Consider the following 54,284-nt stretch of genomic DNA (forward strand, 5'->3'; position numbering starts at 1 on the left):
AAATTACTTGACCATTACTTCCTTCTAAACAGAAAATATTATTACTCCAAGAAGATGCCAAAGCATCATCAATTCCGTTGCCATTAACATCGGGAATTGGTCTGACACAATAGACGTCGCCACCAGTATTAAAAGACCAAAAGATAGTTGGATTATTTCCTCGGCTATTACCACTGATACAATAAATTCTTCTATCTCTTCCATTTCCCCAGGCACCAGCCAAGACATCATCATAACCATCATTATTTACATCCCTAATTGAATGGACTGAGCCAATTGCATCTTCTGCCCGAAATCGCCAGATAATATTACCGGTTCTTCCGGAAAAACAGAATACTGTTTGGCAATCGGTTCCAGTACCAGCAATTACTTCCCAAATACTATCGCCATCAATATCTCTTAATGGATTTACCGAATAGACCCAGCCTGAACCATAAGGGTCATTATAGGTATTATAAGACCAAATTGTGCTGCCATCGCGCCCGCTAATCGCAAAAATTGTCCTACCACCCCAAGCAGTTCCTAAAAGGGCATCGCCATAACCATCGTTATTTAAATCAAGGATATAAGAGATACATTGGTCGCCCCAACCACCACTATTACTCAATCCACCTTGCGGCCAGACTGCCCAAATTGTCTCACCACTATTTCCTGAAAGACAAAAGAAATGGGCATTACCAGTTGCGCCCGCATCATAAGATTCTGCCAAAACATCAGGATAGCCATCATTATTCACATCAAAGAATTCCGAAACACATTCCATATCGTCAATCCCTTGAAAAGTCCAAAGAAGATGTTGGAGATAGATTTTATAACTACTTTCAATACGCATCTCCTCTAAAACTTTTACATTATTATCAGGGATTTGAAAGATTAAAATAAAGGTTAATAAAAAATTCATCTTTGCCTCCTTTTAAATAATATTAAACAATTTTTTAACTAATAAATCAATTTCCTTTTCTAATTTTTCTATTTCCTTATCCTTTCCTTCTTCTTTCAATCTATGACATTCTTTTGAAAGATAAGAAAGTTGTTTATGGATTTCATTATTTGGGTCAAATTTGGGAATGCCAATATGTTTCATTGTCGAAAGTGTGTTAAAATTTCTGCTAATCAAAGAGTTTGTATTTAAATTTAAAGATTTTTTTATTGGCTCAAGAATTCTCTCAAAACCAATTCTTAAATCTTCCTCAGTCCTTGCCTGCTTTAAAAGTTCCTTTGTTTCTTTTACTAATTTGTCTGCCACCGAAAATAAATTGTCTTTCATAAAACTTATTAAATATACAAATTTTTATAGAAATGTCAATAGGATATTTCTGATTATATTATCAAAATTTTATATTGACAACAATAAAATTTAACTTTTATCAAATTACCCAAATTTATAAGTTCTTGATTTTCAATAACTTATCTTAATTTTTCAGTTTTCTGTATGGAAACTTTTTATTTTGAGGAAAAATTTTATAAGTATTTGAAATTTAATAACTTAACTACTATCACCCTTTTGGATAGGGGGCTATCTACTATACCAACTTGGATACTGCCTTGGAGGTATTTTTATAAATATTTTCCAATAGTTATTTATGATGATTCTGCTTTTTATTTTGTTTAGGAATTTCTTTTAGATTAATCTTTGATATTTTTAAAAAAATATTTTTGACTTTTTATTTATTTATTTTATAATTTATTTAGTTTAAATAAATAGGAGGTTAAGATGATTAATAAAGTAGGTGTTTTAGGTGCGGGAACAATGGGTAATGGTATTTGTCAAGTTTTTGCCCAAACTGGTTATCCAGTGATAATGGTTGATTTGACTAATGAGATTTTAGAAAAAGGGCTGGCAACCATTAAAAAGAGTTTAGAGAAATTTGTCGAAAAAGGCAAAATTACCCAAGAGGATAAAGAGAAAACTTTAGAAAGGATAAAAACTTCTACTAATAAAGATGACCTTCAAGATTGTGATATAATCATTGAAGCAATTATTGAGAATAAGGAAGAGAAAAAGAAGGCGTTTAGTTATTTAGATAAAATCTGTAAGAAAGAAGCAATTTTTGCCTCTAATACTTCAACAATTTCTATTACCGAATTAGCAAGTGCCACAAACCGACCAGAAAAATTTATTGGAATGCATTTTATGAATCCGGTTCCACTAATGACATTAGTAGAGGTAATAAGGGGTTTAAGAACTGATGAGAAAGTTGTTGAAATTGTTGTTGATTTGGCAAAGAAACTTGGTAAAGTGCCGGTAGTTGTTAATGATTCTCCAGGTTTTGTTTCTAATCGGGTTTTGATGCCAATGATTAATGAGGCGATTTATTGTCTTTATGAAGGGATTGCTGATAAAGAAGCGATTGATAACATTATGAAATTGGGGATGAACCATCCGATTGGTCCTTTGGCACTGGCTGATTTGATTGGTTTAGATGTTGTTTTGGCTATTTTAGAAGTTTTAGAGAAGGATTTAGGAGACCCGAAATATCGTCCTTGTCCTTTGTTAAAAAAGATGGTGAATGCTGGATTTTTGGGAAGAAAGACAAAAAGGGGATTTTATGAGTACCAATAAGAAAAAATGGGAATATAAAATAAAAGTATTAGAAGTTCATAGTCATCCAATCTTGGCTTTGGGAAGGTGGCAGATTGAAGGTGATGATAAAAAGATAATTAAAGAGTTCCCTAATGTGGAAAAATATATTAATCAACTGGGCGAAGAAGGCTGGGAACTGGTGGGAACTGCTCCCGGTTCAGATAGCCAAGGAACAATCACCAAGGTGCTTTTGATTTTTAAGCGGGAAAAAGAATAGTTTGTCTTTAAATCCTATTGATTGGCTTTCTATCGGAATTATTACAGTTTTTGGTGCGATTCAATTTTTAAGAAGTTTAGATAATTTAAGTCTTATTTTTTATGAAACCGGCGGGATTATTTTGGCCTGTTATTTTAGTAATATTATTTTTAAAAAGTTTTCTTATAACCCCTATTCTTATCTCTTTTCCTTTATTCTTTTTTTAATTCTTTCTTTTTTTCTTTCTCGGATTATAAATAATTTCTTTTCTTTCTCATTGGGAATTTTTACCTATCTTTTTGGTCTTTTTTTAGGAATTGTTTTTTCTTGGGCGTTATGCCATGCGGTATTAAAAACAATATTAATTTTTTATAAAAACAATCCTGATCTAATTTATCTTTATAAGAAATCCATCTTTGTTTCGCAAATCCTTTTCTTTGGTTTCTTTCGGGAACTTTTGGCATTTTTAACAAGTGTGAGACATAATATTTTCCGCTTTGACTAATGAAAAATATTTTGGCGATTGATTTCGGTTTGAAAAGGGTAGGGCTTGCCTTAGGTGATGAAGAAAAAAGATATGTTTATGGTTATAAAACAATAGAAATTAATAATCTTAATGATTTGCTTAAAAAGATTTTAGAGATTGTGAAAGAAAAAGAGGTTTTTAAAATTATTATTGGCTACCCAAAAGGTTTAAAAGGTGAAGAGACGGAAAGAGGAAGATTAGTAAAAAAATTTAAAGAGAGATTAGAAAAAACGATTGATAAAGAGATAATTTTATTTGATGAGCGCTACACCACCGATTTGGCAAAAAGGATTATTTTCCCCAAAGATTTTAAAAAATCTGGCTTAAAAAAGAAAGAGAGTATGAAAAGAGAGATAAATCTTTTATCAGCAATTTTACTTTTAGAAAGTTATCTAAAAGGTGAAGAAAAAGAGCGAGAAGATTGAAAAGATTTCTTTAATTTTTCTTACTTTTCTTTTTATTTTTTTTCACCAATTTTTTATTAAAGAGAAAGTAAGCGAAAAGATAAATATTTTTATCCCTAAAAATTTATCTTTAAAAGAAATTGGTGATTTATTAAAAGAGAAAGGTATAATAAAAAGAAGATGGTTATTTTCTCTTTATACGAAGATTTTTTTTAAAGAAAAATCATTAAAATATGGTTATTATCAACTTCCGAAAAATTTTTCTGAGTTTAAAATTTTATTACTATTATTAAAAAAATATTCAATGCCAGTTTTTGTGACCATACCAGAGGGTTTAACTATTAAAGAGATTGCAGAAATTTTAGAAAAAAAAGGTGTATGTCCTAAAGAAGAATTTCTTCAATATACTACTTCTCCGGATGTTTTGAAGAAATATAATATCTTCTTTCCTACTGCCGAAGGTTTTTTGTTTCCTGATTCTTATGAATTTTTTACCAATTCTTCACCAGAGGTTATTTTTGATAGAATGTGCCGTCGGTTTTGGCAAATCTATTTGGATTTAAAGAGAAGATATAAAACTAATTTGTCTGATTCAACAATTATTATTTTGGCATCCATTGTTGAGAGGGAAGCGAAGGTTGATTATGAAAGACCAATAATCGCTTCGGTATTTTTAAATCGTTTGAAAAAAGGAATGCGTTTAGAGTCCTGTGCGACAATTGAATACCTTTTAAAGGAAAGAAAGAAAATATTAAGTAGGGAAGATTTAAAAATTAATTCTCCTTATAATACCTATCGCTATAAAGGACTGCCACCAACGCCAATTTGTAATCCTTCCAAGAAATCTTTAGAGGCGGTTTTAAATCCTAAAAAGACCGATTATTATTATTTCTTTACCAAGAACGGAATTACCCATATCTTTTCTAAAACCTATTCGGAACATTTAAATAAAATAAAACATTGACAAATATTGATTTTTTAAAGAAATTTATTATAATAAAATTCTATGATAAAAAATAACAATTATTCAGATTACGATGCCTCAAAAATTCATGTGCTTAAAGGTTTAGAAGCTGTCCGTCGAAGGCCAGCAATGTATATTGGTGATGTGGGGGTCCGTGGTCTCCATCATCTTATTTACGAAGTGGTTGATAATTCAGTAGACGAAGCTTTGGCTGGTTTTTGCGATCATTTGATTGTTACGTTACATAAAAATAATTCTTGCTCAGTAGAAGATAATGGCCGAGGAATTCCTGTAGATATTCATCCAACAGAAAAAAAACCTGCTTTAGAAGTGGTTATGACTATGCTTCATACTGGGGCAAAATTTGAAAACAAAGTTTATCGGATCTCCGGTGGTTTACACGGAGTGGGTGTTTCGGTTGTGAATGCTTTGTCGGAATGGTTGGAGGCCTATGTTTATCGGGATGGAAACATTTATTATCAAAAATACGAAAGGGGTGTAACAAAAACTCCATTACAGATTATTGGAAAAACAAAAAAAACCGGAACAAAAATAACTTTCAAACCGGATAAACAAATTTTCAAAAAGATTGAATTTGACTACGAATTGGTTGCTAATCGGTTAAGGGAACTTGCTTATTTAGTTCCTAATTTAAAGATTGAACTTTATGACGAAAGAAAAGATAAACACGAAGTTTTTCATTATCCTGGTGGAATTATTGATTTCTTAAAATATTTAGATGCTGGGCGCACGCGGCTTCATAAGCCCATTTATTTTAAAGTAGAAAAAGATAAATTAGAAATAGAAATCGCTTTTCAATATAATGATAGTTATTTAGAAAACATTTTTTCCTATGTTAATACTATTAACACTCACGAAGGAGGAACTCATGTTTCAGGTTTTAAATCAGCCTTAACAAGGACTTTAAACGAATATGCTAAAAGAAATAATCTTTTGAAAGAAGATATTGAAATTATTGGTGAAGACACAAGGGAGGGGTTAACAGCAATTATCTCTCTTAAAATTCCTGACCCTCAATTTGAAGGACAGACAAAAACGAAATTAGGAAATAGCGAAGTAAAAGGTATCGTTGAAGCAATTGTTAATGAAAAATTAGAAGCCTTTTTAGAAGAAAATCCTCGGGTTGCTAATATAATTATTAATAAAATTATCAGCGCCGCAAAAAGTCGTTTGGCAGCAAAAAAGGCTCGAGAGTTAGCAAGAAGAAAATCACTTTTAGAAACTGATGTTTTACCAGGTAAATTAGCTGATTGTCAAGAAGAGGATCCAAGAAATGCGGAGATATATATCGTAGAGGGTGAATCGGCTGGTGGCTCGGCTAAACAAGGAAGGGATAGAAGATTTCAGGCAGTTTTACCTTTAAGGGGAAAAATTTTAAATGTAGAAAAATCGAGTTTAAACAAAGTTTTAGGTAATGAAGTAATAAAAACAATTGTTACTGCCCTGGGTGGTGGTTTTGGTGAAGATGAATTTGATCCAGAAAAATTGCGATATCATAAAATAATTATAATGACGGATGCCGATGTGGATGGTTCCCATATTAGAACGTTGCTTTTGACTTTTTTTTACCGTTTTATGCGTCCGTTAATTGAGCAAGGTTATGTGTATATCGCTTTTCCACCTTTATATCGGGTAAAAGTAGATAAACAGGAATTTTATCTTTATTCGGAAGAAGAATTAGAAAAGTTTTTAAAAAGACATAAAAATGAAAAATGTGAAATTCAACGATATAAGGGATTAGGTGAAATGAATCCTCAACAACTTTGGGAAACCACAATGAATCCCGAAAAAAGAAAATTGAAGAGAGTTACTTTAGAAGATGCTGCTGAGGCAGATCGGTTATTTTCTATTTTGATGGGTGAGGAGGTAGAACCAAGAAGAAAATTTATTGAAGAAAATGCTAAATATGTAGAAAATTTAGATATATGATAAAGAGAGAAGAACTTTTTAAAAGTTTAACTGAAGCATTTGGTCCTTCCGGATTTGAAAAAGAAGTAAGCGAAATTTTAAAAACCTATTTTTCCTACGTAGGGGAAATTGTTTATGACCGATTGGGAAGTATTATCTGTAAGCGAGAGAAAAAGGGATTAAAAATAATGTTTGCTGCCCACATGGATGAAGTTGGTTTTTTAGTTTCTAAAATTACAAAAGAAGGATATGTTCAGTTTTTGCCGATCGGTGGCTGGTATTCACAGGTTTTATTAGGTTCGCCAGTAAAAATAAGAACCTATAAAGGAGATTTTTTAGGAGTGATCGGTGCGAAGCCGCCTCATGAATTACCAGAAGAAGAAAGAAACAAAGTAATTCCTATTGAGAAAATGTATATTGATTTTGGAACTTTTGATGGTTTTGATATAAGTAAAGAATTTGGTATAAGAATTGGTGACCCAATTATTCCCTTTTTTAACTATCAAAAACTGCCTAATAATCTTCATTTAGGTAAAGCCTGGGATGATCGGTTTGGTTGCGCAATTCTTTGTGAACTCGGTTATGCTTTAAAAGAAATTGATCATCCTAATTCAATATACTTAGTAGGTACCTGCCAAGAAGAAGTTGGTTTACGAGGAGCACGCACAGCTGCCGAATTCATTAAACCTGATATTGCTTTTGCCATTGATGTTTCTATTGCTCGGGATTATCCTGGTTATAGTCTCAAAGAAACTCCAGAAAGATTAAAAAATGGTTGTGCTATAATCACTTACGATGTAACAATGATTCCTAATATAAAATTAAGAGATTTTGTTATTGAGATTGCCGAAAAATATAGTATAAAATATCATTTAACTACTATTCGCGGTGGCTATGATACAGGTGCTATCCATTTAAAGGGAATTGGAGTGCCTTCTTTAGCAATTGGTATTCCTACTAGATATATTCATTCTCATTGTGGAATTATTGCTGAAGAAGATTATATAGCCTGTCTAAATCTATTGATTAAGATTTGTGAGAATTTAGAAGATTTTTCCTTTTGATTTATCTCATTCCTTGTTGACCAAAAGAGGTGAGAATACTCATATAAGGCATAATCACTGCAATAATAATAAATACAACTCCAATTCCCATTACTAAAATAAGCACCGGTTCAATCAAACCAGTTAAATTTTTTGCTATTCTTTCTACTTCATTATCATAATAATCAGCAACTTGTCTGAGCATCTCATCTAAAGCACCTGATTCTTCACCGGTGGCTACCATTTGGACAACCATTGGCGGAAAAACTCCGCTTTCTCTCATAGGTGGTGCAATTCCTCTTCCTCGACGAACACTTTCGGCAATCGCGTCGATGTGTTGAGAAATATAAGCATTACCTACCGTTTTTGAAACCAATGCCAAACTTCTCAAAATTGGTAAACCAGTTCTATCCAAAGTTTCAAACATACGAGCAAAGCGGGCGAGAATCATTTGGTATATTAGCGGTCCGGCAATTGGAATTTTTAATTTTACCCTATCCCACCATAATCTACCAGCTTTTGTTCGGATGAAAGTATAAAATAAAATTCCCAAAATTGCTAAGAAGAAAATACCAATTGCCCAATAGTTTTTCATAAAGTTAACAAAACCGATAAGAATTTTTGTGGGTGTTGGTATGTTGCTTCCTAAACCCGTCAAAAGCATAATAAACTTTGGTAATACAAAAGTAGAAAGAACGATAACTGCCACAATCATACCCACCATTAAGATTATTGGGTATCTTAAAGCAGACATCACTTCACTTCTTAGTTTTCTTTCGTGTTCTAACAAATCCGCTAAACGGGTCAAAATTTCATCCAATACACCACCCGTTTCACCGGCCCAAACCGAATTAACATATAATTCATTGAAAATCCTGGGGTATTTTGCCATTGCTTGAGAAAGAGAGGCACCACCCATTAAGTCTTTTCTAATACCATCAAGAGCTTTGGCTAAAGCTGCTGAACGGGTTTGAGCCTGAAGAGCACTTATTGCGGAAAGCATTGGTAAGCCCGCTTTATGAAGGGTAACAAATTGACGAGTAAAATTTATTAAATCAATTGCTTTTACTCGGCCAGCAAAAAGATTTTCAAAAGAAAAACCACCGCCGCTTGGTTGCTTTATTTCTTTAACTTGAAGAGGAATGTAACCAAGAGCGTCAAGTTTTTCAATTACACTATTTACATCGCTTCCTTCTACTGTACCAGTTAGTACTCTTCCTTCTCGATCTCTTACTTTATAAGAAAATAAAGGCATAAATGCCTCCTCTTATTTATTAAATTACAATCTTTTCTGCTTCTCTCATAACTTCTTCAACAGTAGTGATGCCCATAAGAACCTTTTTAATACCATCTTCCCAAAGAGTATCCATACCGCTCTCTTTCGCTAACATTCTAATGGCACTAGTGGGCGGACGGGTGACAATTAATTCTCTCATTTTTTCGTCGACTTTCATAACCTCAAATATACCGATTCTTCCATAATACCCAGTATAACGACAATGTTCGCAACCTCGACCTCGATATAAAATGGTATCAGGAGGTAATTCTAATTCTTCTAAAATTTTAGGAGAAGGTTTATATTCTTCTTTACATTTTGGGCAAATTCTTCTTACTAATCTTTGAGCTAAAACTCCTTCCATTGCTGAAGCCACTAAGAAGGGTTCGATTCCCATATCAATTAATCGGGTAATTGTTCCAGGAGCATCGTTAGTATGGATTGTGGAAAAAACTAATTGACCGGTTAAAGCCGCACGAATTGCGACGGTTGCTGTATCTTTGTCCCGAATCTCACCAATAAAAATTACATCCGGGTCTTGACGCAAAATATGTCTTAGACCAACAAGATAAGTATAACCAGCTCTTTCGTTTACCTGAGATTGGCAAAGACCATCAATATCGTACTCTACTGGGTCTTCAATCGTAATAATATTTTTTTCGGTGCCCCTGATTTCTTGTAAAATTGCGTAAAGGGTTGTAGTCTTTCCAGAGCCAGTTGGACCCGTTACCAAAATAACACCGTGAGGTTTTCTTATCATCTCCCGAAGAACCGCCAATCTTTCCGGTAAAAGTCCTAATTCATCTAAAGATAAAAGTCTTACTCGGTCCAAAATACGCATTACCACTTTTTCACCATAAGTGGTAGGAAAAGTAGAAACCCGGAAATCAATTTCTCGACCATCAATAATTGCTGAATAACGACCATCCTGAGGTAATCTTTTTTCCGCAATGTTCATTCGCGACATAATTTTGATACGGGATACCACCGCTAATTGTAAAGCCTTCTTAGGAGCAACTACAGGATGCAATACACCATCAATTCTAAATCTTACTTGTAAACCTTCTCTTGTTGGTTCAATATGAATATCTGACGCACGCTCTCTTACAGCTCTTATAATTAGTTGGTTTACCCATCTTACTACCGGTGCTTCGGAAGCTAACTCTTCAAGTTTCTTAGGAGTTAAATCAAGTTCCGCCGCCACTTCCCCTTCACCCAAAGGTTCAATAGTTTCTACTTCTGGTTCATCCGGAATATCAGGAGGTTGGGTTTGGGCATAATATTCATTTAATACTTGATAGAGATCTAATTCCTTACACACCATTACTTGGACTTCCATTCCAGAAAATCTACGGATTTCATCTATAGAATAAATATTAGAAGGATCCACCATCGCAACAACTAAAGTATTTCCTGATTTAAAAAGTGGCAGAAATTTATGAGCCCTCAAAAATTCTTCCGGAAACATTCTCATTACTTCAGTATCAATTTTAAAGGTAGTTAAATCTACAAAAGGCACTCCATATTTTTGTTCTAATTCAAATCCAATATTATCTTCTTGCGCCATAATTGCACCTCCCTACCACATTTTAAATATTATAAAGCAAAAAAATAAAAAAGTCAATAATTATTTAAGTTTTAAGACCTCTCGATAACCGGCTAAATCTAAAAACCCATGTCCAGAAATGTTTATTACAATGACTTTTTTTACCCCCTCTTCTTTTGCTTTTAAAGCTTCATCGATAGCAAAGGCAATCGCGTAGGAAGATTCGGGAGCCGGTAAAAAACCTTCGCATTCAATAAACATTTTTGCCCTTTCGAAAACATATCTTTCATCTGAGGGGTAAGTGACGGTTTCGATTAAATTATGGTGTCTTAAAAGGCTGATAATTGGTGCTGCTGCGTGATATCTTAATCCATCAGCCTTAATTGGCTTCATTTTTATTTTGTGACCTAAAGTATACATTTTTAATAAAGGAGTAAATTCACCATAATCGGCAAAATCGTATTCGTATTTTCCTTTAGATAAATTAGGTGCGACTTCACTTTGACAGGCAACAAATCTGATTTTCTTTTTATATTTTAAAACTTCGCCAATAAAAGGTAAAGTAAAACCACCAAAATTAGAACCACCGCCTAAACAAGCAGCCATGATATCAGGTTCGACACCAATTTTTTCTAATTGTCTTTTTGTTTCTAAACCAATAATTGTTTGGTGTAAAAGTACATGATTTAATACCGAACCAAGACAATAAATAGTATCTTCGTTTTTTAAAGCATCTTCAATTCCTTCGGAAATAGCAATTGCTAAGGACCCTGGATGGTTAGGGTTCTTTTTATATAATTTTTTTCCAACATCTGTTTTTGGGCTGGGGGAAGCATAAACTTCCGCTCCAAGAAGTTGCATTAAACTTCTTCTTTCTTTTTTCCATTTATAAACTGCTCTAACCCAATAAATGGTACATTTTAAACCAAGCAAAGCAGCCCCATAAGCTAAAGCAGTTCCCCACTGGCCGGCTCCCGTTTCAGTGGTTACCCTTTTGTAACCTTCCTTTTTAGCATAATAACATTGAGCCAATGCTGTATTTACTTTATGACTTCCTGTTGGACTAAAAAATTCCGCTTTATAATAGATCTGAGCAGGTGTTTCTAATCTTTTCTCTAAGTTTATTGCTCGAAACAAAGGGCGAGGTCTGCCAGCTTGCAAATATAACTCTCTTAATTCTTCAGGGATAGGTATCCATTCCTCTTGGGACATTTCTTGTTTTAAACATTCATTAATTAAAATTTTTGATAAATTTTTTAACCTTGACTCTCCCTTTTCTGGATCTTTAGGAGGAGGCAAAGGTTCGGGTAAAACAGGCAAAATATTATACCATTTGTCCGGTAATTCTTCTGGTAAAAGATTTACTTGCCTTATTTCTTTCATTACTACCCCCTATTAAATTTTAATTTTAATTTTAATAAAATATTATTTTAAAGTCAAATATTATTGACAAATAAAAATTTTTCGTTATAATTTAATATAAGCAAGCAGGAGGTGGAAATGCGAGGTTTAATTGAAAAGGCTTTATTTCTAAAACCTTCAGAAACAAAAAAATTCTTTACGAGAATAAATGACGATAAAGATTTCCTTTTCTATCTTTTTCTTTCTCCTAAAGGAGTGTGGGAATTATTATGTTATAAAACTACCGGTGAGCGAATTTGGCGAGCAGCAAATTTAAAAAAGGAGGATATATTAGAACTTATTGGTGAAATTTTTTAAAACTTATTAAATTTAAACCAATATCGGGAAAGAATTCTCTTTTGATCTTTTTTTCTATTAAGATTAGAAAAATTTCTAAAGTAGCCGTTATTCTTCCTGAAAATAAATGGCCACCAAAAATTTGAAAGTTTCGGTCAGCCAGAATGATATGGGCATGAATAAAAATTTCTTTTTTTAAATAAGAAATATTACCAAGAAGAGAGAGGATCTCGCATTCCTTTTTAATCACTTTTTTTAAATATTTCTTTTTGGTTAAATCATAATATCCTAGTGTGAAATCTTTGCCGGCTCCGATACCATAAAAAAAACCACCTTTTATATGGTTTTTTTTGGAAAAATTTTTTAAAGAATCAATAATTTCTTCGTCTTTTTCTAAGCGCAAGAAATAAATAAAATTGTTAATTTTTTTTGCTTCCATATAATTTTAAAAAATAAATAAAATAATCTAAAAAAGATAAGATAATAAAAATCCAGGTTAAATAAGTAATAATTAAAAGCTCCTTTTGCCGATTGAGAAGCGTAGTCAAAATAAGAAGGGCAAAGAGAAAACCGGTTATTTTCCCCAAGATCGAAGATTTAGAAATGATATTTTTTTTCTTCATCAAAAAGATAAAACCCGCAGTAATAAGTAAATCACGAATTATTATTGCCAGCACAATTTTAAAATCAAGGTTTTTAATTATTACTAAAGTTACTAAAATTGTTCCCACCCAAATTTTATCAACCAAATGATCAAGGATTTTACCCAGGTCTGAAACTTGATTTAACTTTCGAGCTAAATAGCCATCAAAGGCATCGGTTAACCACGATAAAGAAATAAAAAGTAGACTTAAAGAGTGAAGATTTTTAGATAAAAAGAATAAAATTAGTGGTAAAAAAATTAATCGGGAAATGCTTAAAATATTGGGAATGGTTAAAATCCCCATTTCAGTTTTTTCTTCAGAATATCAAAATAGGTTTTTTCTTTTTTATTAACTAAAAGAAAGTAATTTTTTGCTTTTTCTAATATTACTTCTTCATCAGCATTTAAAGAAAAAACTCTTTGGCCATCCAGAACTAAATGGGCCGGAGCATTCTTTCTTCCCAAGAGAAGTTTTAATTGGAAGTTGCCCGGTAAGATTAAAGGTCGGCTTGATAATAAATGGGGAGCAATAGGAGTAATAATAAAGACCTCCGAAAGCGGATGAACAATTGGTCCACCCGCTGCCAAAGAATAAGCAGTAGAACCAGTAGGGGTAGCCACAATTACACCGTCACCATTAAACTTATTAATCAACTCGTCCTCTACATAAAGATTTACCTCAATCATCCTTAAAGAGTTCCCCATATTAATCGCCACATCATTCAATACAAAAATCTCTTCATTTTTAAAATTTACTTTAATAAGCATTCTCTTTTCAATTATTAATTCTTTTTTTAAAAAATCTTCAATTGCTTTTATTTTTTCTTCTTTGGAAAAGGTGGTTAAAAATCCTAAACTTCCTAAGTTAATACCAATTGTCGGTATTGCCAACCCTTTTAAAATTTTAGAAGTCCTTAAAATTGTACCATCACCTCCTAAGGCAATAATGAAATCTATTTCTTCTAAATTCTCTTCTAAATTTCCGTAATTATTATAACCCAAATATTCTCTTTCTTCTTTTATAAAAAAAGGTTCAATATTGTTTTTGATAAGATAATCAACAATTTCTTTGGTAATTTTTTTAATTTCTTCTTTTTTTAAATTTACCACCAAACCGGCTTTCATTTTAAGAAATTATGGCGAATCTAATTTTTTTAGTCAAAGAGTTAATAAAGATAAAAGAAGAGTATAATTCTTTAGCATATTGGTAAATTTTTATTGGATGGTTACTATCAATTTCTAAAAAAATTTTTCCGTTTTTTTTAAGAAAAACTTTGCCTTCTTTTAAGATTCTTTTTATCACCAAAAGACCATCTTCACCACCATATAAAGATTTTTTATCTTCATAGTCTTTAACTGCTTTGGGAAGTCTTTCATAATCCCTTTTATTAATATAAGGGGGATTAGAAACAATTAAGTCAAATTGGTTAAAATATTTCTGATAGTTGGGAAAATAAAATAAATCGGCATAATATAGTTTAATACGATTTGTGAGCGAATATTTCTCAATATTTTTTCTTGCTACTCTTAATGCTCTTTTTGATATGTCCGTACCGATAATTAAGGCATTGGGAAATATCCGAGCAAGAGCAATTGTTAAATTTCCGGTTCCGACACCAATATCAATAATGTAGTGCACATTCTTTTTATTCTGATTTTCCTTTTCTATCAAAGAAATAAGCAACTCAGTTTCGGCTCTGGGAATAAAAACCCCTTTTTCAATAAATAATTCTAAATCTAAAAAATAGGCTTTTTTTAAAAGATAGGGAAGGGGTATTTCGTCTTTCTTTTTTTTACAAAGGTTAATAATTTTTTTAATTTTGTTTTTGGGTAGTTTCTCACTTAAATAGATTTGATAAAGTTTTTTGTCAAATACGGCTGAGAGAATAAAATGGAACTCTTCGTCATTGAGATTGTATCTTTTTTTAATTGTTAATAATTCCTTATTCATTTAAAATTTTTTCGATCTCTTTTTCTTGTAGTTGTGAGATAATGGGATCTAAATTTCCCTCCATAATTTTATCGAGTTCATAGAGAGTGAGGTCGATTCGGTGATCGGTAACTCGATTTTGAGGGAAATTATAGGTTCTTATTTTTTCCGCGCGTTCGCCACTACCAATTTGTTTTCTTCTTTCTTTATCAACTTCTTCTTTCTGTTTTTTTCTTTCGTATTCTAATAGACGGGCCTTTAAAATCTTTAGTGCTTTTTGTCGGTTTTGATACTGGGAGCGTTCATCCTGGCAACTAACCACTATTCCGGTAGGTAGGTGGGTAATTCGAACTGCTGAATCAGTAACATTTACATGTTGGCCACCTTTGGAACTGGCACGAAAAACTTCAATTTTTAAGTCTTCTTCTTTAATATTAATCTCTACTTCTTTCGGTTCCATTAATACTGCTACTGTTACCGTAGAAGTGTGAATTCGACCGGAAGCTTCAGTGATAGGTACTCTTTGAACACGATGAACACCTTGTTCAAATCTTAAATAGTTGTAAGCCCCTTCGCCACTAACCAAGAAAATTATTTCTTTCGCGCCACCCAAGTCAGAAGGGCGAAAAGAAAGGATTTCGTATTTAAATCCCTTTTTATCCAAATATTTTTGATACATTTTGAATAAATCCATAGCAAATAGGCAGCTTTCTTCACCACCGGCTGCTGGTCGAATCTCAACTATACAATTTCTCTTTAAGTCTTCTCCTTGGGGAAGAAAATAATAAAAAAGCTCTTTTTCTAATTCTTTTTTTTCTTTCTCTAATTTCTCTTCTTCTTCTAAGAGATACTGATAAGTTTCTTTATCACAACTTTCTTTCATTTTAATAATTTCTTCTAATTCCTTTTCTTTCTTTTTTAGACTTTCGTATTTTTCGACAATATTTTTTAATTCTTTATATTCTCTTCCCAGTTCTTCTAGCAACTTAGGATTGCTGATAATTTCTCTGTCACTAAATTTTTTGTCAATTTCTTTTAATTTTTCTTTTATTACCTCGATTTTTCTTTCCCACTGAATTTTCATAATCAAAAAGTGATCATTTTGCCATCTTTAATAAATCCCCAAGCCATTTCTTTTGTGGTATACCCATGGCCAACATTACCTTGGGCATCAACGCCGATCACACCGCAAAGGCAATTTCTTTTTTTAAGTTCTTCCATCACAATATTAATAGCCGTCTGAATATCGTAATTTTTTACTAATTCACAAATTTCTTTGGCAACAAAATTTTTGGTAATACTTTCTCCGTGGCCAGTGGCAGAAACACCGGCTAATGGATTAGCATAAGTTCCAGCACCAATAATTGCACTATCGCCAATTCTGCCTGGTAGTTTTCCTCTTATTCCACCAGTAGAAGTGGCTACTGCGATAACTCCATAACGATCCAAAGCACAGGCACCAACCGTGCCGAACTTTTCTTCTTTTTTCAGATTTTTATAAAGAGCAATAAGTTTTTTAAAATTGGGAAAATAAAAATTTTCTCCTTTTTCAATAAGTTTTTTTAACCTTTCTACTTCCTTTTCTGTTTTAGGATTATATTCGGAAAAACCCATTAATTGGGCAAACAATTTGGCTCCCTCTCCTACTAATAATAGATGATCGGTTTCTTCCATAATTTTTTTTGCCACCAAAATTGGATTTTTGATGTTTTTAATTGCTCCACAAGCACCAAAATGTCCTTCGCTGGTCATTATCGAAGCATCCATTTCTACTTCAAAGAGAAGATTAAGTACCGAACCTGTTCCAGCATTAAAAACTGGATTGTCTTCCAATTCACAGACCGCAGCACAAACAGCATCAATTGCTTTCCCATCTTTTGCTAAAATCTGCCAACCCTTTAATAATGCTTTTTCAATACCTTTTTTTGTTTCTTCTTTTTCCTCTATTTTTCCGGCACCACCATGGACTATTATGGCAATCATTTACTCCTCCTTTTGACATTTAGGACAAAAATAAGAAGAACGATTATTAATTTTTATTCTTAAAATTTTTCCTTTACATCGAGGACATTTCTCACCTTCTTTTCTAAAAACTTTTAAATAATTTTGAAAAGAACCTTCTTTACCATTGGGTCTTAAATAATCACTGATGGAAGTTCCCTTTTTTTTAATAGCAATTTTAATAATCCTTTTTAAACATTTAACAAGTCTTTTTATTTCGTAATCTTTTAAAGAAGAACCTTTTCTTTTAGGATGAATTCTGGCACAAAAAAGCGCTTCATCAGAATATATATTGCCTACTCCACAAGCAATCTTTTGGTCTAAAAGAAGGGTTTTAATAGAGGTATTACGATTTTTAATTTTTTCTTTAAGATATTGAAAATTGAATTCCGGCATCAGCGGCTCTTTACCAAGATTATTTAAAGAAGAAAGCGATTTTGGTAATTGATCTTGTGGATAAAAATAAACTCTTCCTAACAATCTTGGCTCAGCAAATGACAAAACTCCATTATTAAACAAAAATTTAATTCGGCTATATTTTATTTCCTCTTTTGGATTTTCATTATAAATAAGCCTGCCTGATAACCGTAAATGAAAAGTTAGATTATAATTTCCTGAGAGCTTAAAAATTAAATATTTTCCTTTCCTATCAATATCCAAAATTTTTTTATTAATAATCTCCTTTAAAAAATCTTTAGATTTTGGATAGCCAATAATTTTCTTATTTTCTAATTTTACACCAATAAATTTTTTATTAATTAAAAAGGCTTTTAACTCATTTTTTATTGTCTCTACTTCTGGTAATTCTGGCATTTTTATATTTTATATAAAAGATTAGATTTGTCAAATTTTCTGTTTAATAAAAAAACATCGTTATTAGCCATAAAATGAGATTGCTATAATATATTTACCCTTTCTGTGCTTTTTAACTATGTTTTAACACATTTACTTATTTCCCTTGACATTTTAAAATTTTTGACTATATTTGTAGTAGTTATGTTTATAGAATGTTATAAATTCTTAATAGAAATATATTAAAAAATGGGAAAAAATTTGCGCAGAGGAAGAAAAACCTAATAGAGGGGGTAATAGGGGGTAGGTCTATTCTATCGGAATATTTTTAACTCGATTATTATTGATAATAATACTTTTGTTAACGGTGATAACAATAACTTTATTAAGGCTAATAACTATATTTTTATTAATCACTTTAATAATAAGTTTACTTTTAATAATTTCGTAGGATCTAAATAACCACTGGATGTTAGACTATTTAGATGGAACTCCCTCATAGATAGATTATTTTAAGTATTCTCTAATATGAGCAAAAGTTCTTTTATTTTAGAACATTCTTATCTTAAATTTATTACTTCTGGTAACCATTCTTACCACATTTACTAGTTAGTATTTATTGACAAAAAGAAAATTTTAAATTAAAATAAAAGTTAAAAAGGAGGAATAATGAGAAAATTACTTATTTTAATGGTGAGTGTTTTAATTATTACTAATTTATCGGCATTAAACATAGGCGTCGGAATTGGCGTTGAAGATTTGGGCAATGATGCTTATTTACGAATAAAAGGTGATGCTATTCTGCCGATTGTTTCTTTTTTAGATTATCGGCTTGGTTTCTTGATTTTTAATTTGAAAGAAAAAGATATAACATTAGGCACAGGAATTGATAATGATATACTTGTTAAAATTCCCGTGCCTTTTCTTTTTCAAATTTATATTCCCTGTGGTTTTTCATTTTATTTTAATGATGGGAAATCTTTTAATTTAAATGGTGGATTTGGCTTAGAAAAGGAACTTGGTTTCTTAAAGGGTTATTTAGAAGGTGGATTGAGATATTTTAAAACGGGCGAAGGTGAAGGTAAAACTCGCTTTTATCTTCAAGGAGGTATTAGAATACCTTTAGAAATATTATAATAATTATTATAATATTTAATGAAAGGGAAAATAGGTGTTATACGTGCTTTACTTTATTACCGTTATGGTAATTTTTTTATAAATTTCTTTAAATCTCTTGGTATTGATTATCTTTTATCACCAGAAACAAATAAAGAATTGATTGATTTGGGGGTGAAAAATTCTTCTTCGGAGGTTTGTTTGCCATTGAAAGTTGCTTGTGGTCATCTACTTTATTTAAAAGATAAAGTTGACTATCTTTTTATTCCGAAAATTATTTATCCCTATGAAAACCTTTATACTTGTCCCAAAATGATGGGACTACCAACAATTGCTTGGTATCTTTGTGGCAAAGAAAAGGTGATTTCACCTACTATAAAAAGAAATTTCTTTTTACCTCTATTTTTTGTTGGTTTAAAATTTAGAAAAAATCCTTTTAAAATAATTTCTGCTTATCTAAAAGCAAAAAATGTAAGTAAAGAGAGAAAGAAAATCTCCTTTGATAACAAGAAATTAAAAGTGGCGATAATTAGTCATTTTTATAATATTTATGATAAAGAAATTGGTGATGTTTTAATTGAGACTTTTAAAAAAGAAGGTTTTTCAGTTTATTTAAAAGACGATTTGGATGAGAAAATTTTAAGAAAGAAGGATGGTTTTGCTAAAAATATTCGCTGGGCTTTTGAGAGAGAGTTATATAATGCTTTTAAGTATTACTTAGATAAAGTTGATGGAATATGCTTCTTCTTTTCTTTTGCCTGTGGACCAGATTCTTTAATTGGTGAAATGATGGCAAAGGAAGCAAAGGAGAAAGATGTTCCCTTTTTGACAATTATTTTTGATGAACATTCGGGAAAAGAGGGAATGATAACAAGGATTGAAGCCTTTTGTGAAATGATTAAAAGAAAGAAGAATTTATGAAAGCAGCCTTTCCTTATATCGGCTATCATTCAATTGCCTTGAAAGATTTTTTAACTGCCTTAGGAGCAGAAGTTTGTCTACCACCGCAATTAACCAAAAGAACATTAGAATTGGGAGTAAAATATTCACCAGAAATGGTCTGTTTGCCTTTTAAAATTACCTTAGGAAATTTTATTGAAGCATTAGAGAGGGGAGCCGATACTTTGTTTATGGCTGCTGGAGCACGGAAATGTCGATTTGGTTATTATCATTACCTTCAAGAAAAAATTTTGAGAGAATTGGGTTATCAATTTAAATTCTATTCGGTCTCTCAATATTCACCTTACGAGTTTATTTTTGAAAAGATGCCGCAGATTTTTAATGTCTCGCCATTAAAAGTTTTGAAGGCATTATATTTAATGATTAAAAAAAGCGAACTTTGTGAGAATTTTAAAAATTGTTTAAGGGTAATAAGAGCGATTGATTATCAAAAGTCTTTGATATTGGAAAGAGAATATCTTAAAAGGGTTAAAAAGGTAAAAAGAATAAAAGAGATCAATGCTTTAAATAGAGAATTGAAAGAACTTAGAAGAAGATGGCTAAAAGAGAACGGAACAAAATTAAGAATTGGTTTAGTGGGCGAGATCTATTTTTTGTTAGAAGATTTTGCTAATCAAGAATTGGAAAAAGAACTGGCCAAATTTGGTGTTTTAGTATTGTCCAAAAGAAGTCTTTATCGCCGTCTAAAACATCTTTTAAAAATTGAAGCAGATTTTTTAAAAATTTATTATTATGCTCGAAAATACTTAGCTACTTCACCAGGTGGTGAGGCTTTACACACAATTGGTGAGGCGATTGATTTTATAAAAAAAGGAGTTGATGGAATAATCCATATATTTCCTTTTACTTGTATGCCGGAAAATATTGTGCTTCATTCTTTAGAAAAGATTAGCGAAGATTATAATGTGCCAATACTTTCCTTATCCTTTGATGAGCATACTTCCAAAACAGGTCTTTTAACAAGGATTGAAGCCTTTTTAGAATTGGTAAAAAGGAGGAAAAGGAATGGCAACAGTTTATCTCGGCATTGATGTTGGTTCAATATCTACTAAGGGTGTTGTTTTAGATAATAATTTTAATGTAATTACCTATGAATATTTAAGGACAAAAGGAAGACCGATAGAAGCAGTTTTAAATTTAATAAGAACTTTTAAAGAGCGGATTGGCAACAATGTAAAATTTGGTGGCGTCGGGACAACCGGAAGTGGTCGTAGGTTAGCCGGAGTGATGATTGGTGCGGATATTGTTAAGAATGAGATTATTGCTCACGCTATTGCTGCTTCCCATTTTTATCCCGATTGTCAGACAGTAATTGAAATTGGCGGTCAGGACTCAAAGATTATTATATTAAGAAATGGCATTCCGGTTGATTTCGCGATGAATACCGTTTGTGCTGCCGGAACCGGTTCCTTTCTTGACCATCAAGCACAGAGATTAGGGATACCAATTGAGGAATTTGGTAAATTGGCATTGAAAGCAAAGACGAAAGTAAATATTGCTGGTCGTTGTACGGTCTTTGCCGAGAGCGATATGATTCATAAAGCCCAATTGGGATTTCCTATTGAAAGCATTATTGCTGGTCTATGTGAGGCAATTGTCAGAAATTATTTAAATGTGGTAGCAAAAGGTAAAGAGATAAAGCCGTTAATTCTATTTCAAGGTGGTGTAGCAGCAAATGTGGGAGTAAAAGAAGCGTTTAAGAAAGAATTAAAACAAGAGATAATTGTTCCTGAATATTTTTTAGTAATGGGAGCAATTGGTGCAGCAATTTTAGCAAAAGAGGAAACAAATGGTAATGGAAGTAAATTTTATGGGTTTGAAATAGCCAATTGTGACTTTGAAACAAAAGCAGTAGAATGTGAAGGTTGTGCTAACCGTTGTGAAATAATTCATACTTATCGGAATAATGAACTTATTGATATTTATGGTGACCGCTGTGGCAAATGGTCCGGTGGATAAATCCTATTTGAAGTTTTTTGTAAGAATAGTAGAGAATACCGATATGGGGATAACCCTATATCGGTATAAGTTCTTTGATTTTTAATGATTTAGAAGTATATACCCCCTCCCCCTATCAATAGAATATTTTGTTGTTTTTAATATTTACAAAATCATAATTTTTCATTATTATATATAATGAAGGAACGGGTTAAAAGGGTTAGCGAACTTTTAAAGGAAACTATTGCGGAAATAATTTTAAAAGAATTTGACAATCCTCATCTTGGTTTTATTACTATTACTGCAGTAAAAATGACGAAAGATTTAAAAAAAGCTACTATTTTTTTTACTTGTTATAATGAAGAGGAAGAATTGGAGGCAAAGAAAATTTTAAATAATAGTAAAGGCTATATAAAAGAAAGGTTATCAAGTAAAATTGTTTTAAAATATATGCCCGATTTAAAATTTGAACTGGATGAGGAATTAAAAAGGCAAGAAAAAATCGATAAATTACTTAAAGAATTGGAAAAAGATGCGAGGAATAGTTCTGGTGGATAAAGAAGTTGGTCTCTCTACTTATGATTTAATTAGAATTATAAAAAATCAATCCGGCAATAATTTTAAAATCGGCCATTCGGGAACTTTAGACCCCTTGGCTTGTGGTATTGTGGTTTTACTATTTAACGAAGCAACCAAAATAAGCAATTTTTTAATGGATTACGAAAAAGAATATGTGGGGGTAATAAAATTAGGGATAGTAACTGATACCGATGATATTACTGGTAAGATAATTGAAAAGAAAAAGGTGCCGAAGTTAAAAAAAGAAGAGATTTTAGAAATTTTGAGAAATTTTGTTGGGAAAATTCTTCAAGAACCGCCCAAATATTCGGCAATAAAAATTAATGGAGAACCAAGTTATCTAAGAGCAAGAAGAAAAGAGGAGATTATTCCCAAAAAGAGGTTGGTTGAATGTTATCAAATTGAACTGATTGATTATTTTCGGGATACCCTTTTGATAAAAACTGTGGTTGGCAAAGGGTTTTATTTACGCTCTTTGGCAAGAGATATTGGTAAAAAAATTGGTTGCGGTGGTACTTTGGCTGGCCTCAAAAGGCTTAGGATTGGTAAATGGCAACTTCAGGATTGTCTAAAAGCCTGGGAACTTAATTATGAAAATATTGAAAAAAATTTGATTCCTATCAGAGAGGCTCTTTATAAATTTAAAGAATATTTTTATGACAAAAAAACAATTGAAAATTTCAAAAGAGAAAAAAAACTTTCTTGTTCAGATGAGGGAAACGGTTATTGTAAAGTTATTTCTGACGATGAAAAAGTCTTAATTGTGGGAGAAAAAGAAGATAAATTAATAAAGTTTCTTAAATTAATCTATGAAGATAATTAACGGAAAGGAAGGGAAGGAGTTCAAAAATAGTGTGATTACTATTGGTAGTTTTGATGGGATTCATTTTGCTCATCAAGTTATAATTGAAAAAGTAATAAAAAGTAAAGAAAATTGGAAAACTTTTGCTGGTTTGGTTACTTTTGAACCTTTACCCTATGTCTATTTCCATCCCGATTTTCATTTTCTTTTAACACCTCTTTCTGAGAAGATTAGAATTTTAGAAAGTTTTGGTTTAGATTTTCTTTTTATTTATAATTTTAATGATTCTTTTGCCAACTTAGAACCTTTAGAATTTTTGAATAAATTAAAGAATGACTTAATGCCTAAAAAGATTGTAATTGGTGAAGATTTTCGATTTGGTAAAGAAAGAAGAGGAGATATCAGGTTTCTTAAGAATTTTTGTGAAAAAGAAGGAATATTAATTGAAATTCTCTCACCGATTAAAAAAAGCGGCATTGAAGTTAAGAGTACCACAATTCGAGAAAAATTGATATTGGGAAATATAAGAATTGCTAATCTTCTTTTAGGTAGAGAATACTCAATAAGAGGAAAGGTGATAAAAGGAGAAGGTAGGGGGGCTTTAATTGGCTATAAAACAGCTAATTTAGAATTATTAGAGAAAAACAAACTAATTCCTCAAGATGGAGTTTATGCTTGTAAAGTAATGATGGAAGGCGAAGAAAAGATTTATTTGGGAGTAGTAAACATAGGTGAAAGACCAACTTTCTCGGAAAGGAAAAGAAGCATTGAGGTTCACATTTTAAACTGGGAAAAATCTTTGTTGGGTAAAGAATTAGAAGTGTTTTTTATTCAGAAAATCAGACCAGAATTAAAATTTGAAAATGTGGAAGAATTGAAAGAAAAAATAAAAGAAGATATTGAAGAAAGTATTAAAATATTTAAAAAGGAGAAACTATGGGAAGAAAATGCGAAATTTGTGGAAAAACCCCGGTAGTTGGACACAATATTAGTCATGCGCACAATGTTACTAAAAGAAGATTCAACCCTAATCTCCAACGGATAAAAATCAAAATCGGTGAGAAAGTTAAAAAGGCATGGGTGTGTACCCGATGTATTAGAAGTAATAAAGTGACAAAGGCATAAGGAGGATTGATGAAAGTCCTGATTACTGGTATTACCGGTTTTGTTGGTAGTCATTTGGCAGAATATCTTTTGTCAAAGAATTACGAAGTCTATGGAACTTATCGTTGGCGCAGTCGAATGGAGAATATTATTCATATAAAGGAAAAACTTAAACTTTACGAGTGCGATTTAAAAGATGCCACCGCTGTTTATAATTTAATAAAAGAGATTAAACCGGATATGATTTTTCATTTAGCAGCCCAAAGTTATGTACCAATGTCTTGGGCTTGTCCTTCGGAGACGATTATTACCAATGTGGTTAGTCAAATTAACATTTTAGAAGCGGTCAGGAATTTAAAACTTGACTCTTTGATTCATATTGCCGGCTCTTCGGAAGAATATGGGTTAGTTTACGAAAACGAAATACCCATCAAAGAAACAAATCCCTTAAGGCCTTTAAGCCCTTATGGTGTAAGCAAAGTGGCTCAAGATTTACTCGGTTATCAATATTATAAAAGTTATAATTTAAAAATCATTAGAACCCGAGCCTTTAATCATGAAGGACCAAGAAGGGGAGAGGTATTTGTGACTTCTAATTTTGCTAAACAGATTGCCGAAATTGAAAAAGGAAAAAGAGAACCGATAATTTATGTTGGTAATCTTCAAGCCGTCCGAGATTTTACTGATGTTCGTGATGTGGTGCGGGCATATCATTTAGTATTAACTAAGGGAAGAGCAGGAGAAGTTTATAACATTGCTTCCGGAAAAGGTTATAAGATAAAGGAGATATTAGATTTTTATTTGGAAAAAAGTAAGGTTAAAGTGGAAGTAAGAGTAGAAGAAAAAAGATTAAGACCTTCTGATGTGGAATTACTAATCGGTGATGCTACTAAAATAAAAGAAGAATGTGGTTGGCAACCGGAAATACCAATTGAAAAAACTCTCGAAGATCTACTCAATTATTGGCGAGAAAGAGTATAAATGAAAATTTTAATAACTGGTAGCGAAGGATTTGCAGGTAGATATCTTTTTGATTTACTTGTTAGCAAAGGTTACGAAGTTTACGGAACTTACTATTATTCAACAGAAGAGATAAAAAATAATTATTATTTTTTAGATATTAGAAAAAGAGAAGAAGTGAAAAATTTGCTTGAAAAACTAAAACCGGAAGGAATTTTCCACCTTGCTGCTCAAACTTCGGTTGCTCTTTCTTATCAAGAGGAACATTTGACTTACGAAGTAAATACCTTAGGAACTTTAAATCTTCTTTGGGCAATAAAAGAATTAAGTCTAAACCCACGGTTCGTTTATATTTCTACTGCGGAAGTGTATGGTCAAGTAAAAGAAAGAAAAAAAGTAAAAGAGGAGGATGAAGTTAATCCAATAAGTCCTTATGCTTTAAGTAAATTTTTTGCCGAAAAGATTGTCCAATATTATGTGAAAGTTTATAATGTGGATGCTCTAATTTTAAGGCCTTTTAGTCATACGGGAATTGGCCAAAGAGAAAATTTCTTTTTTCCTTATTGTTGTAAAAAAATCGCAGAAATTGAGAAAAAGAAGGTTCCTCCTTTTTTAGAGGTTGGTAATTTAGAAATTGAAAGAGATTATTTAGCAGTAGAGGATGTTGTTGAGGCTTATTATCTGGCTTTTAAATATGGAGAAAAGGGCGAAATTTATAATATCACCAATAGTAAACCAATAAAATTGAAAGAGGCTTTAGAATTTTTATTGAACCAAACTAATATTGAAATCAAGATAATTTTTTCTAAAGAGAAAGAAAGAAAGAGCGATATCTTTTTTCTTTCAGGCGATAATACTAAATTTAAAAATCTAACAAACTTTGTTCCGCGTTTAGAAATCAAAGATACTTTATTAAAAATGCTTAATTATTACCGGAAGGAAGTTAATCAGGAATAATTTTGAGATAAATTTTTCTTTCCCGGGGACCGTCAAATTCACATAAAAAGACTCCTTGCCAAGTTCCCAAAATTAATTTTTTATTTTCAAAAAAAAGAATGGCAAAAGAGTTAATTAGAGAAGTTTTGATATGAGCATCGGCATTTCCTTCGGTATGCTCGTAAGAACCATTTTTAGGAATTAGTCGAGATAATACATTATTGATATCTCTAGTTACTGAAGGGTCATAATTTTCGTTAATAGTTATTCCGCAAGTAGTATGGGGAACATAAAGATAACAAATTCCCGAAGTGATTTCACTTTTGCTAATTACTTTTTCAATTTCCGAGGTAATATCCACGAAAGCAATTCTTTTTGGTGTGCTAATTTTTAAAGTATAATACATTATCAATAAAGTCTGTGGTATTGATGATCCAAAATTGTTAAATAAGGATAATTTTCTAAAAATTTAAGCAAATTACTTTTAGTTTTTAAAGAAGCATCATTAGAGTTGTTTACAAAGCAAATTGCTAATTTAGATCTTTGCCACAAATCCTGATAATCCATTTCTAATACCGAAACATTAAACTCTTTTTTTAAACGAGCAAATAAAGAATTAATAAACCTTCTTTTCTCTTTTAAAGATTGACCACATCCACAAAGACAATCAATGATCAACAGACCGACGGTCATTTATTCTTCTGTATAACATTCTAATATATCCTCTTCTTGGAGATCTTCAATTCCACCAATGCCGATTCCACATTCATAATTGGCTTCTACTTCTTTTACATCTTCTTTAAATCTTTTTAAAGAAGTTATTCTGCCTTTAAAAATTTCTTTATCCTTTCTGATAACCTTAACAATTCCGTCTCTTATTATTTTTCCCTCCAAAACAAAGGCTCCTGCTACTAGACCAACTCCTTTTATATTGAATACTTTTCTCACGATTGCTTTGCCAATCAATACCTCTTTCTTTTCTTCTTCTAAGAGACCTAACATGGCTGCTCGGATATCATCAATTGCTTGATAGATAATATTATAGGTTCTTATTTCAATCCTTTGTTGTTCAGCAATTTCTTTAGCATCACTCAAAGCACCAACATGATAACCAACAACGATCGCTTCCGAGGCAGCTGCTAATAGGATATCTGATTTAGTAATTGGCCCTACCCCGGCATGAATAATTTTAATTTTTATTTCTTCTAAAGATAGTTCTTCTAAAGCATGCTTTATCGCTTCTAAGGATCCCATTACATCGGCTTTTAAAACAATTTTTAATTCTTTTGTTTCGCCTTTTTGAATTTTTTCTTGAATTAATTGTAAAGTCAATTTTTTTTGTAGTTTAAATTTCTCACTTTGCTTTTGTAATTTTCGTCTTTGGGCGAGTTCCCGCGCGATCTTTTCATTTTCTACAACTATAAATTTCTCTCCCGGTTCGGGAATTTCTGAGAAGCCAATAATCTGGCAGGGATGAGCAGGATCGCTGAATTCAATCCTTTTAAATTTATCAGGAATAACATCAAAAATATCTCTTACTTTTCCATAAGTATCACCGCAAACAAAAAAGTCTCCCTTTTCAATTCTTCCCTCCTTTGTTAAAATAGTGGCAATGATACCTCGTCCTTTATCAACTCGACTATCAATTACTACTCCTTCTCCGGGACCATCAAAAGGAGCTTTAAGTTCTTTTGTGTGACTTATTAAGAGAATTGCATCCAATAGGTCATCAATTCCGTAACCGGTATAGGCGGAAGTTTCCACAGCGATGACATCGCCTCCGTAACCTTCTACCCTTACTCCGTAATTTGCCAACTGGGCTTTTACTCGTTCAGGATTAGCGTCATGAAGGTCAATTTTAGTTATGGCAACAATAATTGGTACCCCAGCGGCCCGAGCATGATTAATCGCTTCTTCTGTTTGGGGCTTTACTCCCTCATTGGCCGCCACTACCAAAATAGCAATGTCAGTTACTTGAATTCCTCTTGCTCTCATTGCAGTGAAGGCCTCATGTCCCGGAGTATCAAGAAAAATAATTTTTTCATTTTTATAATTCACCACTGAAACACCAACGTGTTGAGTAATTCTTCCGACCTCTTTTTCTGCGATTTTAGTATTTCGAATATAGTCGAGCAAGGTAGTTTTCCCGTGATCAACGTGACCAATAACAGTGACTACCGGTGGTCGCGGTAATAGAGGGACCTCTATTATTTTTTTTTCGAGGGGTATTTCTTCTTTTACTGTAATTTCTTTTTTAAATTCATCGGCAAGTAAATAAATAGTATCCAAATCTAACCGTTGATTAATAGTAGCAATTAATCCTAATTTTAGACAGGCTTTAATGATATCTGCTGGTAATACATCAAAAGCAGCAGCCAATTCGGAAACTGTCATAAAAGGAGTAACTTCGATTTTAAACTTTTCTGAGATTTTTGGTTCTTTTTTTTCAATTTTTTTTATTTTGGGTGTTGACTTTTGTATTTTGACGTCGTTTAATTTAACCTTTGGTTCTTTTTTTTCAATTTTTTTCTCTTCTTTTTTTTCAATTTTGCCAGTATATAATTTTTCTTCTTCTTTGATTTTTCTTCTTATTGCCTCATATTCTTCAGCGGTAACAAAGGAAGTATAGCCTCTTTCTTTAAAACCTAGTTCTTTTAATAAATTCACTACTGCTTTAGGTGAAAGATTGAGCCTTTTAGCAACTTCATTCACTTTCAGTCGTTCGTTTTTCATAAAATTAAGTTTCACCTTCTTCTTGAGAAGCCTGGGAGAAAAATTTTTCTTTTATTTTTTCTTCAATATCTTTTTTTAATTTCTTTACTTGCTCAATATCATAGTTAATAAATTTACTTATATTCTCATCAGGTGTAATTAACAAATCAAAAGCATTAATAATTTGGTTTTCTACTAGCTTTTCTAAAAGAATATCGGAAAGATCTAAATCTTTTAAAGAAATATTTTTAGCCTTTTCTTTAACTTGGCGGTCTAAATAGTCACTTAATTTTAAGATTTCGATATTCGCACCTGTTAAACGAGCAGCCAAATTTACATTTGTCCCCTTTTTCCCAACAGCAATTGGATAATCACTATCCGGAACAATTACGGTAAATTTATCATCTTCTTTTATTACCTCTTTTACTTTAGCCGGACTTAATGCCCGAGCGATAAAAATTTTTAAGTCTTTCGACCATTGAATAATATCAATTTTTTCTTCGCCCAATTCTTTTAAGACATTTTCAATTCTTGACCTTTTAAACCCTACACATGCTCCCACTGGATCTACTTTTTCATCTTCCGAATGGACAGCAATTTTAGTTCGAACGCCGGGAATCCGTGCAATTGCTTTTATTTGAATTATATTTTGTTGAAGTTCGGGAACTTCTTTTGCTAAAAGTTTCTTCACAAATTCTTGATGGGTTCTTGATAAATGAACTCTCGGTCCTAAGGGGGTTTTCTCAACTTTTACTACATAAGCTTTAATAACTGCTCCTTGGCGTAATCGGTCAGATTTTAAATAATCTTGAGGTAGAAGATAACCTTCCACAGCTCCTAAATTAACAATAACCTTATCTTTGGTAATTTGATAAATAGTACCGGAAATTATTTCTTTTTCTTTCTTTTTAAACTCTTCGTATAATTTATTTTTTTCTACTGAACGAAGGCGACTAACTAGTTCATCAGCTGTCTTTTGGATAGTTGATCGCCCCACTTCTTCTAAGGGTAAAGGTACTTTTATCTTTTCTCCGATTTGGACATCCGGTTTTATTTTTTTTGCCTCTTCTAAAGAAATTTCTTTACCCAATTTTATTGCTGATTCTACTACTGTTTTGTTCAAAAAAATTTTGATTTCTCCTTTTTCTAAATCGATATCTACTTCTGGTTCTGAATCTTGACCGTATCTTTTTTTAAGTCCAACGATTAAACTTTCTTTTAAAGCTTCGTTGACGTATAGAACATCAACATTTCTTTTACGGGCAATTTCACTAATATAATTTAAAATTTCTTCCTTTTTCATTTTTGAAATAACTCCCTTGTAGTTACTTTTACTTCTGCTTTTTTAACTTCTGAATAATTAATCACTGCAAGCTCTCCAGACTTAAAATTGGGTGCTTCCAGAACTTTTAAAGTGATTTGTTGGTCATTAGCATTAATAAGTTCTCCGTAAATATAATCGTTTTCTCTTTGAATCATCACTTTTTTCCCAACGGCTTTTTTAAAATGTTCCACATTTTTTAGTTTTCTTTCAATTCCTGGAGAAGAAACTTCTAAAATATAGGAATGGGGTATTAAGTCCAAAGCATCTAATCTTAAAGATAATAAATTGGATACTTCTTCACAGATGTTAATTGTTACTCCTCCCGGCATATCAATATAAACTCTTAAATTTTTGCCATCATATTCTACATCATATAGCTCCACTCCCATTTCACTCACTGTTTTAAAAATTAAATTATATATTTCTTCTGGCAATTTTTCTTTCATAAAAATAATTATAATAATAGTTAAATAAAAGTCAATATATTTTTCATAAATAAAAATTTTGATAATCTTATGATGTCACATTTTTTATAAGTTATTGATATTATGTGATTTAAATAATTCATACTTATTTAAAATTTATTTTGTCGCATTTTTATAAAAAAATTTATTTTTCATAAGGATAATTAGGGTTGATAAAAACTGAAAAATCAATAATCTTATTTATTTTTTATTTTTATTTTTGGCATAGTTTTTGATTAATTCTTTTTAAGAATTAGAAAGGTTCTTTGAAAATTGGGTAAAGGAAAAAAGGAAAATAAGATTGCTCGCATTTTCACCTCCTTACCATATTATGGGGATGTAGTGCTTTATTCAGAAAATCGAAGTTATAAATTTCCCGGTTCCATCGACTAAGCACTACATCCCTCAAATAAGATTCGGGGGTCTAAAATTAGCCTCCCTTTTGAGTTCATAGCCCAGTCCTCATTTTTAGGCCCCCGTTAAATTTGGGGGAGGAGGAGATGAAAAAGGGCGCTGGTACTGCTGAGCGAAACCGTTCAGAAAAAATAGAGGATGCCACCTCTTATAATATTTTAGAGGCGAAGAGAACGGAGCCAGCGTACCGGTTGCCCTTTTTGGAGGGATTGAAAGGAGGTGTGTGTGAAAAAAATTTTTCTTTTAATACTTTTTTTTCTTGCCTGTTTGGAAAAACCAAAGTTTCCCGAATGGGATACTGAGATTACCATTCCTTTATTGGAAAAAAATTTAACCATTTTTTCTTTTTTAGATTCTCATTATTTTAAAATAAATTCTGACTCAGTTTTTAATTTCTTTTATCAGAATGATTTTGATACAGTTTTTCCGATAACCAAGATTAATCTAAATATTAGTGGGTTTAATGCTTCTTATTATTTTAATAACTTTGAGATTTACGATACTTTTTATAATGAAATAACCGTTAATATTGAAGAGATTCTAGGAATAACAATTTTTGATAGTTTTGTTATTTTACCGCCGATAAATCAGCGAAAAAATTTGAAAAAAATTTTAAATCTTAATGATATTCGTAATGGTTTTATTGAAGAAATTTTTATGATAATAGAAATAGAAAATTATTCGCCCATAAATTTTGAATACTTTGAAATCGATTTTAATAATTTTTATATAAATTTAGAAAATATAAGAGCTAATTCTCAAAAAAAACACTCAGAAAAATTTAGTGATATATTTATCTCTTCTCCTTCTAACATCTTTTTAAATTATCAGATTTTAACTGAAGATTCAGTCTTGGTAAGAAAAAGGGATTTTTTAAAAATTATTATAAAATTTACTAAAATTAGATTAAGAGAAGGAGAGTTAAAATTAAAAAAGGCTTATTTAGAACATATCTACAATTATAATTTTGTTTCTTCTGGTTTTGAGTTAAGATCAGGAAAAATAAAAGAGGGCTTTTTAGAGTTGGAGTTTATTAATCAATTTCCTTTTCCCTTATTAATTTCTTTTAAGATTAAAGAAATAAATTATGAAAATAGTTTTAATATTTCTCCTTATACTTATAAAAAAATCTCTCTTCCTTTGGAAGGAAAAAGTATTAGGCAAAATTCTTTCGATAGAAAAGGAGGTCTAATTGTTCCTATAGAAATTAGCGCGCAAATTAATGATACAGGAAAATTTTTTAATATTAAAAAAGAAAATTATTTTTCTCTGACTGGTTGCATAGAAAATTTAAAATTTAAAGAAATTGAGGGTAATTTTTTATTTCCTTATTACTTTGTAAACAAGGAAGATTCGATAGTGATTAATTTTTTGGGTAATCCTAAAGGAATAAAATTTGAAAAGGGAGAGATATTATTAGAGTTTTGGTATAATATAAAAATGCCGATTAGAATTTTTCTTACCGGAAAGAGTATTAATCGCAATCAAGAAATTTGTTCTCTTTATAAAGAGATTTGTCTTCCAGTAGGCAATGGACAGCCGCTAAATAAATTAAGTGAAAGAATTGATATTACTAACTTGATAAATAATGGTCCCAGAATTTTAAAATTTAGTTATTCGGCAAAAATCGATGGCCAAGGGAAAATTGAGGAAAAAGATTTTGTTTTGTTAAATGTTTCCGTTGATATACCCTTAAAATTTTCTTTTGTTAAAGATACTTTCATTGCTTATAAAAAAGAAATTTTTATCAGCGGGGAAGAAAGTGAGAAAATTAAAAAAAATCTGTTAGGAGGAGAACTAATTGTTGAAGCAACGAACCATTTTCCCATTGGTTTTGATGGTTCATTGATAATAAAATCAAAAGAGGAGGGAGATTCAATTGTGTTTCCTTTTATGCTATTAAAAGGGGAGGTTTCCGAAAAAGGTTATTGTGAAAAAGAGAAAGAGAGTAAAATAATTTTAGAAATAAAAGAAGATCAGTTAGAAATTTTTAAGAAAGAGAAATTGGAGGCTTTGTTAAAGATTAATTTGCCCGAAAGTGACACTGTAGTTTTAAAACCGAACGATTTTTTAAGTTTTAAATCTTACGGGATATTAAAAATAAAAACAAAAGAGATGGTAAAATCTATTAAGAAATAATTAAAATAAATTAAATGACTTTTTATTTAATTTTAACATTTTTAAATTTTATCAATTTGTTTTCGGATAAAAGAATTTATTATCAGATTTTAGGTATTTCTTTTAATTTTTATAATAATACTTTTAGCGGTAAAGATTATAATTATTATAACGGTAAATATTTAAACGAAAAGGATAAAGAGGCTATTTTACAAGCTATTCCTTCGGAAGGTTGGAAATTATCTAGTGAAGGTTCCTTGTCCTTTTTGTCTCTTTCTTATCGTTTCTGGAATTTATCTGTTTCATTAAATACCAGGGGGAGAGGAAGGATTAAAAAAGAAATTTTTGAGTTACTTTTTTTTGGTAATAGATTAAATCAGATTTATCAAACTGAAGAAAATCGAGGAGAAGTTTTTGTTTTCTCCCAAATAAAAAATACCTTTTGTTTTTCTCTTAAAAATAAATGGAAAATAGGTTTTGGAATCAATTATTTGAAAGGTTACTATTATTTAAAGGCTGAAGATAATTATTTATACCTTTTGACTACTCAAAAATTTCTTAATCTCTATAATGAAATAAATTATAAAAAAAGTTTTGGTGGCAATGGTTTTGGTTTTGATATTGGTATTGGGAAGAAAATAGATGAAAAGTTTGGCGTTAAGATCATAATGGAAAATATAAACAACAAAATTTTTTGGCAGAAAGAAAATCACATTGGTAAAATTGTTTTAATAGTTGATTCTTTAAATTTCGATAAAATAAGTAAAGGTAATTATTATTTTTTTAACAAAGAAGAAAAAGAAACTATTCAATTCGTGAATCGACCTTTACCTTTTGAAATTAATTTATCTTGTGAAAATGTAATAAAAGATTTTTTAAAAATTAATTCTGGGATATCTTGGGCAGAAAAGGAATATGTTAAACTCCTCTCGAGATTAGATTATCAACCCTTTAATTTTTTAGGAATTATTAATTTCTTAAATCTTTATTTATTGACCGATAAAGATGCTTCTTTAGGAAGCCCTTCTTATGAAATTGGTATAGGTTTTAGAGTAATTATTAAAGATATCGATTTTTTCTTTTCCCACGAATATTATAAAGGATTTCTGCTTGGTGCTAAAGGATTTTCTTTTAAATTTCGTTTAGATTATAATTTTTCTTATTGAAATAAAACACTGACGGATAATTTATAGCAACGTTTCTTTTCGTAGTTTATTTACAAAAGATACTTACCTTGATTCCTAAAAGAAGCAAAAATTAGAAGTTTTATGCCATAGGGAGAAGAGGAAAATTCTTGAATTTTTAATAAATTATTTCTTTTCGCCTCTTGATTTTTTTAAATTTAAGATTAAAATAAAATATATTTATGAGGATTGGTATTGCTCAATTAAATTCTACGGTTGGTGATTTTAAAGGGAATCTAAATAAAATTTTAAATACTCTTCGGATCGCCCGGGAAAGAAAAGTAGATTTAGTTATCTTCCCCGAACTTTTTCTTACCGGTTATTTTCCTAAAGATTTATTGAAGAAACCTGATTTTTTAAATTATTCTCAAAAGAGTTTAAATAATATTTTTAAAAATTCTAAAGAAATTTCTCTTATAATTGGATTACCTTTGAAAATTGGAAAAAATCTTTTGAATGCGGCTTATTTTATAAGGGATGGAAAATTTTTTGGTTTTAGTGCTAAAACCAATCTTTCTTCAAAAGAAGTTAATTATTTTATACCTTCTCAAAAAAGAATCGTTTTTAACTTGGATGGCAAAAAAATAGGGATAATCATTGGCGAAGATTTAGAAGGTAAGTATGAAGTAATAAGAGAACTTAAAAGAAAAGGAGCGGAGTTAATTATCAATTTGTCCGCTCGGCCTTTTTATGTGAATAAACATAACTTGCTAAAAGATTTGCTCAAAAAGAAAGCGAAGGAAAATAATATTAAGATAATATATTGCAATTTGGTGGGAGGAAATGATGGTGAGATTTTTGATGGCGAAAGTATGGTAGTGTCGGAAAATGGTGAAATTTTAATGAGGGCAAAAAGATTTGAGGAAGATTTTATTATTTATGACGAAAGTATTATTTATGCACCCTTATCTGAAAAAGAAGAAGATGAGAGAGAAGAAATTTATCAGGCAATTATTTTAGGAATTAAAGACTATGTAAAAAAGAATAATTTTCAAAAAGTAATTTTGGGAATTTCTGGCGGAATTGATTCGAGTGTAGTTGCTGTTTTAGCGACCTTGGCATTAGGTAAAGAAAATGTCATCGGTTTAATAATGCCTGGACCTTATTCTTCAAAAGAGAGTATTGAAGATGCTTATACCTTGGCAAAAAATTTGGGAATTAAAGTATTAGAAATTTCTATTAATGAGATTTATCAAGAATATTTAAATACCTTAAAACCAATTTTTAAAGATTTACCTTTTGATAAAACAGAAGAGAATATTCAAGCCCGAATAAGAGGAAATATATTAATGGCTTTGGCAAATAAATTTAATTATTTAGTTTTGGCAACCGGTAATAAATCAGAAATGGTAGTTGGTTATACAACCCTTTACGGTGATATGAGTGGCGGTTTGGCACCAATTGCTGATTTGACAAAAACTGAGGTTTATAAATTGGCAGAATATTTAAATAAGAAATTTAATTTAATTCCCGAAAGAATTTTAACTAAAAAACCATCAGCGGAATTAAGATCTAATCAAGAAGATGAAAAAGATTTAATTCCCTATTCCCAATTGGATGAAATTATTCAATATTATTTAATGGAAAACCTGCCTTTGCGAAATATTGTGAGAAAAGGATTTTCGCCAAAAGATGTGAATAAAATTGTAAGTTTAATTTATCAAAATGAATTTAAAAGGAAACAAGCACCTCTTAAATTAATCTTAAAGAAAGAAAGTTTTGATTTTCCGATTGTTAACAAATTTTACCCAACTCCTAAATAAATCTTTTTTACCTTTTCATTATTAATTAATTCTTCTGCTTTTCCTTCCAACATTATTTTGCCGGTTTCTAAGACATATGCCCGATGGGCTATTGATAAAGCCTTAAAAGCATTTTGTTCAATAAGTAAAATAGCGGTTCCTTCTTCGTTTATATTTTTAATTACTGAAAATATCTCTTCTACTAATATTGGTGAAAGTCCCATAGAAGGTTCGTCTAAAAGGAGTAATTTAGGTTTTGCCATCAATCCTCGACCAATAGCCAGCATTTGAAGTTCGCCACCTGAAAGGGTACCGGCTGGCTGCTTTAATCTTTCTTTTAAACGAGGGAAAATTTTGAAAACGAAGGAAAGTCTTTCCTCAATTTCACTTTTTTTATTAACAAAATAGGCACCCAATCTTAAATTTTCATAAACAGTGAGGTTGGCAAAAGGTTTTCTGCCTTCGGGCACTTGGATAATTCCCAATTTAGCAATTTGGCAAGGATTTAATTTTGTTAAATCAATATTTTGAAAATAGATTCTGCCACTTATCGGTTTGATTAAACCAGAAATAGTTTTCAAAGTAGTTGTTTTACCAGCACCATTATTACCAATTAAAGCAACAATCTCTTTTTCCCTCACAACCAAAGATATTCCTTGTAATGCTTTAATCACTCCGTAATTGACAAAGAGATTTTCAATGGAGAGCATATTCCCTTCCTAAATAGGCAGCAATTACTTTTGGATTATTTTGAATCTCTTCTGGTTTGCCTTCAGCGATAATTTCACCAAAATCCATAACAACAATTCTTTCGCAAAGGTTCATGATTACCCGCATCTGATGTTCAATAATAAAAATTGTTAATTTAAATTTTTCTTTGATAAATTTAATTAAATCCATCAAAAGGGAGGTTTCGCCAATCGTCATACCACAAGAAGGTTCATCTAATAAAAGAAGTTTGGGATTAAGGGCTAAGGCACGGGCAATTTCTAATTTTCTCATTTCTCCATACGGTAGGTTTTTTGCTAAAATATTTACCTTTTTCTCTAAATCAAAGAGTTTTAAGAACTGATAACATTTTTCTTTAACTTCTTTTTCAACCTTTTTAAAATTACCAATACGTAAAATACTCTCGGTTGTTGAATAATTAATCTGGTAGTTAAAGGCAAAAAGGATATTTTCCAAAACAGTTAAATTATTAAAAAGTCTAATATTTTGGAAAGTTCTTGAAATTCCTAAATGGACAATTTGATGAGGCAAAAGATTGGTAATATCCTTATTTTGGAAAATTATTTTTCCGCTATCTGGTTTATAAAAGCCGGTTATTAAGTTAAAAACAGTAGTTTTGCCCGCACCATTCGGACCAATAAGACCACATAATTCACCTTCTTTAAGGATAAGATTAAAATCTTTGACTGCCTTTAAGCCATCAAAAGATTTATTTAAATTTTCAATCTTTAATATTCCTTCTTCAGCCATAGAATCTCTTTATTGCCAAAAATTCCTTGTGGTCTTAAAAGCATTAATAAAATTAATAGTAAAGGATAAATCACTAATCGCCAATCTAAGATTGCTTGGGGAAGAATTATTCTTAAACCTTCTAAAATAAAAACCCAAAGAAAAGAAGCGATAATTGTTCCGCTCATACTTCCTAAACCGCCTAAAACAATAATTAGCATTAAATCAATAGACCTTAGAAAATCAAAATTGCTCGGATGGAGAAAACAGTATAAATGGGCATATAAAGCACCGGAAAAGCCCGCAAAGGAACAACCAAGAGCAAATGCTAAAAGCCTTTGTTTATAAACATTTATTCCCATCGCATAGGCAGCATTTTCGTCTTCCCGAATGGCGATTAAATTTCTGCCAAATTTAGAATAAATAAGATTTCTCATAATAAGAATAATTAAAATTAATGAGAATAAAACAATTGGTAAATTAGTAAAATTAGGGATACCAAGCATTCCCCTTGAGCCACCCATTTGGGAAAAAACCTTATCGGAATTATCTAATAATACCTTCACAATTATTCCAAATCCTAAAGTGGCAATTCCTAAATAGTCTGATTTTAACTTTAAAATGGGAATAGCAATGAGATAACTAATTAGAAAGGTAAAAATAACAGAAGAAATTATTGCTCCAATATAAATAAAATATCCATAATGAGAAAAAGATTTTGTTAATAATGCTGATAAATAAGCACCAATTCCCATAAAGGCAGCGTGTCCTAAAGAAAAGAGACCAGTATAGCCATAAATAAGATTTAACCCCAAGGCGGAAATTGTAATACAACAGGCATAAGAAAAAATTTGGATAATATAGAGATTAATCATAATTTTATTCCTTCTTCTTTACCAAATAATCCTTGTGGACGGGTTAAAAGCACGATAATTAAAATGGCAAAGGCAATTGCGTCGCGAAAAGTTGAGGATATAAAAGCAGCCGTAAAAACTTCTACCATTCCAATAATGTAAGAACCTAAAACAGCACCGGAAATTATGCCAATCCCACCAAGGACAGCAGCAACAAAGGCTTTCAGTCCAGGCATTATTCCCATATAGGGATGAATTTGGGGATAACAGATTCCGTATAAAACTCCACCGGCACCGGCTAAAGCAGCACCTAAGGCAAAGGTTAAAGAAATTATATTATCAACATTTATTCCCATAAGTAAAGCCGTTTCTTTATCATAAGATACTGCTCTCATTGCCAAACCAATTTTTGTTCTTTTGATTAGATAATCTAAAATCAATAATAAAACTAAAGTAATGAGAAAGACAATAATTTGAATAGAGGAGATGGTTAAACCTAAAAAATCAAAAGTAATAATCTTAAAAGGTCGGGGATAAGGTTGATAATCGGGACCAAAGATTATTTTTAAGGAAGTAAAATTTTCTAAGAAAAAAGAGACGCCGATAGCAGTAATTAAAAGATTTATTCGCGGAACATTTTTCTTCCTCAAAGGAGCATAAGCAACCTTTTCAATAATAACATTGATAATCATACATAAGACCATTGAGAAGATAATTGCCAATAAGAAATTAAATTTTAACCGAGTAATCGCATAAAAACCGAAATAGGCACCAAGCATAAAAATATCACCATGAGCAAAATTAATTAATCTAATTATTCCATAAATCATTGTGTAGCCAAGAGAGATTAAGGCATAAACACTTCCTAATTGAAAACCATTAAGAAGTTGTTGGAAGAAATAGTTCATTTTTTAAAGATTATTAAAAATAGAAAGTAAGGTTGAAGATGTGAGCGATTCCTAAGTTTTGATAAGGTAAAAATCCGTAAGAAAAAGCAACCGGCTCTTTTGTAAATTCTAATCCCAAAGAGAATCGGGTTAAAAATCCTTCTTTAAAACCAAGATAACCTAAACGAAAAATAATAAGATTGCTTATCATTAGTTCTGTTCCTAAATGGAAATCTAATCCTAAGTTAGAATAAGCAAAACCAGTAGAGATAGATAAACCATTATTTTTAGGCAGATTAATTAGTTCGGTTAAATCTGCGCTCCCTTCCAAAATAAATTCTGGTTGTTCTAATTTTTTAGTTTGGTAATAAGGTTTAAAGATAAATATTAAATTTTTTATTCCGTAGCCAATCCGAAAAATATTAATCTCACTCATACCTAAAAGATTAATACCTGTTCCCAAAGAATAAAGAGTATCGCAACCAGAATAAATAAGATTGGTTAGAATACCAATTTTTGAACTTCCTAATTTATAACTAAAAAAAGGACTTAAAGAAATATGAAAATATGAAAAATAACCGTACTCTTCACCAAATTCATCAGTTTTTTTTATCTCACCACTGTTAAAATAATTAAGGAAAATTCCGTATTGATTTTTACCTTTATTTTCAGCAAAACCTAACCCACCAAAATGGGTGTTTACTAAATAAGATAGATAACTGAAACTTACGGCTCGCTTTTTTATCCCCAAGGGATTACCAAAGATAAAATTAGTATAATAACTTGGTAAAGTCTTATTTCCAGTGATCAACTCATAAGGAGATAAAGAGAGCTTTAATTCTTGATAACCAAAAAGGAAGGCAAAAATTAGGAAAGAAAATATTTTCCTCATTTTTATATAATAATAAAATAAATTGATTTGTCAAATAAAGAAAGTAAATGTGTTAAAATATAAAACTTCTGAGTAAATTCAAGAGAAATAAAAAAGAATTGCCTTCAAACAAGAGAATCTTTTACTTATACTCAAATAAATATCTAAAATATCCTGAATAAAGCAACATTTTATTATGTTTGTTTATTATTCTCCTAACTATTCTCATCTTATAGCCTTATTGATTATATTTTATTTTTCTATCAAAGGTTCCCTCTATTACATAGCCCAATCTCTATAAGTTATTTAAGTCTTACGAAGTTCTTAAACATAAACTTATGGTTAGAGCCGTTAATAAAAGTATTGTTATTCGCATTAATAAAGTTATTGTTATTACCATTAATAAAAATATTATTATTAACACTAATAGAGTTAAAAATATTCCCGTATGATAGACCTACCCCCTATTACCCCCTCCATTAGGTTTTTCTTCTTCTGTGCAAATTTTTTCCCATTTTTTATATTTCTATTAAGAATTTATAACATTCTATAAACATAACTAATACAAATATAGTCAAAAATTTTAAAATGTCAAGGGAATTAAAAGTAAATGTGTTAAATATTATTATTATGATATGAATAATTTAAAATTATAAAGTTATAAATTTTTCGGGAATAATATAATCACCAAATCTATTTTGAGCTTTTAATAATCTTTCTTTTTGTTCTTTTAGTATTTGAAAAACTTCTTCTGGCGCGTTTTCTTTTTCGTAGAATTTTATTATCCTTTCAATTTTACTCAAATTTTCATTAACTCGTAAAGAGAATTGTTTATGATAATCTTCTAAAGAGTAATCTTTATTCAAAACTTCTCTAAAAAGAATTTTTAAATCTTCATAATAAGGAATATATCCGGTAGGAGTTTTTATCGCTTTAACTTCATTGTGAACTCTTTTTTCCATCCATTTATACCAGACTTTTTTATCGGTCTTTTCGTTTAAGAAATTGCCATTTTTATCTTTAAGAAAATAATTAACTCCGAATATCTTAACCTCTCTTTTTAATTTTTTGCCAAATTCCAAATAAATCTTTAAATATTTGCTTAAAGAAATTGATAAAAAATCAAGATTAGACATTGGATTAATCTTTTTGATACCCGTTTCTCCCAAAGTAGCAGGAGTAGTCTCTGATTCTAAAGCAGCTCCTTTAGTAATAACTCCGTGAGCCCAATCAAAAGCCTCTTCTACCGGTAGGGAAGTATCGGTATCTCTACCACCATAAACAATTCCACTGATTAATACTCCTTCGGGATTTTCTAAAGCCTCTAAATCTAAATTTTCAAAATGTTTTAATTCAATAGTGAAACGGGAATTATTATGAGAAGCAGGTATTTCTTTACCTTTTTCATCTTTCTTCCCCAAATACCATTCGCCAGAAAAGTTGTATCCCTCTTTTGGAATCTCTTTGGTTTTACCGTTCCAAAAGATAAAACCTTCTTTTGTTAAAAGAGCATTAGCAAATATTACTTCTCGTGGGGTAGTAAGTGCCTTATAAAGCATTGGGTCATCTTCTTCATTAATTCCTTCTAAAATTCCAAACATACCTTTTTCAACATTTATTGCTCTCAATTCACCATTTTTGATAAAAAGATAAGCGATATCATCACCGACTAATCTTTCTCCTTCCATCATCGCGGTAGAAGTCTTACCACAATAAGAAGGAAAGGCACCAGTAAAATAAGTAACCCTTCCATTAGGACCATTAATTCCCATTATCAACATATGCTCACAAAGCCAGCCTTCATTATAACCTAAATAGATTGCTAAACGCATTGCCAGTTTTTTGAGCCCGATAGAATTACCTCCGTATTGGGTATTCACGCTGTAACATACTAAGTTATCTCGGTCAATATAAATTCTTCTCTTATCAAGATTTTTACAAGTTTTTCTTTCGTCCAATTCTCCTTGACTATGAATAAATTTGAAAAAGCGATTATCTTTTAATTTCAAAAAAGTCTCGTAGCCTAAACGATAAAGTAAATTTTCACAATGGCAGACATAAGAGGAATCGGTCAGTTGGACTGCCGGAATTGCGTAAGGAGAATTTTTTGGTCCCAGAAGGTAAAAAATAATATAAAGTTCTCGGTCTCTCATTATGTCTTTCAAAAGTTTATGGATTTCATCGAGCCCTTCTTTTTGGAGAGCAATAAGAATTTCTTCTCCCAATTTTTCTTCTTCTCTTAACAAAATTTTGGTGTTCTTCTTATCGCGGGCTTGGTCGTAATAATTGTCAAAATGAATAGTATGGCCTGGGGTAGCAGTTAGAATTTCTTCGCCGGTTTCTAATGCTCTTTTTTTAATATAATCAAAATCGCTTTCCTCAGTAACTAAATAAATCTCTTTCGGATTAAGAAGTTCTAAATAGAATGATAAGAAAGAAAATAAATCGTTATTTTTTATTTTTAATAATTTATCCCAGTGGTCTTTTTTAAATTTCTTTTCAAATTTTTGAAGCATAATAAATTATAAAAAAAAATATTTGACTTTTCAAAAAATTTTTATATATTTTATATAAAGGGCCTATAGCTCAGTGGTAGAGCGTCCCGCTGATAACGGGAAGGTCAGAGGTTCGATCCCTCTTAGGCCCATTTTTTATTAAAAATATAAAGGACCCTCTCCACTTACGGGTCTTAAAGGAGAGGGTCCTTTATTTATAAATTATTAGGAAATCACCGAGAGGACGTTCTGAGAAAAGCTATTTGCTGTATGATTATTCACCTTCTTCTTCGCCACCTTTTCTTAATGTTCTAAGAAGCTTCCTTGCCTCTTTTCTCAAATCGGTAACTTTGTCCCACCAAGCTCTTCTTTCTTCTTCGGTTTGAAGTTGGTTAAACCTTTCAGTTTCGGTTTTCCATTCTTGAATTTTAGCATCAATTTGGCTCATTAGATTGCTTTCTTCGGCGGTTGGGCTAGCAATTTTACCTTTTGCTCGTTCATATCTTGTTTGAAATTTTTCAATGTCTTCTAACATATTTTGATAATCCTTTTGCCAGTCAGCCATATCTCTTGTGCGGTAATAAGGTCCTAATGTGCCTGCCTGACGACGAGAAATGATTGTAAAAATTACGCCAGCAACTACTACAATACCAACGATCGTCCAAACTATTGTTCTTGTTTTCATTGCTTCCTCCTTTTTAGTTTATTTATTTTTTCCGCAGCATTTTTTATATTTTTTACCTGACCCACAAGGACAGGGGTCATTTCTTCCTACTTTTTTTTCCTTTATTATTGTTTGTTGAGTTATCTCTTCTGATTGTTCATTAAGGGTGGCGGTAATAGTTGGTTTATACGCCACCACTCTTCTTGGTGACTTCCCTTGTTTGGGAACCACCGTAATTCTAAATAACATTGTTATTGCTTCTTTATAAAAATCAAACATTAAGGTTTGGAAAAGATTATAAGCCTCTTTTTGATATTCAATCAAAGGATCTTGATGGCCATAAGCACGCCAATTTATTCCTTCCCGGATAGTATCTAATTCTCTTAAAAGATGTTGCCATTTTGAATCTAAAGTTCTTAGAAAAATAAATTTAATGAACTCCTGAAAAGTTTCTTCGCCTAACTCTTCTTTTCTTTTTAATAATCGATTATTGGCAATTGCTAAAAGTTTTTCTTTTAAAATTTCTTTTTTCATTTTAGGAATTTCTTCCGGAGGTATTTGTAAATCCACTAGATAAATAAGACCAAATTCGGTTTTTAACTCATTCCATTGCCAATTTTCTGGAAATTTTTCAGTGGCATATTTATCTAACAGATTATCAATAATCGCTTCACTTGCTTCTTTATAGAGTTCAATAATATTTTCGCCTTTTAAAATTTCATCCCGCCAAGCATATACTACTTCTCTTTGTTTGTTCATTACATTATCAAATTCTAAAAGGTGTTTTCTAATTTCAAAATTTCGCATTTCTACTCTTTTTTGAGCATTTTCTATTGCTTTAGTAACTAACGGATGAGTAAGAGGTTCCATCTCTTTTTTCCCAAATCTTTCCATAATACTTACTACTCGGTCACTACCAAAAAGGCGCATTAAATCATCTTCCAAAGATAAGAAAAATCTCGAAAAGCCCGGATCTCCTTGACGTCCACTTCTTCCTCGTAATTGATTGTCGATCCTGCGCGCTTCGTGTCTTTCTGTACCGATAATATATAAACCACAGGGAGGTTCCTCTAAACATTTTCCTGGATTTTTTTCCCAATATTCACAATCTCCGTCGCCGTTACTATTGATATAACATTTTTTTCCTTTTACTACCCCTGGCCCTAACTTTATATCTGTCCCTCGACCAGCCATATTGGTAGCGATAGTTACTGCGTAAGGTTGACCGGCTTTGGCAACAATTTCCGCCTCCTTTTGATGATGTTTAGCATTTAAAACTTGATGATTTATCCCTTTTCTTCTTAACATCCTTGATAATAATTCTGATACTTCTACCGAAGTAGTTCCTACTAAAATTGGTCTTCCTTCTTTATGCCATTTCTCTATTTCTTCCAAAATCGCTTTATATTTTTCGTTTTTTGTTTTATATATAATATCGGGTGCGTCAATTCTTCTGACAGGCTTATGGGTTGGTATTACTATTACCTCTAACCGGTAGATATCCCAAAATTCTTTAGCTTCAGTTGCTGCGGTGCCAGTCATTCCAGCAAGTTTTTCATAAAGGCGAAAGTAATTTTGTAAAGTAATCATTGCTAATGTTTGAGTTTCAGCTTGAACTTTTACATTTTCCTTTGCCTCCAAAGCCTCGTGAATGCCGTCGGAGAATCTTCTTCCTGGCATCAAACGACCAGTAAATTCGTCAACGATAATTACTTTGCCATCTTGAACAATATAGTCAACGTCTCTTTTAAAATGGTCAAAGGCTTTAAGAAGTGCTTCTAAAGAAGCTAGTTTTTCACTTTTTCTTGCATAGATTTCGTAGAGTTTTTCTTTTTCAAAGATTTTTTCCTTTGGTGTTAAATCGGGATTTTCGTCAATTTTTTTGGTTTCAATTGCTAAGTCAGGTAACAAGAAAAAGTCGGGATCTCTAAGATATTCAATTACTTGTTTCCGACCTTTTTCTGTTAGCCTAATACTATGGTCTTTTTCGTCAGTTACATAATAAAGTTCTTCATCCAATTCATAAATCTTTTTTTCACGAATATATTCTAACTCAGTTTTTTCAATGAGTTTTTTAATTTCTACGTCCCTTTCCGCTTTTAATAATTGCGTATTTTTGGGCGATCCCCTTTTTGCTTGGAGGAATTTTATCCCTGCTTCTCTTATTTTTCCCTCTTTAAGAAGTTTCATTCCTTCCTCAACGATTCGAGAGACTAATACTGTTTGAAGATTGTATAAATTTCTTACTACCGGAGCCAATTCGCGATAGATATTTTTTTCTTCCTCTTCTACTGGACCAGAAATAATTAGAGGAGTTCGGGCTTCGTCAATTAAAATTGAATCCACTTCGTCAACAATTGCGTAATAATGACCTCTTTGGACTTTATCTTCCCATCTTAAAACCATATGGTCTCGAAGATAATCAAAACCAAATTCATTATTGGTGCCATAGGTGATATCACAATTGTATTCTCTTTTTCTTTCTTCGGTTTCCATTCCTTGCTGAATGCACCCAACGGTTAATCCCAGAGTTTCATAAATTGGTCCCATCCATTCCCTATCTCTTCTTGCTAGGTAATCGTTTACTGTTACTAGATGGACATTTTTGCCAGTTAAGGCATTTAGATATAATGGCATGGTGGCTACTAAAGTCTTACCTTCACCGGTTTTCATTTCTGCAATTTTACCTTGATGAAGAACAATCGCACCTAATAATTGGACATCGTAGGGAACCATATCCCAAGTAGTTTCTATATCACAAACAAGCCACTTTTTACCGCAGAGTCTTCGGCAAACCTCTTTTACCAACCCATAAGCCTCCGGTAAAATTGAATCTAAACTTTCTCCTTCAGAAATTCTTTTTTTAAAATCTTCAGTCTTTTTTATAAAATCTTCATCTTTTAAATTTTTAAATTTCTCAAAATAACTATTAATTTTTTCAACGATTGGCCAAAGTTTTTTTAGTTCCCTTTCGTTTTTAGTGCCACCAAATAATTTAATTAAAAGAGTTGATAAACCCATAAGAATTTTAGTTTTTTAATCCCTAACATCCCTAATAAATAATTATAACAAAAAAGAAAAATTTTGTCAATATAGATGAGTATTGAAGTTGTTAACTTATTGACCAAAAATAAGTTTTATTTAAAATTTTTATATGGCGGCGTAGCCAAGCAGCTAAGGCGGCGGTCTGCAAAACCGCTATTCCCGGGTGCAAATCCCGGCGCCGCCTTATATTTATTCTTATATATGGAACGATACAAAAAGATAATTGAAGAATTAAATAAAAGGAATGAACTGGCTTTAAAAGGTGGCGGCGAGGAAAGGATTCAAAAACAGCATGAGGCAGGAAAACTTACCGCTCGAGAAAGATTAGAAATTTTATTAGATAAAGATAGTTTTCAAGAGGTTGATAGGTTAAGGGTTCATGATTGTGTTGATTTCGGAATGAATAAAAAGAAATTTTATGGAGATGCGGTAGTAACCGGGTTTGGTAAAGTTGACGGTCGGGATGTAGCAGTTTTTTCTCAGGATTTTACCGTTTTTGGTGGCACCCTTTCTAAGGTGTTTGCGGAGAAAGTTTGTAAAATTATGGATTTGGCAATGAAAATTGGTATTCCGATAATTGGTTTAAACGACTCCGGTGGCGCGAGAATTCAAGAAGGGGTTGCCTCTTTGGGAGGTTATGCGGAAATATTTTTAAGAAACACTTTGGCTTCCGGAGTTATTCCACAAATTTCGGTGATAATGGGACCTTGTGCTGGTGGAGCGGTTTATTCACCGGCTTTGACTGATTTTATTATTATGACCGAGAAAACTAGTTATATGTTTATTACTGGACCAGAGGTAATCAAAGCAGTAACTCGAGAAGAGGTTACTATGGAAAAACTTGGTGGTGCGGATACTCATATGCAGGTTTCTGGAGTTGCCCATTTTAAAGGAAAGGATGATAAGGATTCATTAATGATTGCCAGAAAATTATTATCCTATTTGCCTTTAAATTACAAAGAAAAACCACCGAGAAGAGAAACCAATGATGACCCAAAAAGAAAGACACCGCAAATTAAAGAAATGCTTCCTGATGATCCAAGAAAATCCTATGATATGTTGCCAATAATCGAAGAAGTTGTGGATAGAGGAACCTTTTTTGAAGTCCAAAAAGATTGGGCAAAGAATATTATTATTGGCTTTGCTCGAATGAATGGCGAGGTTGTTGGTATTGTTGCTAATCAGCCGAAATATCTAGCCGGCTGTTTAGATATAAATGCTTCTGTTAAGGCTGCCCGGTTTGTAAGATTTTTGGATTGTTTCAATATTCCGATAATTACTTTTGTTGATGTGCCTGGTTTTTTACCAGGAACGGCGCAAGAGTACGGTGGAATAATAAGGCATGGTGCAAAATTATTATATGCTTACTGTGAAGCAACAGTACCCAAAATTACGGTAATTGTGAGAAAGGCATATGGTGGTGCTTATGATGTTATGTCTTCTAAACATATTCGAGGTGATTTTAATTTTGCTTACCCAACTGCCGAAATTGCCGTAATGGGTGCCGAAGGAGCGGTAAATATTATCTTCAAAAAGGAGATAGAATCTGCCGAAAATAAAGAAGAACTGAAAAAAAGATTGATTGAAGAATATGAAGAGAAATTTAATAATCCCTTTAAGGCAGCAGAACTTGGTTATATTGATGAGATTATAATGTTTGAAGATACAAGAGAGAAAATTATTTGGGCGTTAGAGTTATTAAAAAATAAAAAACTTAAGAATCCTAAGAAAAAGCACGGTAATATCCCCTTATAAATTCAAATAATCTTGACTTTTTAAAAAATTTTGATTATATTTAATTAAATCGGGGCGTGGCGCAGTGGTTTAGCGCACCAGCTTGGGGTGCTGGGGGTCGCTGGTTCAAATCCAGTCGCCCCGATATTTATTTATTAAAGTGAATAGATTATTAGAAATTAAAGATATATTTGTTAATTATGGGAAAGAAGAAATATTAAAAGGCATATCTCTTAATATTCAAAAGAACGAAAAGGTTATCTTATTGGGACCCAATGGTTCTGGCAAAACAACATTAGTAAAAACAATTTTAGGATTGCTTAAAATTAAAAACGGTTCAATAAAAATTTTTGGTAAAGAAATCGAAAATATCCGTGGAGAAACAAGATTGGCAACAAACTATCCACCGGTCTATTCATTATTCTCTATTAATCTGCGAGACCTTTTTGATCTTTATATTCATTTGAAAGGAGGAGATTTGGAATATGCCAAAACTCTTTTAGAGAATTTGGGATTAAAAAATGTATGGAAGAAAAAACTTCATCAACTTTCCGCAGGACAGCAGATTCTTGTTTGTAATATATTGGCAATAGCATCGAATCCCGAGTTGTTAATTTTAGATGAGCCTTTTGAGAATGCCGATCCTGCCCGAAGAGAAAAAATTTTAAATCTAATTCTAAATTATAAAGGTACAGTTTTACTAATAACTCATCAGCTTTCGGTTCTTGGATATTTTCCAAACTATTCGCTTTATTTTATCTTTGAAGGCAAGTTGTATGGGCCACTACAACCTTTAGAAAAAATATTAGAGACCTATATCCATTTAAAAGATTTAGAAAATCCTCTTTTGGTAATAGAAGTGGGTGGTAAGAAAATTTACTTAAGTGATAAAGTTGGTGACTATAAATTAAAAGATTTTATAGATATAACCAGGATATACGAAATTTTAATATGAAAATATTTAAATATTATGTTAAATCATTATTTCTTTCCAAAGAGACCTTTTTCTGGTCAATAATATTTGTAGTTTTTTGGCTTTTCATGGGTGCTTATCTTTTTGGTAAAGGAATGTCAAAAGATGTTATTGCTTTTTATGAAGTTAAAATTGGTTACACAGCCAGTTGGTACGGTGTGGCGGTAACATTTTCACTTGCTGCGTTATGTGTAAGTTTATGTTATTATTTTCTTTACGTTACATCCAGTTTACCTTATATAATTAAATATGGCAAAATCTCTCCCATTTCTTTTTTCTCACAAATTATTTTGGGAACCTTTGTTTATTCTTTTTTTCTTGCTGTAATATTAATTATTTGTACTTATTTAATTTTTAGTCATGCCTTTTCCTGCAATCTTTTGCCAGCAAAACCATTATTTGCCTTTTTGGTAGTAGGAATAAGTGGAATTTTTTACTATTTATTGGCAACAATGATTGTTTTTGTTCTTATGCTTATAAAAAAAGTGAAATCTATCCGTTTAGTTTCATTTTTTCCGATGATGACAAATATTGCTTTGGTTTACTCTCAAATTTTTGGAGTTGCCAATCAAACTATGGTGTATGCTTCGCCTTTTAACAATATATATAATTTGAGCGCTTACGTGTATTTTGGTAAACCCATACCATTAAAATGGAATGAGTTGCTTAATAAACAATCATTATTGATTCATCCTTGCTACTCAATAATAATCCTTTTGATATGGATGGCGATTCTTTTTATCATTGATATATATTTAATGAGAAGTATCAAAGAAATACCGATTGAAGAGATGCGTGAAATATAAAAATAGGAAATTAACTTGTAAAATTAGTTCTATCCTTCTTCTTTTATTCTTTTTTGCCAGTTAAGGACAATTTGAAAGACTTCCAAAGGAGAGAGTTCATTAAGATTTAATTTTTTAATTTCTTCTAATATTGGATGTTCAATGGGATAGAATAATGTTAATTGTAAGGGATTTTTATCTCTTAAACCTTTGAGGCTTACTTCTTCGCCATTTTCTAAGTATTTTAATACTTCTCTTGCCCTTTCAATTACTTCCTTAGGGAGACCAGCCAGTTTTGCCACCTCTATTCCATAACTGCGCGAACTGGCACCTTCTACTAATTTCCTTAAAAAAATAATTTCATCGCCCTTTTCTTTTACTAAAAAGGTGTAATTTTTTACTCTTGGTAAATAACGGGCAATATCAGTAAGTTCGTGAAAATGGGTAGCAAAAATTGTTTTTGGTCGCACTTTCGGATGGGAATGGAGATATTCAGTGGTTGCCCAGGCTATCGCTAACCCATCATACGTAGCAGTTCCTCGACCTACCTCGTCTAAAATTACTAAACTTCTTTCCGTAGCATTATTTAAAATATTAGCGGTTTCCTGCATTTCAGCAAGGAAAGTGGAAACGCCTCGTGAAAGATCGTCAGAGGCACCAATTCTGGTAAAAATTTTATCTACCACACCAATTTTACAATAACTGGCCGGTACAAAAGAGCCCATTTGGGCAAGAATGACAATTAATGCTACTTGTCTTAGATAAGTAGATTTTCCTGACATATTTGGTCCAGTAATTAATAAAATTTGGTCAGTAGAACTGTTTAAATAGGTATCATTAGGAATAAAATTTTCGCCCACCAATTCTTCCACCACTGGATGTCGACCATCTTTGATAATAATTTCGTCACTATTATCAATAATTGGTTTTACATAATTTTTCTCTTTTGCTACTCTTGCCAAGGAAAGATAAACATCAACTTCCGCAACTATTTTGGCGAATTCAAATACTTCTTTTATCTGTTTACTTATCTCTTTTCGGAGATTAATAAAAATCTCGTATTCTAATGCCTTAATTTTTTCATCAGCAGTTAAAATCTTTGTTTCGTATTCTTTTAATTCCGGTGTTATAAACCTTTCAGCGTTGGATAAAGTCTGCTTTCGGATGTAATCTTTTGGCACGTATTTTACATAAGATTTTGTCACTTCAATATAATAACCAAAAACTGAGTTGTAGCCAATCCTTAAAGTTGGTATACCAGTTCTTTTTTTCTCTTTCTCTTCAATTTTTAAAATATAATCTTTTGCATTTCGAGAAATACTTCGTAGTTCATCTAAAAGTTCGGAAACATTCTCTTTAATAATTCCTCCTTCAGTAATTGCTAAAGGCGGGTCTTCAACAATTGTTTTTTCAATCTTTTCAATTAAGGTATTGAAATTAGCAATTTTTTCTCCTAAATATTTAAGTCTTTCATTATCATTATTAATCAATAATTCTTTTAAGGGAGAAGAAATTTTCAGCCACTCTTTTAAATTTACTAAATCTCGGGCATTAGCCCTTTCGGTTGCGATTCGGGAGGAAATCCTTTCAATATCTCCAATCTTTTCTAAGTAATTTTCCAATTCTTTCATTAGCGAATAGGAAGAGCAAATTTTTTCCACTGCCGAAAGGCGATGGTTAATTTCATCAATATCTAATAAGGGATACAAAAGCCATCTTCTTAAAAGTCTTCCTCCTTGTGGTGTCAAAGTTTTATCAATAATTGACAACAAAGAACCTTCGACACTATTGTCGCTAATTCTTTCTAATAATTCTAAATTTCTTCTGGTTGGTTTATCTAAGACTAAATAATTTCTTAACTCCTGATAAGTTATTTTGGAGATATTGTTTAAAGCACCTTTCTGAGTTTCTTCTAAATAATAAAGACAGGCGCCAGCCGCCGAAATAACTTCCGGAAGATTTTCAATACCAAAGCCTACTAAATTGGCGACATTAAAAAATTTCTTTAATTTCTCATAAGCAAAATCAAAAGAAAAATAATAAGAGTCTAAGGGAGTTAAGCAAAAATCCTTTTTTAACAAAACTTCAATCTCTTTTTTATCTTGGGGATAAATAATTTCCTTTGGTTCAATTTTTAAAAGTTCTTCTTTTATCTCTTCTTTTTTTATTAGACTAACATAAAAATCACCAGTAGAGATATCACAATAAGCAATACCACAATTTTCTTCTAAATAAAGAGAAAGTAGGAAATGGTTTTTTTTATCTTCTAATAAAGAAGGTCGGGAGATAGCACCAGGTGTTATTACTTCCACCACTTCGCGTTTAATAATCTTTCGCGAGGTTTCCGGAATTTCTAACTGTTCACAGATCGCTACCTTATAACCGGCTTTTATTAATTTGGAAAGATAGGTATCCAGTGATTTATGAGGAATTCCAGCCAAAGGTATTTTTTCGCTCTTTCCGTAAGAACGGGAAGTGAGTGTTAGACCCAATACTTTGGAAGCGATTTTCGCATCTTCGTAAAACATCTCATAAAAATCGCCTAAACGAAAAAGGAGAATAGCATCTTGATATTTTCTCTTAATCTGATGATATTGGGCTAATAGGGGAGTTAAACTCTCTTTATCCTTTGACATCCCATTGCCAACACTCAAAACAGATAGCAATAGGTTCTTTCAATTCCTTTTGACAATAAGGACAGTTAATTTTTTCTCTATTTTTAACAATCTCTATATAACTATTAAGATTCTTATAAGCTTCCTCTAAATCATTTAGTTTCAAATAGGTTTTGGCTAAAAGAAGATAAATTTCTAGTATTTTATCTTTTTCCTTTTCTAAAATATTAATCGCTTCTTTTAGATTTTCCATCTTTTCATAAAATTCCAAGATTTCCCAATAATATTCTTTTTCTTTTGTTTCCTTACCAAATTCCTTGTAAATATTTACTAATTCTTCATAACGACCCAAAGAGAATAAAGCATTGGCTAATTTGTCTTTAATAAGAGAAAGTTTTTGTGGATAATTTCTTAAAAATTTTAACCAATAAGAGATTGCCTCTTCATACTCTTTTTCATTTTCGTAATAATTTCCTAAATATAACAAGCCATAAAAAGAGTTCTCATCATATTTTAATGATTTTTCTAAATATTCCTTGGCTTCTTTTTTATCTTTTGTTAGAAGACGATTCCCTAATTCGGCATAAAAAGTAGCAAGTTGTTTTTTATCAAAAAGACTATTTCCATATTTGTTTAAAAATTGAATAGCCAAAGGATAATTTTCTGTTTTTAGATATAAAGTGAAAAGTAAAGAAGCACTATCTCTATCTTTCCAACCACTTTTAATTATCTCTTCTAACAAACTTATCGCCTTAAAATATCTGCCATCTTGGGCTAAGAAATAAGATAATTTTTTAAAAACAATTAATTCTTTATCTCTGGGCAAGTTTCGCCGAAGCGATAATAGTTCGTTAATCTTTTTGGCTTTTTCTATTTCTCCTTTTTCTTGATACCAATCGATTAAATAAAGATAGCCATCAATAAATTCACTATTAGTTTTTACTAGTTCTTCCATTTTTTTAATCGCTTCTTCTTTTTTACCAGCGATATAAGAAATCAAACTTTCAGTAAAAAGAGTTGGGAAAAATTTTTGTTTTCTAATTAGATTGATAATAATTGGATAAAAGGCAACAAAAAGCACGAAGATGATAAAAATTATTAAAATGGTCATTTCTCTTCTCCTTTTTCAACTAAAAAATAGTTTCTTAAATCATTTAACTCGGCAAGTAAGGCTTCCTTTTCTTTCTTTAATTTTCTAATTTCAATTTTTGATTTTATCTCACTAATAATTGTAAAAATACCAACAGTTAATAGTCCAAAAAGATAAGCAACAAGAATAACACTTGCTAAAGGAACATTCCTTTTTGTTTCAAAAATTATATTTACCTCAGGTATTCGTTCAGGATTTAGTAAAGTAATAGCAATTAATATAAAACAAATAAAAATGACCAAAATAATTCTTAAAATATTCATAACTCCTCCTTTAAATCTTTAACCATATCTTTTATTACTTTAAATAATTTCTAAAAAAAGTCAATTATTAAATTAAAATCATTCCTCATTTATTTTAAAATATCGAATAGAGAGCGAAGAAGATAAGAGAATTATTTTTTGATTAAAGTAAATCATCAGTTCTTCTCTCTTTGTCGCATTAAATAATATTTATAAAAAGAGTCAATGTCTTTAGTGAAGTTATTAATTGCTTGGATTCCGGATGGTGCTTCCAAAAATTTAAGCATATAATTTACATAGGCACTTGTTGGTATTTGGTCGGGTTCTGGTTCATCGCAAAGATAATAACGGAAGATTGGGGCCTTTAATTTTTGAAAAGTATCTACTATTTCTCTAATTTTTCCGTCATAAAATCCTTTGAAAAGGGAATCGGCGACAACATCTAAGACATCGACATAATCAGAGAAGAGGCTTTCGTTTGTGCAACTATAAATTGAATAACTCATTTTTAAGTTATTTTCCACATCCCTTTTTGTTCTTCTGAACTTTATTACGAAGGTATCATAAAGAGGTGGGTTAGAGAAACTGTCGGAGAAGATTATTTTCTTTTCGATGGGAGTTGTTTC

At 31.3% G+C, this 54,284-nt stretch carries 54 protein-coding genes and 3 tRNA genes; 28 read left to right on the forward strand and 29 right to left on the reverse strand.

Translation table 11 applies throughout. The annotated features are described in order from the left end of the window. Positions 1–901 (reverse strand): hypothetical protein (locus ABIK75_02155; protein ID MEO0089898.1); only part of this gene is annotated, 901 nt, incomplete at its 3' end. 12 nt (positions 902–913) lie between these two features. After that, entirely contained in the window at positions 914–1,267 is a 354-nt protein-coding gene (locus ABIK75_02160; GenBank protein MEO0089899.1) for a hypothetical protein, read from the reverse strand. Positions 1,268–1,714: 447 nt separating this feature from the next. Here ABIK75_02160 and ABIK75_02165 point away from each other — a divergent pair, with 447 nt between their 5' ends. Genes ABIK75_02165 through ABIK75_02195 form a run of 7 tightly spaced genes read left to right on the forward strand, consistent with a single transcriptional unit; the run spans position 1,715 to position 7,667 of the window. Next, positions 1,715–2,563, forward strand: coding sequence for a 3-hydroxybutyryl-CoA dehydrogenase (locus ABIK75_02165; protein ID MEO0089900.1), 849 nt, complete (start codon positions 1,715–1,717; stop codon positions 2,561–2,563). Then, on the forward strand, positions 2,550–2,801 hold the full coding sequence (locus ABIK75_02170; GenBank protein ID MEO0089901.1) for a DUF4177 domain-containing protein: 252 nt from the start codon (positions 2,550–2,552) through the stop codon (positions 2,799–2,801). The genes ABIK75_02165 and ABIK75_02170 overlap by 14 nt, the downstream gene beginning before the upstream one ends. A 1-nt stretch (position 2,802) precedes the next feature. Further along, positions 2,803–3,285 (forward strand): hypothetical protein, encoded by a 483-nt coding sequence (locus tag ABIK75_02175; GenBank protein ID MEO0089902.1) that lies wholly within the window; start codon positions 2,803–2,805, stop codon positions 3,283–3,285. After that, complete coding sequence (ruvX, locus tag ABIK75_02180; GenBank protein MEO0089903.1) at positions 3,285–3,731, forward strand: Holliday junction resolvase RuvX; 447 nt, start codon at positions 3,285–3,287, stop codon at positions 3,729–3,731. The genes ABIK75_02175 and ruvX overlap by 1 nt, the downstream gene beginning before the upstream one ends. After that, on the forward strand, positions 3,706–4,674 hold the full coding sequence (gene mltG, locus ABIK75_02185; protein MEO0089904.1) for an endolytic transglycosylase MltG: 969 nt from the start codon (positions 3,706–3,708) through the stop codon (positions 4,672–4,674). The genes ruvX and mltG overlap by 26 nt, the downstream gene beginning before the upstream one ends. A 42-nt stretch (positions 4,675–4,716) precedes the next feature. Continuing rightward, positions 4,717–6,624 carry a DNA topoisomerase (ATP-hydrolyzing) subunit B gene (gyrB, locus tag ABIK75_02190; protein MEO0089905.1) on the forward strand — a complete coding sequence of 636 codons (1,908 nt, stop codon included), beginning with the start codon at positions 4,717–4,719 and terminating at the stop codon, positions 6,622–6,624. Then, positions 6,621–7,667, forward strand: coding sequence for a M42 family metallopeptidase (locus ABIK75_02195; protein ID MEO0089906.1), 1,047 nt, complete (start codon positions 6,621–6,623; stop codon positions 7,665–7,667). The genes gyrB and ABIK75_02195 overlap by 4 nt, the downstream gene beginning before the upstream one ends. A gap of 1 nt (position 7,668) precedes the next feature. On the opposite strand, the gene ABIK75_02200 is transcribed toward ABIK75_02195, so the two are convergent. From ABIK75_02200 to ABIK75_02210, 3 genes are read right to left on the reverse strand one after another with little or no spacing between them, the layout of a single operon-like run. Then, complete coding sequence (locus tag ABIK75_02200) at positions 7,669–8,901, reverse strand: type II secretion system F family protein (protein ID MEO0089907.1); 1,233 nt, start codon at positions 8,899–8,901, stop codon at positions 7,669–7,671. A gap of 19 nt (positions 8,902–8,920) precedes the next feature. Next, positions 8,921–10,489, reverse strand: a complete 1,569-nt coding sequence (locus ABIK75_02205) for a GspE/PulE family protein (protein MEO0089908.1) — start codon at positions 10,487–10,489, stop codon at positions 8,921–8,923. Between the two features lie 60 nt (positions 10,490–10,549). Further along, positions 10,550–11,851 carry a TrpB-like pyridoxal phosphate-dependent enzyme gene (locus ABIK75_02210; GenBank protein ID MEO0089909.1) on the reverse strand — a complete coding sequence of 434 codons (1,302 nt, stop codon included), beginning with the start codon at positions 11,849–11,851 and terminating at the stop codon, positions 10,550–10,552. A 117-nt stretch (positions 11,852–11,968) separates the two neighbouring features. Here ABIK75_02210 and ABIK75_02215 point away from each other — a divergent pair, with 117 nt between their 5' ends. Further along, positions 11,969–12,187 carry a hypothetical protein gene (locus tag ABIK75_02215; GenBank protein MEO0089910.1) on the forward strand — a complete coding sequence of 73 codons (219 nt, stop codon included), beginning with the start codon at positions 11,969–11,971 and terminating at the stop codon, positions 12,185–12,187. On the opposite strand, the gene ABIK75_02220 is transcribed toward ABIK75_02215, so the two are convergent. Genes ABIK75_02220 through mutM form a run of 7 tightly spaced genes read right to left on the reverse strand, consistent with a single transcriptional unit; the run spans position 12,168 to position 17,553 of the window. Continuing rightward, on the reverse strand, positions 12,168–12,605 hold the full coding sequence (locus ABIK75_02220) for a PPC domain-containing DNA-binding protein (protein MEO0089911.1): 438 nt from the start codon (positions 12,603–12,605) through the stop codon (positions 12,168–12,170). The genes ABIK75_02215 and ABIK75_02220 overlap by 20 nt on opposite strands. Further along, positions 12,586–13,113 (reverse strand): CDP-alcohol phosphatidyltransferase family protein, encoded by a 528-nt coding sequence (locus ABIK75_02225; protein ID MEO0089912.1) that lies wholly within the window; start codon positions 13,111–13,113, stop codon positions 12,586–12,588. The genes ABIK75_02220 and ABIK75_02225 overlap by 20 nt, the downstream gene beginning before the upstream one ends. Further along, complete coding sequence (locus ABIK75_02230; GenBank protein MEO0089913.1) at positions 13,101–13,919, reverse strand: NAD(+)/NADH kinase; 819 nt, start codon at positions 13,917–13,919, stop codon at positions 13,101–13,103. Before ABIK75_02230 ends, ABIK75_02225 begins: the two co-directional genes overlap by 13 nt. A 16-nt stretch (positions 13,920–13,935) precedes the next feature. Next, complete coding sequence (locus ABIK75_02235; protein MEO0089914.1) at positions 13,936–14,760, reverse strand: HemK/PrmC family methyltransferase; 825 nt, start codon at positions 14,758–14,760, stop codon at positions 13,936–13,938. Further along, the gene (gene prfA, locus ABIK75_02240) at positions 14,753–15,823 is read right to left on the reverse strand and encodes a peptide chain release factor 1 (protein MEO0089915.1); all 1,071 of its coding nucleotides are present in this window, start codon (positions 15,821–15,823) and stop codon (positions 14,753–14,755) included. The genes ABIK75_02235 and prfA overlap by 8 nt, the downstream gene beginning before the upstream one ends. A gap of 2 nt (positions 15,824–15,825) precedes the next feature. After that, a complete protein-coding gene (locus ABIK75_02245; GenBank protein ID MEO0089916.1) occupies positions 15,826–16,722 on the reverse strand; it encodes an isoaspartyl peptidase/L-asparaginase in 897 nt (298 codons plus the stop codon). Beyond that, the gene (mutM, locus tag ABIK75_02250) at positions 16,723–17,553 is read right to left on the reverse strand and encodes a DNA-formamidopyrimidine glycosylase (GenBank protein MEO0089917.1); all 831 of its coding nucleotides are present in this window, start codon (positions 17,551–17,553) and stop codon (positions 16,723–16,725) included. It abuts the gene before it with no gap. Between the two features lie 648 nt (positions 17,554–18,201). Here mutM and ABIK75_02255 point away from each other — a divergent pair. The 10 genes from ABIK75_02255 (at position 18,202) to ABIK75_02300 (ending at position 25,948) form a co-directional block, all read left to right on the forward strand. Then, positions 18,202–18,669, forward strand: a complete 468-nt coding sequence (locus ABIK75_02255) for a hypothetical protein (protein MEO0089918.1) — start codon at positions 18,202–18,204, stop codon at positions 18,667–18,669. Positions 18,670–18,687: 18 nt separating this feature from the next. Continuing rightward, complete coding sequence (locus ABIK75_02260; GenBank protein MEO0089919.1) at positions 18,688–19,569, forward strand: acyl-CoA dehydratase activase-related protein; 882 nt, start codon at positions 18,688–18,690, stop codon at positions 19,567–19,569. After that, positions 19,566–20,639 (forward strand): acyl-CoA dehydratase activase-related protein, encoded by a 1,074-nt coding sequence (locus ABIK75_02265; GenBank protein ID MEO0089920.1) that lies wholly within the window; start codon positions 19,566–19,568, stop codon positions 20,637–20,639. Before ABIK75_02260 ends, ABIK75_02265 begins: the two co-directional genes overlap by 4 nt. Further along, the gene (locus tag ABIK75_02270; GenBank protein MEO0089921.1) at positions 20,614–21,567 is read left to right on the forward strand and encodes an acyl-CoA dehydratase activase; all 954 of its coding nucleotides are present in this window, start codon (positions 20,614–20,616) and stop codon (positions 21,565–21,567) included. The genes ABIK75_02265 and ABIK75_02270 overlap by 26 nt, the downstream gene beginning before the upstream one ends. Positions 21,568–21,744: 177 nt before the next feature. Then, a complete protein-coding gene (gene rbfA, locus ABIK75_02275) occupies positions 21,745–22,104 on the forward strand; it encodes a 30S ribosome-binding factor RbfA (GenBank protein ID MEO0089922.1) in 360 nt (119 codons plus the stop codon). After that, a complete protein-coding gene (gene truB, locus ABIK75_02280) occupies positions 22,079–22,948 on the forward strand; it encodes a tRNA pseudouridine(55) synthase TruB (protein MEO0089923.1) in 870 nt (289 codons plus the stop codon). Before rbfA ends, truB begins: the two co-directional genes overlap by 26 nt. Further along, positions 22,935–23,903 carry a bifunctional riboflavin kinase/FAD synthetase gene (locus ABIK75_02285; protein ID MEO0089924.1) on the forward strand — a complete coding sequence of 323 codons (969 nt, stop codon included), beginning with the start codon at positions 22,935–22,937 and terminating at the stop codon, positions 23,901–23,903. Before truB ends, ABIK75_02285 begins: the two co-directional genes overlap by 14 nt. Beyond that, a complete protein-coding gene (gene rpmB / locus ABIK75_02290) occupies positions 23,864–24,052 on the forward strand; it encodes a 50S ribosomal protein L28 (GenBank protein MEO0089925.1) in 189 nt (62 codons plus the stop codon). The genes ABIK75_02285 and rpmB overlap by 40 nt, the downstream gene beginning before the upstream one ends. Positions 24,053–24,061: 9 nt before the next feature. Further along, entirely contained in the window at positions 24,062–25,012 is a 951-nt protein-coding gene (locus tag ABIK75_02295) for a GDP-mannose 4,6-dehydratase (protein MEO0089926.1), read from the forward strand. Further along, positions 25,013–25,948, forward strand: coding sequence for a GDP-mannose 4,6-dehydratase (locus tag ABIK75_02300; GenBank protein MEO0089927.1), 936 nt, complete (start codon positions 25,013–25,015; stop codon positions 25,946–25,948). Here ABIK75_02300 and ABIK75_02305 read toward each other — a convergent pair. Genes ABIK75_02305 through rimP form a run of 5 tightly spaced genes read right to left on the reverse strand, consistent with a single transcriptional unit; the run spans position 25,935 to position 30,409 of the window. Continuing rightward, positions 25,935–26,333: a secondary thiamine-phosphate synthase enzyme YjbQ gene (locus ABIK75_02305; protein MEO0089928.1), complete on the reverse strand. Its 399-nt coding sequence runs from the start codon at positions 26,331–26,333 to the stop codon at positions 25,935–25,937. The two genes, ABIK75_02300 and ABIK75_02305, sit on opposite strands and share 14 nt — an antisense overlap. Positions 26,334–26,335: 2 nt before the next feature. Next, complete coding sequence (locus ABIK75_02310; protein ID MEO0089929.1) at positions 26,336–26,620, reverse strand: DUF503 domain-containing protein; 285 nt, start codon at positions 26,618–26,620, stop codon at positions 26,336–26,338. Further along, on the reverse strand, positions 26,621–28,660 hold the full coding sequence (gene infB, locus ABIK75_02315; GenBank protein ID MEO0089930.1) for a translation initiation factor IF-2: 2,040 nt from the start codon (positions 28,658–28,660) through the stop codon (positions 26,621–26,623). 4 nt (positions 28,661–28,664) lie between these two features. Next, entirely contained in the window at positions 28,665–29,942 is a 1,278-nt protein-coding gene (gene nusA, locus ABIK75_02320; GenBank protein MEO0089931.1) for a transcription termination factor NusA, read from the reverse strand. Beyond that, complete coding sequence (gene rimP, locus ABIK75_02325) at positions 29,939–30,409, reverse strand: ribosome maturation factor RimP (GenBank protein MEO0089932.1); 471 nt, start codon at positions 30,407–30,409, stop codon at positions 29,939–29,941. The genes nusA and rimP overlap by 4 nt, the downstream gene beginning before the upstream one ends. A gap of 518 nt (positions 30,410–30,927) precedes the next feature. Between rimP and ABIK75_02330 the strand changes: the two genes are divergently transcribed. The 4 genes from ABIK75_02330 (at position 30,928) to ABIK75_02345 (ending at position 35,906) form a co-directional block, all read left to right on the forward strand. Next, positions 30,928–31,143: a hypothetical protein gene (locus ABIK75_02330; GenBank protein MEO0089933.1), complete on the forward strand. Its 216-nt coding sequence runs from the start codon at positions 30,928–30,930 to the stop codon at positions 31,141–31,143. Then, positions 31,067–32,980 carry a hypothetical protein gene (locus ABIK75_02335; protein ID MEO0089934.1) on the forward strand — a complete coding sequence of 638 codons (1,914 nt, stop codon included), beginning with the start codon at positions 31,067–31,069 and terminating at the stop codon, positions 32,978–32,980. The genes ABIK75_02330 and ABIK75_02335 overlap by 77 nt, the downstream gene beginning before the upstream one ends. Positions 32,981–32,994: 14 nt before the next feature. Further along, complete coding sequence (locus tag ABIK75_02340; protein ID MEO0089935.1) at positions 32,995–34,125, forward strand: hypothetical protein; 1,131 nt, start codon at positions 32,995–32,997, stop codon at positions 34,123–34,125. A 200-nt stretch (positions 34,126–34,325) separates the two neighbouring features. Continuing rightward, positions 34,326–35,906, forward strand: coding sequence for an NAD+ synthase (locus ABIK75_02345; protein MEO0089936.1), 1,581 nt, complete (start codon positions 34,326–34,328; stop codon positions 35,904–35,906). On the opposite strand, the gene ABIK75_02350 is transcribed toward ABIK75_02345, so the two are convergent. From ABIK75_02350 to ABIK75_02375, 6 genes are all read right to left on the reverse strand, one after another. Further along, positions 35,888–36,595 (reverse strand): ABC transporter ATP-binding protein, encoded by a 708-nt coding sequence (locus ABIK75_02350; GenBank protein MEO0089937.1) that lies wholly within the window; start codon positions 36,593–36,595, stop codon positions 35,888–35,890. The genes ABIK75_02345 and ABIK75_02350 overlap by 19 nt on opposite strands. Continuing rightward, positions 36,582–37,364, reverse strand: a complete 783-nt coding sequence (locus ABIK75_02355) for an ABC transporter ATP-binding protein (GenBank protein MEO0089938.1) — start codon at positions 37,362–37,364, stop codon at positions 36,582–36,584. The genes ABIK75_02350 and ABIK75_02355 overlap by 14 nt, the downstream gene beginning before the upstream one ends. Beyond that, entirely contained in the window at positions 37,343–38,218 is an 876-nt protein-coding gene (locus ABIK75_02360; protein ID MEO0089939.1) for a branched-chain amino acid ABC transporter permease, read from the reverse strand. Before ABIK75_02360 ends, ABIK75_02355 begins: the two co-directional genes overlap by 22 nt. Continuing rightward, the gene (locus ABIK75_02365) at positions 38,215–39,105 is read right to left on the reverse strand and encodes a branched-chain amino acid ABC transporter permease (protein ID MEO0089940.1); all 891 of its coding nucleotides are present in this window, start codon (positions 39,103–39,105) and stop codon (positions 38,215–38,217) included. The genes ABIK75_02360 and ABIK75_02365 overlap by 4 nt, the downstream gene beginning before the upstream one ends. Before the next feature lie 13 nt (positions 39,106–39,118). After that, the gene (locus ABIK75_02370) at positions 39,119–39,976 is read right to left on the reverse strand and encodes a hypothetical protein (GenBank protein ID MEO0089941.1); all 858 of its coding nucleotides are present in this window, start codon (positions 39,974–39,976) and stop codon (positions 39,119–39,121) included. 629 nt (positions 39,977–40,605) lie between these two features. Beyond that, positions 40,606–42,471: a phosphoenolpyruvate carboxykinase (GTP) gene (locus tag ABIK75_02375; GenBank protein MEO0089942.1), complete on the reverse strand. Its 1,866-nt coding sequence runs from the start codon at positions 42,469–42,471 to the stop codon at positions 40,606–40,608. 59 nt (positions 42,472–42,530) lie between these two features. On the opposite strand from ABIK75_02375, the gene ABIK75_02380 reads away from it, so the two are divergent. Next, positions 42,531–42,602, forward strand: a tRNA-Ile gene (locus tag ABIK75_02380). 122 nt (positions 42,603–42,724) lie between these two features. Here the strand turns inward: ABIK75_02380 and ABIK75_02385 are convergent. Together ABIK75_02385 and secA are read right to left on the reverse strand one after the other, a co-directional pair. Then, a complete protein-coding gene (locus ABIK75_02385) occupies positions 42,725–43,135 on the reverse strand; it encodes a hypothetical protein (protein MEO0089943.1) in 411 nt (136 codons plus the stop codon). Between the two features lie 18 nt (positions 43,136–43,153). Then, positions 43,154–46,135, reverse strand: coding sequence for a preprotein translocase subunit SecA (gene secA, locus ABIK75_02390; protein ID MEO0089944.1), 2,982 nt, complete (start codon positions 46,133–46,135; stop codon positions 43,154–43,156). A 135-nt stretch (positions 46,136–46,270) separates the two neighbouring features. Here secA and ABIK75_02395 point away from each other — a divergent pair. The 5 genes from ABIK75_02395 to ABIK75_02415 all read left to right on the forward strand — a co-directional run bounded on the left by ABIK75_02395 (position 46,271) and on the right by ABIK75_02415 (position 49,672). Further along, positions 46,271–46,343: transfer RNA gene (locus tag ABIK75_02395), tRNA-Cys, on the forward strand. A 17-nt stretch (positions 46,344–46,360) separates the two neighbouring features. Then, on the forward strand, positions 46,361–47,914 hold the full coding sequence (locus ABIK75_02400) for an acyl-CoA carboxylase subunit beta (protein MEO0089945.1): 1,554 nt from the start codon (positions 46,361–46,363) through the stop codon (positions 47,912–47,914). Between the two features lie 50 nt (positions 47,915–47,964). Then, positions 47,965–48,038, forward strand: a tRNA-Pro gene (locus tag ABIK75_02405). Between the two features lie 15 nt (positions 48,039–48,053). Beyond that, positions 48,054–48,848: an ATP-binding cassette domain-containing protein gene (locus ABIK75_02410; GenBank protein MEO0089946.1), complete on the forward strand. Its 795-nt coding sequence runs from the start codon at positions 48,054–48,056 to the stop codon at positions 48,846–48,848. After that, the gene (locus ABIK75_02415) at positions 48,845–49,672 is read left to right on the forward strand and encodes a hypothetical protein (protein ID MEO0089947.1); all 828 of its coding nucleotides are present in this window, start codon (positions 48,845–48,847) and stop codon (positions 49,670–49,672) included. Before ABIK75_02410 ends, ABIK75_02415 begins: the two co-directional genes overlap by 4 nt. Positions 49,673–49,701: 29 nt before the next feature. Here the strand turns inward: ABIK75_02415 and mutS are convergent, their stop codons facing one another. From mutS to ABIK75_02435, 4 genes are all read right to left on the reverse strand, one after another. Next, positions 49,702–52,287 (reverse strand): DNA mismatch repair protein MutS, encoded by a 2,586-nt coding sequence (gene mutS / locus ABIK75_02420; GenBank protein ID MEO0089948.1) that lies wholly within the window; start codon positions 52,285–52,287, stop codon positions 49,702–49,704. Beyond that, entirely contained in the window at positions 52,274–53,377 is a 1,104-nt protein-coding gene (locus ABIK75_02425; protein MEO0089949.1) for a tetratricopeptide repeat protein, read from the reverse strand. The genes mutS and ABIK75_02425 overlap by 14 nt, the downstream gene beginning before the upstream one ends. Further along, positions 53,374–53,679 (reverse strand): LapA family protein, encoded by a 306-nt coding sequence (locus ABIK75_02430; protein ID MEO0089950.1) that lies wholly within the window; start codon positions 53,677–53,679, stop codon positions 53,374–53,376. Before ABIK75_02430 ends, ABIK75_02425 begins: the two co-directional genes overlap by 4 nt. Before the next feature lie 155 nt (positions 53,680–53,834). Beyond that, positions 53,835–54,284 (reverse strand): hypothetical protein (locus ABIK75_02435; protein MEO0089951.1); only part of this gene is annotated, 450 nt, incomplete at its 5' end.

The sequence above is a fragment of the candidate division WOR-3 bacterium genome, from assembly GCA_039801725.1.
Lineage (GTDB): Bacteria > Hydrothermota > Tepidihabitantia > Tepidihabitantales > DTDR01 > DTDR01.

Bases quoted from the DNA above. Each gene is read 5' to 3' on its own strand.
- ABIK75_02305 (MEO0089928.1), bottom strand. From the start codon at position 26,333: ATGTATTATACTTTAAAAATTAGCACACCAAAAAGAATTGCTTTCGTG.
- ABIK75_02400 (MEO0089945.1), top strand. From the start codon at position 46,361: ATGGAACGATACAAAAAGATAATTGAAGAATTAAATAAAAGGAATGAA.
- ABIK75_02295 (MEO0089926.1), top strand. From the start codon at position 24,062: ATGAAAGTCCTGATTACTGGTATTACCGGTTTTGTTGGTAGTCATTTG.
- ABIK75_02165 (MEO0089900.1), top strand. From the start codon at position 1,715: ATGATTAATAAAGTAGGTGTTTTAGGTGCGGGAACAATGGGTAATGGT.
- ABIK75_02205 (MEO0089908.1), bottom strand. From the start codon at position 10,489: ATGGCGCAAGAAGATAATATTGGATTTGAATTAGAACAAAAATATGGA.
- ABIK75_02330 (MEO0089933.1), top strand. From the start codon at position 30,928: ATGAAAAAGGGCGCTGGTACTGCTGAGCGAAACCGTTCAGAAAAAATA.
- ABIK75_02360 (MEO0089939.1), bottom strand. From the start codon at position 38,218: ATGATTAATCTCTATATTATCCAAATTTTTTCTTATGCCTGTTGTATT.
- ABIK75_02285 (MEO0089924.1), top strand. From the start codon at position 22,935: ATGAAGATAATTAACGGAAAGGAAGGGAAGGAGTTCAAAAATAGTGTG.
- ABIK75_02225 (MEO0089912.1), bottom strand. From the start codon at position 13,113: ATGGGGATTTTAACCATTCCCAATATTTTAAGCATTTCCCGATTAATT.
- ABIK75_02375 (MEO0089942.1), bottom strand. From the start codon at position 42,471: ATGCTTCAAAAATTTGAAAAGAAATTTAAAAAAGACCACTGGGATAAA.
- ABIK75_02300 (MEO0089927.1), top strand. From the start codon at position 25,013: ATGAAAATTTTAATAACTGGTAGCGAAGGATTTGCAGGTAGATATCTT.
- secA (MEO0089944.1), bottom strand. From the start codon at position 46,135: ATGGGTTTATCAACTCTTTTAATTAAATTATTTGGTGGCACTAAAAAC.
- prfA (MEO0089915.1), bottom strand. From the start codon at position 15,823: ATGAAAATTCAGTGGGAAAGAAAAATCGAGGTAATAAAAGAAAAATTA.
- mutM (MEO0089917.1), bottom strand. From the start codon at position 17,553: ATGCCAGAATTACCAGAAGTAGAGACAATAAAAAATGAGTTAAAAGCC.
- rimP (MEO0089932.1), bottom strand. From the start codon at position 30,409: ATGAAAGAAAAATTGCCAGAAGAAATATATAATTTAATTTTTAAAACA.
- ABIK75_02235 (MEO0089914.1), bottom strand. From the start codon at position 14,760: ATGAATAAGGAATTATTAACAATTAAAAAAAGATACAATCTCAATGAC.
- ABIK75_02245 (MEO0089916.1), bottom strand. From the start codon at position 16,722: ATGATTGCCATAATAGTCCATGGTGGTGCCGGAAAAATAGAGGAAAAA.
- nusA (MEO0089931.1), bottom strand. From the start codon at position 29,942: ATGAAAAAGGAAGAAATTTTAAATTATATTAGTGAAATTGCCCGTAAA.
- ABIK75_02160 (MEO0089899.1), bottom strand. From the start codon at position 1,267: ATGAAAGACAATTTATTTTCGGTGGCAGACAAATTAGTAAAAGAAACA.
- ABIK75_02350 (MEO0089937.1), bottom strand. From the start codon at position 36,595: ATGCTCTCCATTGAAAATCTCTTTGTCAATTACGGAGTGATTAAAGCA.
- ABIK75_02415 (MEO0089947.1), top strand. From the start codon at position 48,845: ATGAAAATATTTAAATATTATGTTAAATCATTATTTCTTTCCAAAGAG.
- ABIK75_02355 (MEO0089938.1), bottom strand. From the start codon at position 37,364: ATGGCTGAAGAAGGAATATTAAAGATTGAAAATTTAAATAAATCTTTT.
- mutS (MEO0089948.1), bottom strand. From the start codon at position 52,287: ATGTCAAAGGATAAAGAGAGTTTAACTCCCCTATTAGCCCAATATCAT.
- rbfA (MEO0089922.1), top strand. From the start codon at position 21,745: ATGAAGGAACGGGTTAAAAGGGTTAGCGAACTTTTAAAGGAAACTATT.
- ABIK75_02220 (MEO0089911.1), bottom strand. From the start codon at position 12,605: ATGGAAGCAAAAAAAATTAACAATTTTATTTATTTCTTGCGCTTAGAA.
- ABIK75_02310 (MEO0089929.1), bottom strand. From the start codon at position 26,620: ATGACCGTCGGTCTGTTGATCATTGATTGTCTTTGTGGATGTGGTCAA.
- ABIK75_02345 (MEO0089936.1), top strand. From the start codon at position 34,326: ATGAGGATTGGTATTGCTCAATTAAATTCTACGGTTGGTGATTTTAAA.
- truB (MEO0089923.1), top strand. From the start codon at position 22,079: ATGCGAGGAATAGTTCTGGTGGATAAAGAAGTTGGTCTCTCTACTTAT.
- ABIK75_02210 (MEO0089909.1), bottom strand. From the start codon at position 11,851: ATGAAAGAAATAAGGCAAGTAAATCTTTTACCAGAAGAATTACCGGAC.
- ABIK75_02200 (MEO0089907.1), bottom strand. From the start codon at position 8,901: ATGCCTTTATTTTCTTATAAAGTAAGAGATCGAGAAGGAAGAGTACTA.
- infB (MEO0089930.1), bottom strand. From the start codon at position 28,660: ATGAAAAACGAACGACTGAAAGTGAATGAAGTTGCTAAAAGGCTCAAT.
- ABIK75_02195 (MEO0089906.1), top strand. From the start codon at position 6,621: ATGATAAAGAGAGAAGAACTTTTTAAAAGTTTAACTGAAGCATTTGGT.
- ABIK75_02255 (MEO0089918.1), top strand. From the start codon at position 18,202: ATGAGAAAATTACTTATTTTAATGGTGAGTGTTTTAATTATTACTAAT.
- gyrB (MEO0089905.1), top strand. From the start codon at position 4,717: ATGATAAAAAATAACAATTATTCAGATTACGATGCCTCAAAAATTCAT.
- ABIK75_02370 (MEO0089941.1), bottom strand. From the start codon at position 39,976: ATGAGGAAAATATTTTCTTTCCTAATTTTTGCCTTCCTTTTTGGTTAT.
- ABIK75_02365 (MEO0089940.1), bottom strand. From the start codon at position 39,105: ATGAACTATTTCTTCCAACAACTTCTTAATGGTTTTCAATTAGGAAGT.
- ABIK75_02270 (MEO0089921.1), top strand. From the start codon at position 20,614: ATGGCAACAGTTTATCTCGGCATTGATGTTGGTTCAATATCTACTAAG.
- ABIK75_02425 (MEO0089949.1), bottom strand. From the start codon at position 53,377: ATGACCATTTTAATAATTTTTATCATCTTCGTGCTTTTTGTTGCCTTT.
- ABIK75_02385 (MEO0089943.1), bottom strand. From the start codon at position 43,135: ATGAAAACAAGAACAATAGTTTGGACGATCGTTGGTATTGTAGTAGTT.
- ABIK75_02170 (MEO0089901.1), top strand. From the start codon at position 2,550: ATGAGTACCAATAAGAAAAAATGGGAATATAAAATAAAAGTATTAGAA.
- ABIK75_02340 (MEO0089935.1), top strand. From the start codon at position 32,995: ATGACTTTTTATTTAATTTTAACATTTTTAAATTTTATCAATTTGTTT.
- ABIK75_02260 (MEO0089919.1), top strand. From the start codon at position 18,688: ATGAAAGGGAAAATAGGTGTTATACGTGCTTTACTTTATTACCGTTAT.
- ruvX (MEO0089903.1), top strand. From the start codon at position 3,285: ATGAAAAATATTTTGGCGATTGATTTCGGTTTGAAAAGGGTAGGGCTT.
- ABIK75_02215 (MEO0089910.1), top strand. From the start codon at position 11,969: ATGCGAGGTTTAATTGAAAAGGCTTTATTTCTAAAACCTTCAGAAACA.
- rpmB (MEO0089925.1), top strand. From the start codon at position 23,864: ATGGGAAGAAAATGCGAAATTTGTGGAAAAACCCCGGTAGTTGGACAC.
- ABIK75_02265 (MEO0089920.1), top strand. From the start codon at position 19,566: ATGAAAGCAGCCTTTCCTTATATCGGCTATCATTCAATTGCCTTGAAA.
- ABIK75_02430 (MEO0089950.1), bottom strand. From the start codon at position 53,679: ATGAATATTTTAAGAATTATTTTGGTCATTTTTATTTGTTTTATATTA.